This is a genomic window from Nocardia thailandica NBRC 100428, from assembly GCF_000308795.1.
In the GTDB taxonomy this organism is placed as follows: Bacteria; Actinomycetota; Actinomycetes; order Mycobacteriales; family Mycobacteriaceae; genus Nocardia; species Nocardia thailandica.
This window is the reverse complement of the sequence record NZ_BAGK01000113.1, coordinates 1-56,458: the sequence shown is the minus strand read 5'-3', so window position 1 is coordinate 56,458 and position 56,458 is coordinate 1. Positions and strand designations below refer to the sequence as shown.

General features: G+C 73.7%; 51 protein-coding genes and 1 pseudogene (1 of these 52 cut by a window edge). 34 read left to right on the top strand and 18 right to left on the bottom strand.

Features of this window, described 5'->3' with window-relative positions; translation table 11 throughout:
- Positions 1 to 931: the 3' portion of a non-homologous end-joining DNA ligase gene (gene ligD, locus ON36_RS11975; RefSeq protein WP_043651406.1), read on the top strand. Its footprint begins 71 nt before the window's first position; 931 of the gene's 1,002 nt are visible here — the last part of the coding sequence; the start codon falls outside the window, past its left edge; its stop codon occupies positions 929 to 931.
- A gap of 1 nt (position 932) precedes the next feature.
- On the opposite strand, the gene ON36_RS11970 is transcribed toward ligD, so the two are convergent.
- Positions 933 to 1,634, bottom strand: coding sequence for a hypothetical protein (locus tag ON36_RS11970; protein ID WP_043651403.1), 702 nt, complete (start codon positions 1,632 to 1,634; stop codon positions 933 to 935).
- A gap of 242 nt (positions 1,635 to 1,876) precedes the next feature.
- Between ON36_RS11970 and ON36_RS32695 the strand changes: the two genes are divergently transcribed.
- Positions 1,877 to 2,230, top strand: coding sequence for a hypothetical protein (locus tag ON36_RS32695; RefSeq protein ID WP_052313896.1), 354 nt, complete (start codon positions 1,877 to 1,879; stop codon positions 2,228 to 2,230).
- Here the strand turns inward: ON36_RS32695 and ON36_RS11960 are convergent.
- Positions 2,227 to 2,763 (bottom strand): TetR/AcrR family transcriptional regulator, encoded by a 537-nt coding sequence (locus ON36_RS11960; protein ID WP_245558044.1) that lies wholly within the window; start codon positions 2,761 to 2,763, stop codon positions 2,227 to 2,229. The two genes, ON36_RS32695 and ON36_RS11960, sit on opposite strands and share 4 nt — an antisense overlap.
- 236 nt (positions 2,764 to 2,999) lie before the next feature.
- On the opposite strand from ON36_RS11960, the gene ON36_RS11955 reads away from it, so the two are divergent.
- On the top strand, positions 3,000 to 4,430 hold the full coding sequence (locus tag ON36_RS11955) for an SDR family NAD(P)-dependent oxidoreductase (protein ID WP_043651400.1): 1,431 nt from the start codon (positions 3,000 to 3,002) through the stop codon (positions 4,428 to 4,430).
- A gap of 117 nt (positions 4,431 to 4,547) precedes the next feature.
- Positions 4,548 to 4,919 (top strand): DUF2784 domain-containing protein, encoded by a 372-nt coding sequence (locus tag ON36_RS11950; protein ID WP_043651397.1) that lies wholly within the window; start codon positions 4,548 to 4,550, stop codon positions 4,917 to 4,919.
- Here the strand turns inward: ON36_RS11950 and ON36_RS11945 are convergent.
- Positions 4,909 to 5,670, bottom strand: coding sequence for a thioesterase II family protein (locus tag ON36_RS11945; RefSeq protein ID WP_043651394.1), 762 nt, complete (start codon positions 5,668 to 5,670; stop codon positions 4,909 to 4,911). The genes ON36_RS11950 and ON36_RS11945 overlap by 11 nt on opposite strands.
- A gap of 211 nt (positions 5,671 to 5,881) precedes the next feature.
- Between ON36_RS11945 and ON36_RS11940 the strand changes: the two genes are divergently transcribed.
- A complete protein-coding gene (locus ON36_RS11940) occupies positions 5,882 to 6,916 on the top strand; it encodes a fused (3R)-hydroxyacyl-ACP dehydratase subunits HadA/HadB (RefSeq protein WP_043651392.1) in 1,035 nt (344 codons plus the stop codon).
- A 42-nt stretch (positions 6,917 to 6,958) separates the two neighbouring features.
- Here ON36_RS11940 and ON36_RS11935 read toward each other — a convergent pair whose 3' ends face one another.
- Positions 6,959 to 8,107, bottom strand: a complete 1,149-nt coding sequence (locus ON36_RS11935; protein ID WP_043651391.1) for a lipase family protein — start codon at positions 8,105 to 8,107, stop codon at positions 6,959 to 6,961.
- Between the two features lie 194 nt (positions 8,108 to 8,301).
- Between ON36_RS11935 and ON36_RS11930 the strand changes: the two genes are divergently transcribed.
- The 3 genes from ON36_RS11930 to ON36_RS11920 all read left to right on the top strand — a co-directional run bounded on the left by ON36_RS11930 (position 8,302) and on the right by ON36_RS11920 (position 11,210).
- Entirely contained in the window at positions 8,302 to 9,519 is a 1,218-nt protein-coding gene (locus ON36_RS11930) for a sensor histidine kinase (protein WP_052313898.1), read from the top strand.
- Positions 9,516 to 10,196 (top strand): response regulator, encoded by a 681-nt coding sequence (locus ON36_RS11925; protein ID WP_043651389.1) that lies wholly within the window; start codon positions 9,516 to 9,518, stop codon positions 10,194 to 10,196. Before ON36_RS11930 ends, ON36_RS11925 begins: the two co-directional genes overlap by 4 nt.
- 177 nt (positions 10,197 to 10,373) lie before the next feature.
- A complete protein-coding gene (locus ON36_RS11920) occupies positions 10,374 to 11,210 on the top strand; it encodes an SDR family NAD(P)-dependent oxidoreductase (RefSeq protein ID WP_043651388.1) in 837 nt (278 codons plus the stop codon).
- A 44-nt stretch (positions 11,211 to 11,254) separates the two neighbouring features.
- Here ON36_RS11920 and ON36_RS11915 read toward each other — a convergent pair whose 3' ends face one another.
- Positions 11,255 to 12,721 carry a sugar transferase gene (locus ON36_RS11915; protein WP_043651387.1) on the bottom strand — a complete coding sequence of 489 codons (1,467 nt, stop codon included), beginning with the start codon at positions 12,719 to 12,721 and terminating at the stop codon, positions 11,255 to 11,257.
- Positions 12,722 to 13,214: 493 nt separating this feature from the next.
- On the opposite strand from ON36_RS11915, the gene ON36_RS11910 reads away from it, so the two are divergent.
- From ON36_RS11910 to rfbC, 18 genes and pseudogenes are all read left to right on the top strand, one after another.
- A complete protein-coding gene (locus tag ON36_RS11910; protein WP_043651386.1) occupies positions 13,215 to 14,462 on the top strand; it encodes a class I SAM-dependent methyltransferase in 1,248 nt (415 codons plus the stop codon).
- On the top strand, positions 14,459 to 15,241 hold the full coding sequence (locus ON36_RS11905; protein WP_043651384.1) for a glycosyltransferase family protein: 783 nt from the start codon (positions 14,459 to 14,461) through the stop codon (positions 15,239 to 15,241). Before ON36_RS11910 ends, ON36_RS11905 begins: the two co-directional genes overlap by 4 nt.
- Positions 15,238 to 15,888 (top strand): PIG-L deacetylase family protein, encoded by a 651-nt coding sequence (locus ON36_RS11900; RefSeq protein ID WP_043651479.1) that lies wholly within the window; start codon positions 15,238 to 15,240, stop codon positions 15,886 to 15,888. Before ON36_RS11905 ends, ON36_RS11900 begins: the two co-directional genes overlap by 4 nt.
- A 5-nt stretch (positions 15,889 to 15,893) precedes the next feature.
- Complete coding sequence (locus tag ON36_RS11895; protein WP_043651382.1) at positions 15,894 to 16,913, top strand: NAD-dependent epimerase/dehydratase family protein; 1,020 nt, start codon at positions 15,894 to 15,896, stop codon at positions 16,911 to 16,913.
- 5 nt (positions 16,914 to 16,918) lie between these two features.
- Positions 16,919 to 18,061 (top strand): transferase, encoded by a 1,143-nt coding sequence (locus ON36_RS11890; protein WP_083885079.1) that lies wholly within the window; start codon positions 16,919 to 16,921, stop codon positions 18,059 to 18,061.
- Between the two features lie 16 nt (positions 18,062 to 18,077).
- The gene (locus ON36_RS11885) at positions 18,078 to 18,911 is read left to right on the top strand and encodes a glycosyltransferase family 2 protein (RefSeq protein ID WP_043651379.1); all 834 of its coding nucleotides are present in this window, start codon (positions 18,078 to 18,080) and stop codon (positions 18,909 to 18,911) included.
- A gap of 14 nt (positions 18,912 to 18,925) precedes the next feature.
- Positions 18,926 to 19,978 carry a glycosyltransferase family 4 protein gene (locus ON36_RS11880; protein ID WP_043651376.1) on the top strand — a complete coding sequence of 351 codons (1,053 nt, stop codon included), beginning with the start codon at positions 18,926 to 18,928 and terminating at the stop codon, positions 19,976 to 19,978.
- Positions 19,975 to 21,129: a glycosyltransferase family 4 protein gene (locus tag ON36_RS11875; protein WP_043651373.1), complete on the top strand. Its 1,155-nt coding sequence runs from the start codon at positions 19,975 to 19,977 to the stop codon at positions 21,127 to 21,129. Before ON36_RS11880 ends, ON36_RS11875 begins: the two co-directional genes overlap by 4 nt.
- Positions 21,126 to 22,415 carry a lipopolysaccharide biosynthesis protein gene (locus tag ON36_RS11870; protein ID WP_052313894.1) on the top strand — a complete coding sequence of 430 codons (1,290 nt, stop codon included), beginning with the start codon at positions 21,126 to 21,128 and terminating at the stop codon, positions 22,413 to 22,415. The genes ON36_RS11875 and ON36_RS11870 overlap by 4 nt, the downstream gene beginning before the upstream one ends.
- Positions 22,412 to 23,416 carry a CgeB family protein gene (locus ON36_RS11865; protein WP_043651370.1) on the top strand — a complete coding sequence of 335 codons (1,005 nt, stop codon included), beginning with the start codon at positions 22,412 to 22,414 and terminating at the stop codon, positions 23,414 to 23,416. Before ON36_RS11870 ends, ON36_RS11865 begins: the two co-directional genes overlap by 4 nt.
- Positions 23,417 to 23,428: 12 nt before the next feature.
- Positions 23,429 to 24,790, top strand: coding sequence for a hypothetical protein (locus ON36_RS11860; protein WP_052313893.1), 1,362 nt, complete (start codon positions 23,429 to 23,431; stop codon positions 24,788 to 24,790).
- A complete protein-coding gene (locus ON36_RS11855; RefSeq protein ID WP_083885085.1) occupies positions 24,787 to 26,148 on the top strand; it encodes a Wzz/FepE/Etk N-terminal domain-containing protein in 1,362 nt (453 codons plus the stop codon). The genes ON36_RS11860 and ON36_RS11855 overlap by 4 nt, the downstream gene beginning before the upstream one ends.
- Positions 26,145 to 27,478: pseudogene (locus tag ON36_RS11850) on the top strand (glycosyl hydrolase family 28-related protein). The gene ON36_RS11855 and the pseudogene ON36_RS11850 overlap by 4 nt, the downstream one beginning before the upstream one ends.
- Positions 27,475 to 28,671 carry a GNAT family N-acetyltransferase gene (locus ON36_RS32690; protein ID WP_052313892.1) on the top strand — a complete coding sequence of 399 codons (1,197 nt, stop codon included), beginning with the start codon at positions 27,475 to 27,477 and terminating at the stop codon, positions 28,669 to 28,671. Before ON36_RS11850 ends, ON36_RS32690 begins: the two are co-directional and overlap by 4 nt.
- On the top strand, positions 28,668 to 29,219 hold the full coding sequence (locus ON36_RS11840) for a YdcF family protein (protein ID WP_052313891.1): 552 nt from the start codon (positions 28,668 to 28,670) through the stop codon (positions 29,217 to 29,219). Before ON36_RS32690 ends, ON36_RS11840 begins: the two co-directional genes overlap by 4 nt.
- Before the next feature lie 13 nt (positions 29,220 to 29,232).
- A complete protein-coding gene (locus ON36_RS11835) occupies positions 29,233 to 30,555 on the top strand; it encodes a glutamate-1-semialdehyde 2,1-aminomutase (protein WP_043651367.1) in 1,323 nt (440 codons plus the stop codon).
- Positions 30,556 to 30,676: 121 nt separating this feature from the next.
- The gene (locus ON36_RS11830; protein WP_052313890.1) at positions 30,677 to 31,930 is read left to right on the top strand and encodes a glycosyltransferase; all 1,254 of its coding nucleotides are present in this window, start codon (positions 30,677 to 30,679) and stop codon (positions 31,928 to 31,930) included.
- Between the two features lie 5 nt (positions 31,931 to 31,935).
- On the top strand, positions 31,936 to 32,502 hold the full coding sequence (gene rfbC / locus ON36_RS11825) for a dTDP-4-dehydrorhamnose 3,5-epimerase (RefSeq protein ID WP_043651463.1): 567 nt from the start codon (positions 31,936 to 31,938) through the stop codon (positions 32,500 to 32,502).
- On the opposite strand, the gene ON36_RS11820 is transcribed toward rfbC, so the two are convergent.
- The 4 genes from ON36_RS11820 to ON36_RS11805 form a co-directional block, all read right to left on the bottom strand.
- A complete protein-coding gene (locus tag ON36_RS11820) occupies positions 32,445 to 36,776 on the bottom strand; it encodes a type I polyketide synthase (RefSeq protein ID WP_083885078.1) in 4,332 nt (1,443 codons plus the stop codon). The genes rfbC and ON36_RS11820 overlap by 58 nt on opposite strands.
- Entirely contained in the window at positions 36,773 to 37,039 is a 267-nt protein-coding gene (locus tag ON36_RS11815; RefSeq protein ID WP_043651365.1) for an acyl carrier protein, read from the bottom strand. Before ON36_RS11815 ends, ON36_RS11820 begins: the two co-directional genes overlap by 4 nt.
- An 18-nt stretch (positions 37,040 to 37,057) precedes the next feature.
- Positions 37,058 to 38,716 (bottom strand): fatty acyl-AMP ligase, encoded by a 1,659-nt coding sequence (locus ON36_RS11810; protein ID WP_043651362.1) that lies wholly within the window; start codon positions 38,714 to 38,716, stop codon positions 37,058 to 37,060.
- Between the two features lie 145 nt (positions 38,717 to 38,861).
- The gene (locus tag ON36_RS11805; protein WP_043651360.1) at positions 38,862 to 39,218 is read right to left on the bottom strand and encodes a hypothetical protein; all 357 of its coding nucleotides are present in this window, start codon (positions 39,216 to 39,218) and stop codon (positions 38,862 to 38,864) included.
- A 117-nt stretch (positions 39,219 to 39,335) separates the two neighbouring features.
- Between ON36_RS11805 and ON36_RS11800 the strand changes: the two genes are divergently transcribed.
- Complete coding sequence (locus ON36_RS11800) at positions 39,336 to 40,445, top strand: carboxylate-amine ligase (protein ID WP_043651357.1); 1,110 nt, start codon at positions 39,336 to 39,338, stop codon at positions 40,443 to 40,445.
- Positions 40,446 to 40,452: 7 nt separating this feature from the next.
- On the opposite strand, the gene ON36_RS11795 is transcribed toward ON36_RS11800, so the two are convergent.
- From ON36_RS11795 to ON36_RS11780, 4 genes are all read right to left on the bottom strand, one after another.
- Positions 40,453 to 40,752 (bottom strand): DUF1905 domain-containing protein, encoded by a 300-nt coding sequence (locus ON36_RS11795; RefSeq protein ID WP_043651354.1) that lies wholly within the window; start codon positions 40,750 to 40,752, stop codon positions 40,453 to 40,455.
- 267 nt (positions 40,753 to 41,019) lie between these two features.
- Positions 41,020 to 42,405, bottom strand: a complete 1,386-nt coding sequence (locus ON36_RS11790; RefSeq protein WP_043651352.1) for a styrene monooxygenase/indole monooxygenase family protein — start codon at positions 42,403 to 42,405, stop codon at positions 41,020 to 41,022.
- A gap of 44 nt (positions 42,406 to 42,449) precedes the next feature.
- Positions 42,450 to 43,883, bottom strand: a complete 1,434-nt coding sequence (locus ON36_RS11785) for an LLM class flavin-dependent oxidoreductase (RefSeq protein WP_043651349.1) — start codon at positions 43,881 to 43,883, stop codon at positions 42,450 to 42,452.
- The gene (locus ON36_RS11780) at positions 43,883 to 45,103 is read right to left on the bottom strand and encodes an acyl-CoA dehydrogenase family protein (protein ID WP_043651346.1); all 1,221 of its coding nucleotides are present in this window, start codon (positions 45,101 to 45,103) and stop codon (positions 43,883 to 43,885) included. The genes ON36_RS11785 and ON36_RS11780 overlap by 1 nt, the downstream gene beginning before the upstream one ends.
- Positions 45,104 to 45,251: 148 nt before the next feature.
- Between ON36_RS11780 and ON36_RS11775 the strand changes: the two genes are divergently transcribed.
- The 4 genes from ON36_RS11775 (at position 45,252) to ON36_RS11765 (ending at position 48,871) form a co-directional block, all read left to right on the top strand.
- Positions 45,252 to 46,667: an MFS transporter gene (locus ON36_RS11775; protein WP_157224850.1), complete on the top strand. Its 1,416-nt coding sequence runs from the start codon at positions 45,252 to 45,254 to the stop codon at positions 46,665 to 46,667.
- Between the two features lie 84 nt (positions 46,668 to 46,751).
- Entirely contained in the window at positions 46,752 to 47,183 is a 432-nt protein-coding gene (locus tag ON36_RS11770; protein ID WP_052313888.1) for a hypothetical protein, read from the top strand.
- Positions 47,184 to 47,389: 206 nt separating this feature from the next.
- A complete protein-coding gene (locus ON36_RS34690; protein WP_157224849.1) occupies positions 47,390 to 47,530 on the top strand; it encodes a hypothetical protein in 141 nt (46 codons plus the stop codon).
- A gap of 9 nt (positions 47,531 to 47,539) precedes the next feature.
- Positions 47,540 to 48,871: a CoA transferase gene (locus ON36_RS11765; RefSeq protein ID WP_043651344.1), complete on the top strand. Its 1,332-nt coding sequence runs from the start codon at positions 47,540 to 47,542 to the stop codon at positions 48,869 to 48,871.
- Here the strand turns inward: ON36_RS11765 and ON36_RS11760 are convergent.
- The gene (locus tag ON36_RS11760; protein WP_052313887.1) at positions 48,868 to 49,485 is read right to left on the bottom strand and encodes a TetR/AcrR family transcriptional regulator; all 618 of its coding nucleotides are present in this window, start codon (positions 49,483 to 49,485) and stop codon (positions 48,868 to 48,870) included. The genes ON36_RS11765 and ON36_RS11760 overlap by 4 nt on opposite strands.
- A 107-nt stretch (positions 49,486 to 49,592) precedes the next feature.
- On the opposite strand from ON36_RS11760, the gene ON36_RS11755 reads away from it, so the two are divergent.
- The 3 genes from ON36_RS11755 (at position 49,593) to ON36_RS11745 (ending at position 52,793) form a co-directional block, all read left to right on the top strand.
- Entirely contained in the window at positions 49,593 to 50,810 is a 1,218-nt protein-coding gene (locus ON36_RS11755; RefSeq protein ID WP_043651341.1) for an FAD-dependent monooxygenase, read from the top strand.
- 61 nt (positions 50,811 to 50,871) lie between these two features.
- Positions 50,872 to 51,915 carry a nucleoside hydrolase gene (locus ON36_RS11750; protein ID WP_043651339.1) on the top strand — a complete coding sequence of 348 codons (1,044 nt, stop codon included), beginning with the start codon at positions 50,872 to 50,874 and terminating at the stop codon, positions 51,913 to 51,915.
- Complete coding sequence (locus tag ON36_RS11745; RefSeq protein WP_043651336.1) at positions 51,912 to 52,793, top strand: amidohydrolase family protein; 882 nt, start codon at positions 51,912 to 51,914, stop codon at positions 52,791 to 52,793. Before ON36_RS11750 ends, ON36_RS11745 begins: the two co-directional genes overlap by 4 nt.
- Here the strand turns inward: ON36_RS11745 and ON36_RS11740 are convergent, their stop codons facing one another.
- The 4 genes from ON36_RS11740 to meaB form a co-directional block, all read right to left on the bottom strand.
- Positions 52,794 to 53,840 carry an alpha/beta hydrolase gene (locus ON36_RS11740; protein ID WP_043651334.1) on the bottom strand — a complete coding sequence of 349 codons (1,047 nt, stop codon included), beginning with the start codon at positions 53,838 to 53,840 and terminating at the stop codon, positions 52,794 to 52,796.
- Between the two features lie 139 nt (positions 53,841 to 53,979).
- Positions 53,980 to 54,630: a double zinc ribbon domain-containing protein gene (locus ON36_RS11735; protein ID WP_052313886.1), complete on the bottom strand. Its 651-nt coding sequence runs from the start codon at positions 54,628 to 54,630 to the stop codon at positions 53,980 to 53,982.
- Positions 54,631 to 54,734: 104 nt separating this feature from the next.
- On the bottom strand, positions 54,735 to 55,181 hold the full coding sequence (locus tag ON36_RS11730) for an RDD family protein (RefSeq protein WP_052313885.1): 447 nt from the start codon (positions 55,179 to 55,181) through the stop codon (positions 54,735 to 54,737).
- A gap of 170 nt (positions 55,182 to 55,351) precedes the next feature.
- Entirely contained in the window at positions 55,352 to 56,344 is a 993-nt protein-coding gene (gene meaB, locus ON36_RS11725; protein WP_043651445.1) for a methylmalonyl Co-A mutase-associated GTPase MeaB, read from the bottom strand.
- Positions 56,345 to 56,458 lie beyond the last annotated feature (114 nt).

The following is a 56,458-nucleotide window of genomic DNA, read 5'->3' as shown; positions in this document are numbered from 1 at the left end:
CACCAAGCGCGGGGAGACCAAGCTCGACCTGGTCGAGTACTACCGGGCCGTGGCCGCGCCGCTGCTGTCGGTCGTCGGCGACCGGCCGCTGCTGCTCGAGCGCTATCCCGACGGCGCGTCGGGCAAGTCCTGGTTCCAGAAGCGGGTCCCCAAGTCGGCACCGGACTGGCTGCACACCGTGGAGGTGTCCACGCCCAACGGCACCACCAGCGACGCCCTCGTCGCCCACGACCTCGCCCACATCCTGTGGGCGGTCAACCAGGGCTGCCTCGGGTTCCACGTGTGGCCCAACCACGTCCCCGACCTGCGCATCGCCGACGAACTGCGCATCGACCTCGACCCGTCGCCGGGCATCGGTTTCCCCCAGCTGGTCGAGGCCGCGCATCTGACCAGGGCGCTGTGCGCCGAACTGGGCATCGAGTGCGCGATCAAGACCTCCGGGTCGCGCGGGCTGCATCTGTACGTGGCCCTGGAACCGCGCTGGGACGGCTACGAGGTCCGCGCGGCGGCCGTGGCGCTGGCCCGCGAACTCGAGCGCAGGCACCCCGAGCAGATCACCGCGCGGTGGTGGAAGGAGGAACGCGGGTCGCGGGTGTTCGTCGACTTCAACCAGAACGCCCCGCACAAGACCGTGTTCGGCGCCTGGTGTGTCCGGCCGAAGGTGGGCGGCCAGGTCTCGACGCCGCTGTTCTGGGACGAGCTGGACACCGTCGTGCCCGACGACCTGACCCTGGCCACGGTGCCCGATCGCCTCGCGCGCCTCGGCGATCCGTGGGCGGGGCGGGGCGCGCAGTCGATCGAGCCGCTGCTGGCGATGTCGGAGCGGGACATGGCCGACGGGCTCATGGACGCGCCCTGGCCGCCGCAGTACCCGAAGATGCCGAACGAGCCGCCGCGCGTGCAGCCGAGCCGGGCCCGCAAGGGCGACTGAGCTACTCGCTGGTCCAGGGCACCCAGGTCGCGTTGCCCGCCTTGCCCTCGCACACCACGGCCCGGCCCTCGGCCGTGCGGCCGGATCGGGTCACCTGCGGGTCGCAGGCGGTGCCGGTCACGAAGAACGAACCCGGCACCGACAGCGGCCCCGACCAGCGGTAACCGCCCGATGATTTCAGGCAGAGCAACGTTGCACCCTCTGCATTGACCCCGATCAGGCCCGCCTGCTCGGGCTCGCACGCCGTGCCCTTGCTGACCACCGCCGCCGTGGAAGCCGGAGTCGGGCCGGGCACCACGGGCGCGGGCGCGCCGGTGCTCGTCGCGTGCGTCGAGGCGGGCGAGCCCAGCGCCTGCACCGCGTTCGACGGTCCGGCCGCCGCCTGGGGCAGCGGCAGGTCGAGGACGTCGGTGAACGACAGCACCGCGACCGCCACGGCGGCGGCCTCGGCGATGCCGAGCAGCAGCGCGAGCACCGCCGAGCCACGGCCCTTGGGGTGACCGAACGACAGCAGGGCGAACACGATCGCGATGGGGAACAGCGCCACCAGCGCCGCCGCGAGGGCGACCATGGCGAACGGGTTGACCCGCGGCGCCTCGGCCCCGGGGTCACGCGGTTCGGCGTGCGGCCAGCGCTGGCCGTTCCATCGTCTGTCCTCGGCGCCCTCCTCCGGGTCGTCGTCCCACTCGTCGTACCGTGCCATCAACCCGGGTCCCTCTCGATCTCCCCGCGGGCCGCGCCCGCGCGCGTGACCTGCGGACCCCGACGACAATAGGGACTCGCGCGCCCCTGGTCAGCACATTCGCGCAGAAGGTCTCGATTCGATCACGGCACCATAGGGGCCGTTACGAAGCGGCAAACACCCCTGGCGGGCCCCCGGGCCCCGGTTCATGCTGGTCACATCCAGAAATCCGCCGCCACCCGGCCCGGAACCGAGGAGTGAGGATGACCGGTAGCACCTCTTCGGCAGATCGACCGGCTCCCTGGCACGCCCAGGCCGGAGACCTGCTGTCCGACGACTACAACGTTCCCGGGATCATCGCCTGCGCGCTGGCCGTCATCGCGCTGGCCTGCACCCTGACCGCGGCGGGGACCGGCCACACCGGCTGGGCGCTCGTGGCGGGCGTCGCCTTCCTGGTGCTGGTCACCGCCGGGATCGGCGCGCTGCTGTTCGAGCATCGCCGCGAACAGCGCATCGAGCTGGCCTACGGCCGGACCGGTCACCTGCCCGGGCATCGCGCCGCGGTGGGCTACAGCGGCAGGCCGTCGCTGCCGCCCGAGGCGCCAGGACCCGTCTAGTACGGGGAGACGGCGGGGATCGTCTCGCCGATCAGCGTGGACAGGGCGTCGGCGAGCAGCCGGTGCACCTGGTGGCGGGTGAGCGTGCCGCGGGTGAGCCATTCGCGGCCCGCCACCTTGACCATGCCCGCGTAGGCCAGGATCAGCGCGCGCAGCGCCGCGCTGTCGGCCAGATCGGGCCTGCCGATCATCAGGAGCATCCGTTCGGCGGCGACCTGATCGGCCTGGTCCAGGATCTGGCGCACCTCCGGGTCGTCGCCGACGCCCTCGTGGCTGGTGACCTTCACCCAGGTGGTGCCGTGCTCGGCGATGGTGTCGAGCAGCCAGCCGACGATGGCGTCGACCCGCTCGCGCTGGGTACCCGTCGGGATCGACACCTTCTCCGGCCGCGGCAGGGTCACCATGCGGCGCACGACCGCCAGGTACAGGTCCCGCTTGTTGCCGAAGTAGTGGTTGATCAGGCCGCGGGCCACGCCGGCGCGCTGTGCCAGTTCCGCGGTCGACACGGCCGCGTAGGGCCGTTCGCCGAACATCTCGATGGCGCACGCGAGGATCTGCGCGCGGCGTTCGTCGGGTTCGAGCCTGCGGCGGCGCGGCGTGTCGGCGGTGTCGGTCTCGAGCGGGGAAATCGGGGAGCTCCGTCGGGTGGCTGGGGTGCCGCGCGGTTGCGGCAGCGGTCCACCACGATACCCAGCGGGCCGCCACCACGGCCAATGCGACAATGGTCTCCCGTACCCCGCTCCCGCACGAAGGAACTCCGCGCGCCCCGATGACCGAGAACACGATCGATCCGGACGAGCTGGCCACCTGCCTGCGCGTCCTCGAACAAGCCGGGCGGATGGAGAAGGATCATCCCGACTCGATCGCCGTACAGCGGGCCGTCGGGCACATGTTCAAGAAGCTCAAGCAGCGCAAGCGCCTCGAGGCGCGTGACCGGGTGTCGGAGGCCGACCGCGCGGTCATCGCCGCGACCGCGACCGGGTCGCCGCAGCGCATCGACGACGAGACCGCCGGCATCCCGATCTCCTCGGCGGCCACCGGCGCCAGCGCGGGCACCCTCATCCGGCCCCGGCCCTGCTACATCTGCAAGCAGCGCTTCACCCGGGTCGACGCCTTCTACCACCAGCTGTGCCCGGACTGCGCCGCGGCGAGCCACGCCAAGCGGGACGCCCGCACCGACCTGACCGGCAGGCGCGCCCTGCTGACCGGCGGTCGCGCCAAGATCGGCATGTACATCGCGCTGCGGCTGCTGCGCGACGGCGCGCACACCACGATCACCACCCGCTTCCCCAACGACGCCATCCGCCGGTTCTCGGCGATGGAGGACAGCGGCGACTGGCTGCACCGGCTGCGCGTGGTCGGCATCGACCTGCGCGATCCCGCCCAGGTCGTCGCCCTCGCCGACGACGTCGCCGCCCGTGGCCCGCTCGACATCCTGATCAACAACGCCGCCCAGACCGTGCGCCGCTCGGCGGGCGCCTACAGCGCGCTGGTCGAGGCGGAGTCCGCGCCGCTGCCCGCGGGCGCGCTGGTGGAGTCGGTGACCTTCGGCAAGACCATGCAGGCGCACCCGACCGCGCTCACGGCCTCGCTGACCCCGTCCCTGTCGGCGGCCGACGTGGCCGAGCTCGCCCTGGTCGCCGGCTCGGCGACCCCCGAGCGCATCGCCGCGGGCGTGGCCATCGACGCGGGCGGCCTCGTGCCGGACCTGGCCCACACCAACAGCTGGGTCCAGACCGTCGGCGAGGTCGACGCGACCGAGCTGCTCGAGGTCCAGCTCTGCAATTCGGTGGCGCCGTTCATCCTGGTCTCGCGCCTGCGACCGGCCATGGCGGCCGCGCCCGCGCGCCGCAAGTACGTGGTCAACGTCTCGGCCATGGAAGGCCAGTTCGGGCGCGGCTACAAGGGACCCGGCCATCCGCACACGAACATGGCCAAGGCCGCGCTGAACATGCTGACCCGCACGAGCGCCAAGGAGATGCTCGAGTCCGACGGCATCCTCATGACCGCGGTCGACACCGGCTGGATCACCGACGAGCGGCCGCACTACACCAAGGTGCGCCTGGCCGAGGAGGGCTTCCACGCGCCCCTCGACCTGGTCGACGGCGCGGCCCGCGTCTACGACCCGATCGTGCAGGGCGAGAACGGGGTCGACCTCTACGGTTGCTTCCTCAAGGACTACCGCCCCTCCCCCTGGTGATCTCCCGTCCACCGACCGGATGACGGTTCCGGAGGCCTTGCGCGGGATCCGATTTCGATACCGAACCGGTGCACGCCGTTCCGGTCGGTGGATACCGGCCGTTCCTATTCTGGAAATATGCCGTACCGGGTGCTGGCTGACGTCGTCGCCGTCGCCCACTTCGCGTTCATCGCGTACGTGGTCGCCGGCGGTTTCCTCGCGTGGCGGTATCCGCGCACGCTCATCGCCCACGTGCTGGCCGTGTGCTGGGGTTTCGGCACCGTGCTCATCGGGTTCGTGTGCCCGCTGACCGAGCTGGAGAACTGGGCACGCGTGCGCGCCGGGGTCGCCCCGCTGCCCCCGCCGGGGTTCATCGACCACTACCTCACCGGCGTGCTCTATCCCGCCGACGCGATCGGGCTGGTGCAGTTGCTGACCGCGCTGACCATCGCCGCGTCCTGGATCGGCTACGCCCGCCGACGCCACCTGCCGCTCGGCGTCAGCCACTGACCCCGATCAGCGTCGCCGCCAGCGCGGCGGCCACCGCCGCCGGGTCCTGGTCGAGGTAGAAGTGCCCGCCGGGGAACTCGCGCTGGGCGAACTCCCCGGTGGTGACGGCCTTCCAGCCGGCCGCCTGCGCCGGCGAGGTGGTGGGATCGGCGTCGGCGGCGAAGGCGAGGACCGGCAGGTCCAGCGGCGCGCCCGGGCGCGGCCGGTAGGTCTCCACGGCCCGGTAGTCGGCGCGCACCGCCGGGAGCACCAGTTCGGCCAGGCCCGGCTCGTCGCGCAGCACGCGCACGGGCGCCGGATCGGCGGCCAGGCGTTCCAGGTCGTCGATCAGGGCCGAGTCCGGACCCAGGTGCAGGCGACCGGTCTCGGCGACATCGGGGGCCGGGCGGGCCGACACGACCAGCCGCGCGACCGGGCGACCGGCCGCCCGCAGCCGCCGCACGGTCTCGTAGGCGACGGTCGCGCCCATGCTGTGCCCGAACACCGTCAGCGGCGCGCCGCCGGGCTGTGCGCCCACTTCGGCGGCGATCGCGTCGGCGAGGGCGTGCAGGTCGGGGCACAGCGGGTCGGCCAGGCGGTCCTGACGGCCCGGATACTGCACCGCGACGACCTCGATCCCGGCGGGCAGCGCCGCGGCCAGCGCCCGGTAGGCCGTGGCCGACCCGCCGCCGGGCGGCAGGCACAGCAGGCTCGCCGTGGGCGCGCTCTCGGCCCGCAGCACCCGCAACCACGCCGTGTTCGTGAATCCCATACCGCCGCACCCCGTTCCGCGTCGCCGATCGATCGTGGAGCTCACCGTACGCACCCCCGCGCACGCGGGGCGGGTGTGCCCCCTGTCACCGGGCAGTGTCGGGGCACCCCGCGCCTGTGACATATCGTCTTCGAGCGCCGACCCGCAGGCGGAGGTCCGTGATGTCGGCTACCCTGCTGCGAATCCGTCCCTCAACGTTAGGTGATTCTCGATGACCACGGCAGTCGATGCCCCCGCGCTCGCGTCACGCGTAGGCCACTACTACCGGCTGGACGACACCTATGAAGTCGGCCGGGAGAAGATCCGCGAGTACGCCCGCGCCGTGCAGGACTACCACCCGGCGCACTGGGAGGAGGACGCGGCGGTCGCCCTCGGCCACACCGGGCTCGTCGCGCCGCTGACCTTCGTCTCGATTCCGGCGATGGCGGCCAACAAGCACCTGTTCGAGTCGGTGGTGGTCGGCTACGACATGTTCGTGCAGACCGAGCAGGTCTTCGAACAGCACCGCCCGATCATCGCGGGCGACCGCCTGATCACCGACGTGGAGCTGTCCTCGGTGCGCCGCATCGCGGGCAAGGACCTGATCACGGTCACCAACACCTTCACCGACCAGGCGGGCGAGACCGTGCACACGATGCACACCACCGTCGTGGGCATCACCGGCGAGGAGGTCGACCCGGCCATCACCGAGGCGGTGCAGAACTCGATGATGCACGGCGTCAACGTCTTCGGCCGCGGGGAGACCGAGGCCGACGAGCCGGGCGAGACCCCGCTGCGCCCGGCGGGCGAGGTGCGCCTCGCGAGCCCGGCCCGGACCCCGGGCACCACGCTCGGCTTCGAGGACCTGTCCGTCGGCATGGAACTGCCGCTGCGCGACGCGCACCTCTCGCGCGGCGACCTGGTCAACTACGCCGGTGTCTCCGGTGACAACAACCCGATCCACTGGGACGCGTCCATCGCCCGCCTGGCCGGGCTGCCCGACGTGATCGCGCACGGCATGCTGACCATGGGCATGGGCGCGGGCTTCGTCTCCGGCTGGACCGGCGACCCGGGCGCCGTGACCCGCTACGGGGTGCGGCTGTCGCAGACCGCGGTCGTCGACGCCACCTCCGGCGGCGCGATCGAGTTCACCGGCAAGGTCAAGTCCCTCGATCCCGAGACCCGCGGCGCGGTCATCGCGATCGTCGCGAAGTCCGGTGGCCGCAAGATCTTCGGGCTCGCGACCACCAACGTCCGCTTCCGCTGACGACGGCGGTGTGCGGGACCGTCACGGCCCCGCACACCCCGCTCAGCGCGCGGGCAGTACCCGGTCGAGGAAGCCGCCCTCGTCGGCCGCGGCCGCGTCGAGCACGCTGAAGTGGTCGGCCGAGGGATGGACCGCCAGCGTGCTGTCGGCGCCGGCTGCCCGCAGCTGTTCCTGCAGGAGCGCGGTCGTCGGCAGCGGCTGCACCTTGTCCACGCCGCCCTGGAGCAACAGAACCGGCCGCTGGTGGCCGTCGGTCGGCACGGTCAGGTACTCGGCGAGGGCCTCGGGCAGGGGCGGGTCGGCCAGCGGCGTCACGAACAACCGCCCGACCGCCTGCCCCGTGACCGCGGCCTCCAACTCGCCGAGGCACGCCTCCCCGGCCCGCGCGATGCCGAGGACCTCGCGCCCGTGGTCGCTCAGCCGGTCGGTGACCCGCAGGTCCGGCCGCGCGTGGTCGAGGCCGGACAGGATCATGACCAGGCGCGCGTGCAGGCCGTCGAGTCCGGGCAGCGCCGGGGTCTCCGGCCTGCCGAGGCCGGTGATCGCGTCCACCACATTGCTGGTCGGCCCGTAGGCCAGCGTGCCGCGCAGGTCGAGGTCGGGTGCGTAGTCGGTCCACAGCCGGGAGGCCGCCAGCGCGGCCTGCCCGCCGATGGAGTGCCCGGCCGCGACGAACGAGCGCGACAGCGTCGGGTCGACCGCCGCGCCCGCGCGGACCGCGTCGAGCACCGCGTGTCCGGCCGCCCGCCAGGCGAGGTACTCGTAGGTGCCCGGCCCGCCGAGGCCGATGTAGTCGGTGGCGGTGACGGCGTAGCCGCGCGCGAGGTAGGTCGACATGTGCGGCGTCTCGTCGAAGGTGTCGGCGATCCCGCCGTTGAGGTTGGGCGCGCACCCCTGCGTCATGCCGCTGGTGCCGTGGGCCCAGGACACGACCGCCCGCCCGCCTGCGGGCGCCGCGCCGGCGGGCACGAAGACGCTGGCACCGCTCACCTCCGGCTGCCCGTTGTGCCCGGTCGTGCGGTAGAGCACCCGGTAGCCGCGCGCGGCGCCGGGGATGAGTTCGGCGGCGGTCAGTTCGCGGGAGGAGACCACGGTGCCGGGTCCCGCGCTGCCGACGGGTTGGGCGAGGACCGGTCCGATCCCGGTGGCCGTGACCAGGGCGACGAGCGCGGCGAGTGCGGTGTGGCGCATGACATTTCCTCTCTCGGGGACGAGCGTTCCGGCTACCGATCGTCGCGCCGGGACCGGGTGCGCCGCGTCGGGCGAGCGCCGTGCGCGGCTACGCGATCCGGCGTAGCCGGGCCGCCCGCGGCTACGTCGGGGCGCGCGGAAGGCGCGCTCGTGCGCGCATGCCCGCGCCGGGCGCGGTCGCCTACGATCACGACATGCGAGGCTCGAATCCGCCGCGGTGGCGGGCGTGGACGGCGCGGCTGCCCGCGTGGGTGCCCGACCTGGCGCTCGCGCTGTTCGTGATCGGCGTGCAGGTGGAGAGCGCGGGCAATCCCCTCGGCGCGGAGGCGGTTTCGCGGCCGGTCACCGACTACGGCCATACCGCCTACGTCCTGCTGGCGCTCAGCGGCGCCCTGCTCGTGTTCCGGCGCCGGTGGCCTGCGGCGGTGTTCGCCGCGACCGGCGCGCTGAGCCTGGTCTACTTCGGACTCGGCTTCCCCGACCGGCTCTCGTGCGTGGCGTTGTTCGTGGCCACCTACACCCTGACCGCGCACGGCACGGGGCGGCGGCCGGTGCTGATCGCCGCGTCGGGGACCGCGATCCTGGCCCTCGGCTGGCTGATCGCGGCCGCCGACGTCACTCCCACCGTCGCGATCGGCTGGGTGTTCTTCCGTATCGGCGCGACCGTCATCAGCCTGACCCTCGGGCTGTCGCTGCGCTCGCGGCGCGTCATCGCCGCCGACGCCCAGCAGCGCGCCCTGCTGGCCGAGTTGCACCGGGAGGAGGAGGCCCGCGCGCGGGTCGACGCCGAACGGCTGCGCATTGCCCGCGAGGTGCACGACACCGTCGCCCACGCCATCGCGATCATCAACGTGCAGGCCGGGGTCACCGCCCACGTGCTCGACCGGCGCCCCGAGCAGGCCCGCGAGACGCTGCGCGTCATCGAGCAGACCAGTTCGCGTGCCCTGCAGGAGATGCGCTCGATCCTGGGTGTGCTGCGCGGTGACGACCGCCGCGAGCCCGAACCCGGCCTCGGCCAGCTGGACCGGATCCTCGGGGTGGCCCGCGATGCCGGACTGCGGGTCACCGTGGAACGCGGCCGCCTGCCCGAGGAACTGCCCAGCGCCGTGGACGGCGCCGCCTACCGGATCGTCCAGGAGTCCATCACCAACGTGATCCGCCACGTCGGGCCGACCGCGGTGACGGTGGCCGTGGACACCGCCGGGACCGACCTGCGCGTGCGGGTCAGCGACAGCGGGCCCGACGCGCCCACCGAGGGCCTGCGCGGGGGCGAGGGTTCCGGGCGCGGCATCACCGGGATGCGGGAGCGGTGCCGTCTGCTCGGCGGCGACCTGTCCGCCGAGCATCGCGCGCAGGGCGGTTTCGACGTCGTCGCGCGCCTTCCCCTCCTCCCCGCCGGAGCCGCCCTGTGAATCCCGCCGCCCCGATCAGGGTCCTGCTCGCCGACGACGAACGCCTCGTGCGGTCCGGATTCCGGGTGCTGCTCGACCTCGAGGACGACATCACGGTGGTCGGCGAGGCCACCGACGGCCTGGAAGCGGTCGAGCTGGCCCTGGCGACCCGTCCGGACGTGGTGCTCATGGACATCCGCATGCCTCGCCTCGACGGGATCCGCGCGACCGCGCGCATCGCGGCGACCGCCGGGCTCGAGGCCGTCAGGGTGCTGATCCTGACCACCTACGACACCGACGAGAACGTCTTCGACGCGCTCGAGGCAGGCGCGGGGGGATTCCTGCTCAAGGACGCGGGTCCCGCCGAACTCCTGCACGCGATCCGGGTGATCGCGGCCGGCGAGGCCCTGCTCGCGCCGCGCGTCACCCGCCGCCTCATCGGCCAGTTCACCACCCGGCGCCGGGCCGCGCAGTCCGCCGCCGACCGGCTCTCGGTCCTGACCGAGCGCGAACGCGAGGTGGTGTCCCTGGTCGGTCGCGGCCTGAGCAACGAGGAGATCGGCGCGGCGCTGTTCCTCAGCCCCGCCACCGCCCGCACCCACGTCGGCCGGGCCATGACCAAACTCGGCGCCCGCGACCGCGCCCAGCTGGTCGTGCTCGCCTACCGCACCGGCCTGACCACGCTCGACGACCAGTAGCCCGCGCCGGGTCCGCGGCGCACGACCCGACGGGTCGACCACGGCACGCGGGCACCCGGGCCCGGCCGCCCGGGGTTGACGAAGCATGCCGCCGCGCGCCTGATGGGTGTCGGGTGCGGCCGACGGTGGCGTCCGCCACCTCCACGCGGTCGGCCCCGAGCCAACCGGGGAGTTGCCATGCGACTGTTGCCCTTCCACGGACCGCGCCGGACCGCCCGCGCCGACGCCGTGGTCACCGGCGCGGGCAGCGGCATCGGCCGCGCCTTCGCCGTCGAGCTCGGCGGCCGCGGCGGCCGGGTCCTGTGTTCCGATCTCGACGCCGACCGTGCCGCCGAGACCGCCGACCTGGTCGAGCGGGCGGGTGGCGAGGCCCTCGCCGCACGCTGCGACGTCACCGCCGCCACCGAGGTCACCGCGCTGGCGGCGGTCGCGCAGGACTGGTTCGGCGCCGCGCCCACACTGGTGATCAACAACGCGGGCATCGGCGCGGGCGGCCCGCCGGTCGGCGAGTTCACCCTCGACGACTGGCACCGCACCCTCGCGGTGAACCTGTGGGGCGTGGTGCACGGCTGTCACGTGTTCGCCCCGCTGCTGCGGGCGGCCGGGCGGGGCACCGTGGTCAATGTCGCCTCGGCCGCCGCGTTCGGTGCCGCGCCCCGGATGGCGGCCTACAACGTCAGCAAGGCGGGCGTGCTCGCCCTCTCGGAGACCCTCGCCGCCGAGCTCGCGGGCACGGACGTGGGGGTCACCGTCCTGTGCCCGACCGCCGTGCGTACCGGGATCCTGCGCGAGGATTCGCCGCTGGACGCGATGGCCGAGCGGTTCGGCGCGGTGCTGCTGCGCTGGACCGGCCGCGCGCCGGAGTCCATCGCCCGCGCCACCCTCGCCGCGGTCGATCGCGGCGAGCTCTACGTCGTCCCGCAGCTCGAGGCCAAGCTGCTGTGGCAGGCGAAACGCTGGATGCCCGCCACCTTCACCCGTTCGGCGGGCCTGCTCGAGCGCCTCGTGCGCTGATCCGCCGGGACGGGGCGGACCCGCGCGACGCGGGGGCGGAGGACTCAGTAGGCACCGTCGCCGGCGGTGACCACGCCCAGGGTCCGGGCGAGGATGCGCAGATCCAGCAGCATGGACCAGTTCTCGACGTACGACAGGTCCAGGTCGTAGGACTGCTCGGGCGCGAGATCGGAGCGGCCGCTGACCTGCCACAGCCCCGTGATGCCCGGTTTCACCAACAGCCGTCGCCGGGTGCTTGTGGTGTATCCGGAGACCTCGCGCCACACCTGCGGGCGCGGTCCGACCACGCTCATGTCCCCGCGCAGGACATCGAGGAACTGCGGCAGCTCGTCGAGGCTGTACCGGCGCAGGATCCGGCCGATGGCGGTGACGCGCGGGTCGTCCCTGAGCTTGAAGAACCCGGCGCCCGCGCCCTCGGCGGCGATCAGCGCCTCCACGTGACGATCGGCGTCGGTGGTCATACTGCGGAACTTCGTCATGCGGAAGGGCTTGCCGTCCAGGCCGATTCGCTCCGCGCGATACAGCACCGGACCCGCGCTGGTGACCTTCACCGCGACGGCGACGAGCGCCATCAGCGGGGCGGTCAGCACCAGCGCGGTCAGCGCGAAGGCCACGTCGAACAGGCGCTTGAGGTGGGAGGCGGCCAGGTCGTAGCGCGGTTTGCCGATGTGCAGCACGGGCACGCCCGCCACGGTGCGGCTGCTCAGCCGGGTGCGGGCGACCTCGACGAGGCCGGGCGCGACGATGAGCTCGGCGCCCAGCGGTTCGAGATCCCAGGCCAGGCGCCGCAATTCGTGCGGGTCGAGACCGTCCCACCCGGCCACCGCGACGAAATCGGCGCCGGTGCGCCGGGCCGCGCCGATGATCGCGCGGGGGCCGCCGAACACCGGCACGGCGCGTTCACCCAGGTCGAGCGCCACCGACGGGTCGTCGGGCAGCACGGCACCGACCACGACGTAGCCGTCGCCGCCGGGCCGCGAGATGGCGCGGGCCAGCGCCCGCGCCGAGGCGGTGTTGCCCACCACGAGCACCGAGGCGCCGCCGCGGCCGTTGTCGAGCAGGCCGCGCCACACCCAGCGGGTCAGGATCAGCGTGCCGAGGCCGACGGGCAGCGCGACCGCCAGATAGGGGAACACGCCGTGGAATCGGCACACGCCCGCGATCATGGCGCCCGCGCCGAACACCTGGAACGTGGCCGTGACGAGGCGGCGGTATTCCTCCTTGCCCGCGCCGATGATGTGGGTGGCGCGGGTGCGGTGGGTGACCAACGCGGCCGACCAGGTGAGCGCGAGTACCAGCGGAACCCACGCCTGCCCGGCGAGGAATCGCTGCCAGGTGCCCGGACCGGATTCCGCGGTGAATCCGGCGACCGCGCCCGCGGTGATCGCGACGAGGTCGGTCGCGGCGATCAGCCGGGCCAGCCGGGCCCGGCGCAGACCGCGATATGCGGAGGGGAACTCGAGCGACGGAATGCGCACGTCGCCGGCAGCGGCATCAATTGTCGACGTCATGGAGTGGTGCACCGATTTCCGCAATTCGATCGGCTCGCACGCGTCGTCGATGCAATCGAACGCAGCGCCGCGTCGAGGGATCGCTGAAGGTTTGCCGAAATCCTCTTTTGATGCACGAAGTGTCGCAGAATCGGGCCGAAACGCTACACCCGTGTCGCCTACATCACATGTTACCGACGGGTGGAATCACCGTGTCCACCAGCGCGATTCTGCGAACAGTCGCGGCCGCCGACCAGTGTTTGCACGGGCGTACCAGGACAATCGTCCAAGTAGCATCCATTTCGTCACCGGGATGGTTCGCAGGGGTCAGGAATTTCCGCTCGGCGGAAATTAGCCACGGGCGTGCTAGTGACGGCCGGGACGCCGGTTCGGCCGCCGAGTTCGCGTTGCGAGCCCCGTTGACAGCTTGTATGGTTTCGACCGGATCTTCTGGGGGTCAGGGATCTCACGTTGTTTTCGGTCTGCCGCTGAGGTTTTTGAGGGAGCCCCCCTGTTGTTGTGCCGCCTGTGCAATTCTTCGTCGCTGTCGTCCGTCCTGGATCTCGGTGCGACTCCCCCGTGCGAGAGTTTTCTCCCCGAATCGGCACTCGACGAACCCGAGGTCACCTATCCGCTGCACCTGCGGGTGTGCCGGGACTGCCACCTGCTGCAGCTGCCCGAACTCGTCGCGCCGCCCGCGATCTTCACCGAATACGCCTATTTCTCGTCCTACTCCGACAGCTGGGTCGAGCACGCGCGACGCTTCGTCGACGAGGCGACCCGGCGGCTGCGGCTCGGCCCGGAGTCGTTCGTGGTCGAGGTCGCCAGCAACGACGGCTACCTGCTCCAGCACGTCGGAGCCGCGGGCATCCGGTGCCTCGGCATCGAGCCGTCGGCCAACGTCGGCGCGGCCGCGCGCGCCAAGGGCGTGCCCACCGAAACCGCCTTCCTGGACCAGGATTCGGCCACCGCGATCCGCGCCACCCATGGCCCCGCCGACCTGGTCGTGGCCAACAACGTCTACGCCCACGTCCCGGACCTGCTCGGTTTCACCCGCGCGCTGCGTACGCTGCTGGCCGAGGACGGCACCCTCTCCCTCGAGGTCCACCACGCGAAGAACCTGCTGGACCAGGGCCAATTCGACACGATCTACCACGAGCACTTCCAGTACTTCACCCTGGCGACCGCCATCCGCGCCCTGGCCACCGGCGACCTGACGGTGGTCGACGTCGAGGAACTGCCCACCCACGGCGGATCCCTGCGCATCTGGGCGCGCCCGGGCACCGGACACGAGCCGGGTCCCCGCGTCGCGGCGGTGCTCGCGGCGGAACGCACCGCGGGACTGCACGATCCCCACGGCTATCGCGCGCTGCGCGACAAGGCCGAGTCGGTGCGCCACGAACTGCTGCGCTTCCTGCTCGACGCGCGCGCCGACGGGCTGCGGGTCGCCGGATACGGCGCGCCCGGCAAGGGCAACACCCTGCTCAACTACTGCGGCATCCGACCGGACCTGCTCGCCTACACCGTCGACCGCAATCCCTACAAGCACGGCCGCTACACACCGGGCACCCGCATCCCGATCGCCCCGGTGGAGTTCCTGGCCGAGGACCGCCCCGACGTGGTGGTTCTCCTGCCCTGGAATCTCGAGGCCGAGCTGGTCGCCCAGCTCGCCTACGTCTCGGAATGGGGCGCGCGCCTGGTGATCCCGCTGCCCACCGTCCGGGTCCTCGACGCCGCGCGGGCGCCGGAGGTGGTCTCGTGAAGGTCGTGTTGTTCTGTGGCGGGCACGGCATGCGCATGCGCGCGGGCTCCCACGACGTGCTGCCCAAGCCCCTGCAGATGGTCGGCCCACGCCCGCTGATCTGGCACGTCATGCGTTACTACGCGCACTACGGGCACACCGAGTTCATCCTGTGCCTCGGCTACGGCGCCGAGCACATCAAGGACTTCTTCCTCTCCTACCGCGAATCGATGTCCAACGACTTCGTCATCCGCAACGGACAGGTCGAGCTGCTGCAGACCGACATCAGCGACTGGACGATCACCTTCGTCGACACGGGCCTCGACTCCGCGATCGGCGAGCGCCTGCGCCGCGTGCGCCCGCACCTCGAGGGCGAGCCGTACTTTCTGGCCAACTACTCCGATGTCCTCACCGACGCCCCGCTCGACGAGATGATCGGCAAGTTCACCGCCTCGGGCGCGGCCGCCTCGATGATGGTGGTCCCGCCGCAGTCCTCGTTCCACTGCGTGGATGTCGGCCCCACCGGCGACATCTCGGGCATCACCGCCGTGTCGCGGCTGCCGCTGTGGGAGAACGGCGGCTACTTCGTCCTCACCCCGGAGATCTTCGACCTGCTGCCACCCGGCGGCGACCTCGTCGAGGACGCCTGCGGCGCGCTCGCCGCGCAGGGCAGGCTCTTCGGCTACCAGTACCTGGGCTTCTGGAAGCCCGCCGACACCTTCAAGGAACGCGCCGAACTCGACACCGCCTACCAGCAGGGCGAGCGCCCCTGGATGGTGTGGGAGCGGGCGGGCCGATGATCCCCTGGCACACCGGACCGCTCACCGAGATCGCGGTACTCGGCGCCCACTGCGACGACATACCCATCGGCCTCGGCGCCACCCTGCTCACCCTCACCGCGGCGCTGCCCGGGGTGCGGGTGCGGGCGCTGGTGCTCACCGGCGCGGGCACCGCGCGCGAGGACGAGGAACGGGCGGCGCTGGCGGCCTTCTGCGGCGGCACCCGACCGGACCTCACCGTGCGCGCGCTGCCCGACGGCCGCACTCCCGCGCACTGGGGCGAGGTCAAGGACGCGGTGCGCGAGTTCCGCGCGGGGTCGGCACCGGACCTGGTGTTCGCCCCGCACACCGCCGACCCGCACCAGGACCACCGGCTGCTGGCCGAGCTGGTCACCACCGAGTTCCGCGACCATCCGGTGCTGCGCTACGAGATTCCCAAGTGGGACACCGAATCCTGGCATCCCACCGTCTACGTGCCCTTCGGCGAGGACCTCGCCGCGCGCAAGGCCGCGCTGCTGCGCGAGCACTATCCCTCCCAGGCCGGGCGGGACTGGTTCGACGACCGGACCTTCCTCGGCCTGGCCCGGGTGCGCGGCGTGCAGTGCCGCGCGCCCTACGCCGAGGCGTTCACCTCGGACAAGCTCGTCCTCCAGTTCGGAAGCAGGTAGCCGTCGTGCACGTTCTCCTCACCGGCCACCAGGGCTACCTCGGCTCGGTGCTGTCGCGGCGCCTCGCCGAGGCCGGTCACCGGGTCACCGGGCTGGACCTGGGCTGGTTCGCCGACTGCGTACTCGGCCCGCGCCCGGCCGATCCGCCCGGCTTCCGCGCCGATCTGCGCGACGTGACCGCCGAGCACGTCGCGGGCGTCGACGCGGTGATCCACCTGGCGGCCCTGTCGAACGATCCCCTCGGCTCCCTGGCGCCCGAGATCACCCACGACATCAACCGCCACGCCTCGGTCCGGCTGGCCCGGCTGGCCCGCGACGCGGGGGTGACCCGGTTCCTCTACGCCTCCACCTGCTCGGTGTACGGATCGGCCGACGGCCTGGTCGCCGAGAACGCGCCGCTGCGGCCGCTGACCCCGTACGCGGAGAGCAAGGTCCGCGTCGAGGACGACCTGCTCGACCTCGCCGACGGCGGCTTCTCGCCGGTCTTCCTGCGCAACGCCACCGCGTTCGGCTTCTCCCCGCGACCGCGCCTCGACATCGTGCTCAACAACCTCGTCGCGCACGCGGTGACCACCGGCGAGATCACCGTCCTCTCCGACGGCACCCCCTGGCGGCCGCTGGTGCACGCCGCCGACATCGCCGACGCCTTCCTCACCTGCCTGACCGCACCGGCCGAGCGGATCCACGGCCGCGCCTACAACGTGGGCACCGAGGCCAACAACGTCACCGTCGCCGACATCGCCGGCGTCGTGGCCGAGACCGTGCCCGGCTCCCGCGTCGTGATCACCGGCGAGACCGGTCCCGACCCGCGCTCCTATCGGGTCGACTTCACCGCGGCGCGCGCCGAGCTGGGCTTCACCGCCGCCTGGACGGTGGCCGACGGCGCGCGCGAACTCTACGACGCCTACCGCGAATTCGGTCTCACCGCCGCCGATTTCGGCCGCTTCACCCGCCTGACCCACCTGCGCGGGCTCTCCGGCGCCGGCCGCGTCGACGCCGCGCTGCGTGCGGCCGGGACGGAGTGAGACCCGTGCCGAGCCCGCCGCCCACCCGCTCCGCCGGCCACTCCGCGCCGCGTGCCGGTGTCCCGGGACCGGGCGCCTGTCGCGGGTGCGCGGGCGTCCGGGTCTCCGTCGTGCTCGATCTCGGCGCGGTCCCGGCGACCGATCACTTCCCCGCGCCCGGCGCGCCCGCCGAGGCGCGTCGGCCGCTGCGCATGACCCAGTGCGCGGACTGCGCGCTGGTCCAGCTGGACGCGGCCGCCGCCGAAGGCCGCGAACCCGACAGTGTCGAGCCGCGGGCGCTGCGCGAGCAGGCCGCCGCGGCGGTGGCCGCGGTGGCCGCCGACGGCTGGTTGCGGGGTCGCACCGTGCGCGAGTTCGCCAGCCCGCACGGCGGGTCGTGGCTCGGTGAGCTGCCCGGGCTGCGTCCGGTCGCCGACGGCGCCGCCGACGTGGTGATCGATTCCTTCGGGATCATGCACGAACCCGACCAGGCCGCCGCCTTCGCCGCCCGCGCCGCCGCCACCGCCGCGACCGGAGTGCTTCTGCTGCAATACCATTCGCTCGCCGCCATCGTCGACGGCGGGCAGTGGAACGCGCTGCGGCACGGCCACTACGCCTACTACACCCTGCCGGTGCTCGCGCGCCTGCTCGCCGCGGCGGGCATGACGGTGACCCGGGCGTGGCGGTTCGGACTCTACGGCGGCACCGTCCTGCTGGCCGCCGTCCACGGCGCCGCCGCGCCCGACGACACCGTGCGCGCGCTCGCGCGCGAGGAGTCGGCGCGCACCGGTGCGGAGGCGGTGCGCGGTCTCGGTGCCGCCGCCGAGCGCGACCTGCGCACGGTCCGCGCGTGGCTCGTCGACGAGCGCGCTCGCGGACGGACGGTGTACGCCTACGGGGCGGCCTCCCGGGCGGTCGCGGTCTTCGCCGCCGCCGGACTGGACCGCACGCTGCTGGCCGGGGTCGCCGACGCCGCCCCGGCCAAGCAGGGCCGCCGCATGCCCGGCACCGACATCCCGATCGTGAGCCCCGCCGAGCTGGCCGGCGCCCGGCCCGACGCGGTGTGGCTGACGGTGCCCGATCTGTATCCCGAGGTCCGCGCGGCGCTGCCGGAACTCGACGGCCGCTGGGTCATCGACCCCGCCGACCGTGTCCCCGCCGCACGCTGAGTAGGAGCCCTCCCCGATGTCCCCGACCCTGTCGGTGTGCGTCCCGGCACTCGATGCCGGGCGCACCCTCGAAGCGACCCTGCGTTCCCTGCTCGACCAGGACGTCGACTTCGAACTCGTCGTCCTCGACAACGCCAGCACCGACCGCACGGCCGAGATCGCGCGCTCCTTCGACGATCCCCGGCTGCGCTACCACCGCAACCTGTCGATCCTGCCGATCGGGGCCAACTGGAACCGCGCGGTCCAGCTCTCCCACGGCGAACTGGTCAAGGTGGTCTGCGCCGACGACATCCTGCTGCCCGGCGCCCTGTCCCGTCAGGTCGCGGTCATGGACGACCCCTCGGTCGCGGTGAGCTCGAGCCGGTTCCGGGTCATCGACGAGGCGGGGGCGGTCCTCGAGGACGGCCTCGGCCTGCCCGGCCTGGTCGGCGACCGCTCGGCCCGGACGCTCCTGCGGACCCTGGTCCGTCGTGGGCCCGCCGACTTCGGGCCCACCGCGGCGGCGATGTTCCGGCGCGCCCTCGTCGACCGGGTCGGCGGCTTCCGCGGCGACCTGGTGTTCCCCATGGACATCGACCTCGTCGCCCGCACCGGCGTGTTCGGCCGGTTCGCCGGGCTGCCGCAGGTGCTGGCGGCCTGGCGGCATTCGTCGTTCAACCTGTGCGCCACCACCTCCACGGTGTCGAAGTTGCGCGAGCAGTGGCGCTTCCACCATCGTCTCGGCGCCGAGTACCCGGCCCTGCTCGGGGCGGTGGACGTGGTCCGCGGCGACGCCCGGCTGGCCCGCACCGTGCTGCACCGCGCCCGCGTGCGCGCCACCGCGGCCGTGACCGGGGGGAGCACGGCGTGAGCGTCCACGTCCACATGACCGGCGCCGAGTGGTTCGCCGCCGCCCCCGGCGGGCTCAACCGGTACTTCACCGACCTCTACACCGCCCTCGCCGCGCGGCCCGAGATCACCGTCAGCGCGGCGGCTTTCGGCGCCGCGCCCGCCGGCGCGACCAGCTGGGGTCCCACCGGCGGCGGCACCGTGCGCCGCGCCGCCGTCGCCGCGGCCGACCGCGGCCACCGGCTGCCGCGCGGCGCCGTGCTCGACCGGCACTTCGCGCTCTACGGCCCCGCGCGGCGCTCCGGGCCGGTGGTCGTGCACTTCCACGGGCCATGGGCCGGGGAGAGCCGCGCCGCCGGGGCAGGCGCCGCGGCGGTGCGCGCGAAGTACGTCCTCGAGCGGCTGCGCTACCGCGGCGCGGACCGCTTCGTCGTGCTGTCGCGCCACTTCCGCGACCTGCTCGTCGACGACTACGGCGTCCCCGCCGACCGGGTGGTGGTCATCCCGCCCGGCATCGACACCGACCGCTACACGGTCGGCCCGGCCACGCCCGCCGCGCCCACGGTCCTGTGCGTGCGCCGCCTCGAGCACCGGATGGGCATCGATCGGCTGCTACGCGCCTGGCCCGCCGTCCTGGACGCGCACCCCGGTGCGCGCCTCACCCTCGTGGGCACCGGCACCGCCGAGGCCGAACTGCGGGCACTGGCCACCGCACTCGATCCCCGCGGCACCGTCACCTTCACCGGCCGGGCCGACGACGCCGACCTCGCGCGCCGCTACCGCGAGTGCGCGGTGACCGTCGTCCCCTCGGTCGCGCTGGAGGGCTTCGGCCTGATCGCGCTGGAATCCCTGGCCTCGGGCCGGGCGCCGATCGTCACCGACTGCGGCGGCCTGCCCGACTCGGTGCGCGGCCTCGACCCGAGCCTGATCGTCCCGGCGGGCGACAGCGACGCGCTCGCCGCCCGCCTCGTCGCCGCCCTGGACGGCGGGGTACCCGACGCCGCCCGCTGCCGCGCCCACGCGCGCACATTCTCCTGGGCGGCCGCCGCGGCCGCGCACGCCGCGCTCTATCAGGAGCTGGCCGGATGACGCGCGCGGTCTTCCTCGCCCACACCGCCGCGCCCTCGGGCGCGGAGCTGGCCACGATGCGGCTGATCGCCGCCCTGCGCGCCTGCTCCGACGTCGACGCCTCGATCGTGGTGACCGAGCCGGGCCCGATGGTCGCGACGATGCGGGCGCGCGGCATCCCGGTCACGGTGTACGACAACGACTTCGACAGCCGCTCGATGACGCTGTCCGGCGCGGGCTCCGGCCCGCTGCCGGTGCTGCGCGGGGCGGCCCGGCTGGCGCGGCTCGGGCTCCGCCTCGGCGCCGAGATCCGCGCGGCCGAGGCCGACGTGCTGGTCGCGGTGAGCGTCAAGGCCCTGCTCATCGGGGCGGTGGCCGCCCGCCGCGCGCGCGTGCCGCTGGTCTGGCAGGTGCACGACCGGGTGAGCGCCGAGTACTTCGGCCGGTTCCTGGCCACCGCGATCCGGCTGCTGTGCCTGCTGTGCTGCGCGGGTGCGATCGCCAACAGCCGCGCGACCGCCGCGTCGCTGGGGCTGCGCCGGGTGCCGACCGTCGTCGCCTACCCCGGTGTGGAGTTCGGCGCCGACCGCCCCCGGGCGGGCCAGCGACCCGCCGCCGAGGCGGTGGTCGCGCTCGTCGGCAGGCTGACGCCGTGGAAGGGACAGGACGTGGCCTTGCGCGCCCTGGCCGCCACCGCGGTGCCGCCGCGCCGCGTGCTGGTCGTCGGCGGCACCTTCTTCGGCGAGGAGCCCTACCGCGCCCGGCTCGAGGCGCTCGCCGCCGAACTGGCGCTGCCGGCCACCTTCACCGGCCACGTCGACGATCCCGCGCCGCACCTCGACGACGCCGACGTGCTCGTGCACTGCTCGGTGGTCACCGAACCCTTCGGGCAGGTCGTGGTGGAGGGCATGGCCGCGGGCTGCGCGGTGATCGCCGCCGACGCGGGCGGGCCCGCCGAGATCGTGCGCGACGGCGTCGACGGCCTGCTCGTCACCCCCGCGGTCGCCCCGCTCACCGCGGCGCTGGACCGGCTGCTGGCCGACCCCCGGCTGCGCGGCGCGCTGGGCGCCGCCGCCCGCGACCGGGCCCGCGCGTTCGACGTCACCGAATCCGCCCGTGTGGTCGCCGGGTTCCTGACCGCGATCGCCGGCCGCGAGCGGGTGCCGCGATGAGCGGGCAGCCGCGCGCCCGGGCCCGCGAGATCGGCGCGGTCGCCCGCGACGTCGGCTTCGTCATGTTCGGCAAGTACGGGCAGTACCTGGTCACCCTGGCCACCGTGCCGCTGACCGCGCGCATCCTCGGCACCGAGGGCATGGGCCTGCTGGCCGTCGGCATGGCCGCCTACTTCGTCGGCTCCCTGCTCGTCGACCTGGGGATGACCTCGTTCCTCGCGGCCCGCGTCCCCGAGGGCGGCGACCGGCTCGCCACCCTGCGCGGCAACTACCTCGTCATCCGCGCCTGCGTGCTGGCGGCGATCGGCGCGGCCGTCGCCGTGCAGTGGGCGGCGGGGGCGCCACCGGTGGTGCACATGGCCTGCCTCGGGCTGTTCGTCGGCGGGCTGTGGGCGCTGTCGGAGGACTGGTTGCTCATCGGCGCGGGCCGGTTCGGCGCGTCCACCGGGTATCAGGGCATCGCCCGGCTCGGCTATCTCGTGCTGCTGGTCGTCCTGCTGCCGCACTTCCCCTCCGCCGGGATGGCGCTGCTGTGCCTGCTCGGCTCGGCGGTGGTCGTGCTGGCGCTGACATGGCTCGACGCCACCCGGCGCTACGGGCTGCCCGGCCGTCCCGCCGGCGTCGGGGCCACCCTGCGCCTCGGCGCGCCGGTGCTCACCGGGCGGCTGCTGGTGAGCAGCTACGGGCAGGGCTCGGCCGTGGTGTACGCGGCGGTGCTGGACGCGGTCTCGCTCGGATTGTTCTCCGCGGCGGACCGTCTCGTGCGCGCGGTGCAGTCGCTGCTGGACCCCATCGGCCTGGCGATGCTGCCGCGCATGGCGCGCGACCAGCCCGCCGACCGGTTCTGGCGCACCGCCACCCGGGTCCTCGCGGGCTGTGTCGCCGCGGCCGCGCTGGCCACCGGTGTGATCTGGGCGGTGGCGCCGTTCGTCATCGACCTGCTCTTCGGCGCGGAATTCGGCGGGGCGGTGGCGGTGCTGCGGCTCGAGGTGCTGATCCTGCCCGCCACCACCATCTCCTCGTTCCTCACCACCGCGGTCCTGCCGGTGCGCCAGGACACCACCGGCGTCCTCGCGGGCGCCGGGGTCGGCGTCGCCGTGGCCGCGGTGGCGCTCCTCGCCGGCCTGCTCACCCACTCGGTGTGGGCGCTGGCGGGCGGCATCGTGGCCGCCGAGATCGCCGTCGCCTGCTGGTACCTGCTGCGCGCCCGGCACCTGTACCGCCGCGACCGCGACGGCACCGTCCCCACCCCGGTTCCGGGACACCCGATCGGAGAACACGTATGAAGATCCTGTTCGCCGGCGACGACTGGCTGGGCAGCAACGCCCGCTCCCTCGCCGAGGGGTTCCGCCAGGCCGGGCACGAGGTCGTCGTGGTCGACACGACGCCGGTCACCCTGCCCCCTCGCTGGACTCCGTCGTGGACCTACGCCAAGGTCGCGGGCCGGCGCGCGCCGCACAGCGTCGACGCCGTGCACACGCGGCTCGAGCGCGCGGCCGCCCAGCTGCGCCCCGACGTGCTGTTCGCGTTCAAATCGGTGTACCTGGACCAGGACCGGCTGCTGAACATCCCCGCCGCCCTGCGGGTGCACTACAGCCCCGACGACGTGTCCAACCCCTACAACACCACCCCGGACTACCTCGCCAACGAGGCGCGCTGGGACCTGGTGGTCACCACCAAGCGCCACAACGTCGAGGAGCTCACCGCCCGGGGCGCGCAGCGGGTGCTCTACGTGCGCAGCGCCTACGACCCGGCCTGGCACCGGCCGAGCGCGCGGCGCGGCTCGCGCCGCTACCTGGTCGGTTTCATCGGGGTGGAACGGCCCGACCGGAGCCCGGCGGTGGTGTCGCTGGCCCGGACGCACGGCGCGCGGATGCTGGTGTCGGGGCCGGGGTGGCGCAAGAACTCCGCGCTGCGCGCCACCCGCGCCCAGATCGGGGACGGCGCCTTCGGCGAGCAGTTCTCCATCACCGTCGCCTCCATCACCGCCAACCTGGTCCTGCTCAATTCCGACAACCGCGACACCCACACCTGCCGCAGCTTCGAGGTGCCCGCCGCGGGCGGCCTGTTCGTCGGGCAGCGCACCGACGAACACGCCGAACTGCTCGCCGACGGCACCGAATGCCTGCTGTTCTCCAGCGCCGAGGAGCTCGACGAGATCCTCGGCTGGTGCGCCGATCACCCCGAGGCCGCCGACGCCATGGCGATGGCGGGACACCGGCGCATCGCCGCGGGCGGGCACCGCTATCTCGACCGGGCGAGGGAGATCATCGATGTCCTCGGCTGAGCCGGAGTTCCGGTGACGGGCGCCGCGGGCGCGCTGCTCGCGATCGCCGCCGCCCTGATCACGGTGGTGCTCGCCGCGCTGAGCATGTCCGGGGTGATCCGGGTGCTGCTCGTCGCGCAGGCGATCTACTGGGCGATGTCGTATCTGGCCCGGCCGGTGGTGCTGCTGTGGGTGAATCCCGAGCCGCGCTTCGGCGACAACATCGCCGATCCCCGCCTGGCGCAGTTGGGTTTCGACCGCGGCCTCGAGCTGGTGCTGCGTCCGGTCGTGTTCGGGCTGTGGGTCTACGCCGCGATCGTCGTCGCGCTGGCGCTGTGGTGGCGCGCGCGGCCGCGCCCGGCCCGGGTCGCGCGCATCCTCGACGATCCCGTCTTCGCGCCGACCCTGTGGACCCTCTACGTCCTCGGTACCCTGGCCAGGCTCGCCGCCGTGGCCACCGGCTCGGCGGGGCGGGCGGGCGAGGTGTCCAGCGCCAGCCCGGTGCTGACCCTGGCGACCACGCTGGCCACGGTCGGCGCGGTCGGGCTCATCGTGTACACCCGCGCGCACCGCTACGGCGCCACCGTGGCGATCCTGCTCGGGCTCATGGCGGGCGAACTGTGGTGGACGGTGTCGGTGGAGTCCAAGACCCCGATCATGGGCGCGGCGCTGGCGGTCGCGGTGCGCTTCGGGCTGACCGGCTGGACGCGGCGCAAGCTGGCGACCATCACCGTGCTGTCGGTGACCGGTGTCGGCGCGTTCGGCTGGCTGCAGTCGCTCAAGGCCACCGGGCACGTGCGCGCCGAGGCCGCCGCCACCGACGCGGGGTATCCGCCCGTGGTGCAACCGTTCCTGAGCCTGCTGCGCCGCTTCGACCTGCTCGAGGCGGCCACCGACGCCGCCTACGCCGGGCCCGGTTCGTGGCTGAGCTGGGACCAGGTGCTCACCCACGCGGCGCAGAGTCTCGTGCCCGCCCAGATCCTCGGGCGGGAGAAGATGCAGGCGGGCACCGCCTGGGCCGCCGAGGTACGCGGCGGCTCGGTCGACATGAGCCAGATCTCGGTCTCGCTGGCCGAGGGCAATGTCAACGAGGGCTACGTGCTCGGCGGCTTTCCCGGCGTGGTCGCCGGTGTGTTGTTCACCGCCGTGGTGCTCGTCCTGTGGGCGCGTGCCGTCTACGCCCGCAACGTCGTCGCCGTGGTCATGGCCATCGCGCTCATCGAGGCGCCGGTGGTGTTCGAGCGCGGCATGCTCGGCTCCGTCGAGACCGTCGGCAAGTATCTGCAGGCCGTCGTGCTGGTGGTCCTGGTGTATCTGGCGGTCGGCGCCCTGCGCCCCGCCGCGCCACCCGCACCCGCGCCGCTCCCCGTTTTCGCAGGAAGGACCCCTTCGTGACTCTCGACGCCTTCTGGGTGCTGTTGCGCCGCCGCTGGACCGCGATCGCGGCGGGCGGGTTGCTCGGTCTGCTGGCCGCGCTGGCCTACGCGCAGCTGAGCCCGGTCAGCTACGCCGCCTCGAGCACCCTCTACGTCTCGATGGCGACCGGCACCTCGGTCAACGACTCCTATCAGGGCGGCCTCGCCGCGCAGCAGCGGGTGCGCTCGTACCTCGAGCTGGCCGACAGCGCCGCGGTGGCCGAACGGGTGCTCGCCGAACGCAAGCTGCCGATGTCCGCCGAGGAGTTGCGCACCCACATCACCGCCACCTCGCCCCCGGCGACCTCGCTGCTGATCATCACCGTCACCGACGGCACGGCGGCGGGCGCGCGCGACCTCACCGACGCGGTGGTGGCCCAGTTCCGCAGGCTGGTCGACGAATTGGAGACCATCGAGACCACCGCGGCTCCGGCCGCGCGGGTGGCGGTGGTCGACCGGGCGAAACTGCCGGCCGGGCCCGAGGGCCCCGGCGCGGGCAGGCTGGTTCCGCTCGGCCTGGTCGCCGGGCTCGCGCTCGGCGTCGGCGCGGCCATGCTGTGGGACCGGATCGACCGCAGGCTGCGCAGCGCCGCCGACCTCGAGCACGCCACGGGCCTGCCGGTGCTGGCCAAGCTGAGCCGTGACCCGGGCCCGCTCGACCCGCCGGTGCGCGCGCTGCGCACCGTGCTGCGCACGGGCCTCGACGGCGACGGCGTGGTGGTGCTCAGCAGCGTCTCGCCGCGTTCGGCGCCCGAAGTCGGCCTCGCCCTTGCCCGTTCGTTCGCCGCCACCCGCGCGCGGGTGCTGCTGGTCGACGCCGACACCACCGGCACCGCCGCGCTCGGCCCGGCCCGGGCTCCCGGGCTGGCCGAACTGCTGCGCCGCAACGGCGGGCCCGTCGCCGAACTGCTGCACCCCGACAGCGAATTCGGGGTCACGCTGCTCCCCCTCGGTGACGTCGCCGCCGACACCGCCGACGCGCTCGCCAGCGGCGCGCTGGGGCCGGTGCTGGCCGACCTGCGCGGCCGCTTCGACATCGTCATCATCGAGGCGCCGCCGGTGCGCGGCAATCCCGAGGCCGCGGTGCTGGCCGTCGGCGCCGCCGCCGTCGCGGTCGCCGAACTCGGCACCCTGACCGCCGCGGACTTCGCCGCGGCCGAGTCCGCCTTCACCCGCGCGGGCGCGATCGTCACCGGCGTCGTCGTGGCGGGCCGCCGCGGGCGCCGCCGCGCAGGCTCCGGCGGTGCCACGCCGCTGCCCGCCGCCCCGGTGGACGAGGTGACCGCGGTGTTCGAGCCCGCCGAGCGCGAGACCCCCAAGCGGGTGACCACCCGGTGACGACCGACCGCCTGGGCAGACGGGGCATGCTCGCCGCCGCCCTCGGCGTCGCGGCCGCGACGCCCCTGGTGGCCTGCTCGCTCGGCGCGGGTACCGCCGCCGCGGCCACCGCGGCGGCCCGCAACGTCCGCGATTTCGGGGCGGTCGGCGACGGGGTCGCCGACGACACCGCCGCCTTCGCCGCCGCCGCGGACGCGGGGGGCCGGCCGGTGGTGCTCCACATCCCGGCCGGGCACTACCGGATCACGGCCTGGCCCGACCTGCCCGACTTCTCGACCGTGCACGGCACGGCGGCGACGCCACCGTGGTCGGCTGTGAGGGCGACGGCACGCTGATCCACCTGCGCCGTCGGCAGCGGGTGCGCTTCGCGCAGTTCGGGCTCTATCTCACCGGCGCCCGCGCCACCGCGATCCGGCTCGACGAGTGCTTCCGCTGCTCGTTCGAGGGCATGGTGATCCGGGGCAACCATCTCAGCGACAACCATCCCCGCTACCTGGCCCAGACCGGCGTGGTCCTCGACCACAACACCGGCGGCACCGCGTTCATCAACTGCGACATCAACAATTTCGACGTCGGCCTGGTCACCGCGTGCATCCAGAACTACGTCACGGCCTCGAAGTTCGCCAGCAACCACATCGGCGTCCACGGGACCGGCAACGACCACAACGCCGGATTGTCGCTCACCGACGTCGAATTCGTCTCCGACAACGATCCGCGCACGACCAGCCGCCACATCGACATCGACGGGGCCGCCAACAACTGGTGGCTGACCAACATCTGGTTCGAGGGCGCCGACACCGCGATCACGGTGGGCAGGCGCGGCATCGGCGGGCCCGCGCAGTTCGGCATGGTCAACTGCAAGGTCGCCGCGCGCAGCGTGTGCCTGGACATCGAGTACTGCCGACAGCCCTATCTGGCCAACGTGCGCTTCGACCCCGACACCGAGCGGATGCCGCTGGAACTGCGCATCGACGCGGCCGGCTGTCCGGAGGGCACGGCCATCAACCTCATCTCGAGCGCGGGCGAGGACCTGCCCGCCGCCACGTTCCCGCCCGCGTGGCAGGTGCTGGCACGCACCCACATGCCCGATCCCCAGTTCCGCGGCACGCTGGTGGCGACCGCCGGGGAGGGCCGGGCCGACATCGCCCGCTTCCAGTCACCGCAGGGCGCGCCGGTCGCGGCGGTGCTGGCCAGCGGCGCGCTGCTGTCGGAGCGGGCCGACGGCGGGGTGGTGCTGCGCGACGAGACCGGCGCGTTCTGGCGGCTCACCGTGCGCCCCGACGGCTCGGTCGCCACCGCTGCCCTCGGCCGGGATCGGCCGCAGCGATGACCGGCGCCGTCGACACCGCGATCGGACCGGCCCGCACGGGCGGGCGGTCGATCCGCCTGCGCCCGCTCCGGCTCGACGACGCGGGCGAGTGGCGGCGGATCCGGATGCGCGACGAACGCCGGCTGCGGCCGGTCACCGCCACCTCCCGCCACGGCTGGCCCGACCGGCATCACGATCACGCCTGGGCGGCGGAGTGGTGGTCCGCCCGCCGCGACGCCCGCGCGGGCCGCCGCTACGCCTATGTCATCGAGGTCGACGGCCGCTTCGCCGGGCAGTGCCAGCTCGGCTCGGTCGACACCCACACCGGCACCGCCGAACTCGGGCTCTGGCTGGATTCGGCCCACGCGGGCGGCGGCATCGCGGGCACCGCGGTGGCCCTGCTGCTCGATGCCGGTTTCACCGCCGTCGGCCTGCACCGCATCACCGCCCCGATCGCCGTCGGCAACACCGTCGTCGCCGCAGGCGCGGCCAGCCTCGGCATGCGCCACGAAGCGACCCTCACCCGCTACTTCGACGCCGACGGCGCCCGCCGCGACCACCAGCTGTGGGCGATAACGCGCCCCGAGACGCCCGACGGCGGCTTCACCGCCGCCTGGACCCGGCGACCGCACCGCAGCACCCGCCCCGACCCGGCCGGCCTCGCCACCGACGGCCACGACCGAGCCGGCCACCGCGATCCGGCCGCCGGGGTCCCTGTCGGGACCGTCGCCCGGGTCGTCCTCCGCCAGACCGCCGGTGCCGTCCGCCGCCGGTGCCGGGGATGGATCCCCCGGCCGCGGACCGTGCTGGTCGCCGCGCCGGGCGTCACGCTCGCCGGCGAGCGGTGTGCCGATCTGGCGAGCCGCCGCGGCAGGCTGTTCACCGTCGTGCGCGAGGGCGACCTGCTCGGCTTCTGCCGTCTGTTCGGCCGGGACATGTTCGACCGCAACCTGTCCGCCGAACTGATCCCCCTCACCCCCGCCTTCGGCGCCGCCCTGCGCGCCGACGTCCTGCGGGCCCTGCGCCACCACGCGAGCGACGACCTCGGCGTCGTCCGGCTGACGCTGCTCGTCCCGACCGCCGACGGCACGACCACCGCCGCCGCCGGGCCCGCCGGATTCGCCGTCGAGGGCACCCTGCGCGATGTCCGCGACCACACCGGCGCGCACGGGGACGTGGCCGTGTGGGCCTGGCTGATCCCGGAGCGCCGATGACGTCCCGGCGCGCGAAGGTTCTCGTCCGCGTCTCGGCCGCGGTCCTCGTCGCGCTGGTCGCGCTGGTCCTGGCCGGGCTGCCGGTCTTCGTGTATCCGCAGACCGACCCGCCGACCCCGGCCGACGCGGTCGTCGTCCTCGGTGGCACCCCCTACGAACGGTTCGACATCGGATTGGACCTCGCCGAACGCGGCTACGCGCCGCGCCTGGTCATCTCGCGCTCGACCGGCCTCGACGACCCGGTCATGGACCGCTACTGCGCGGGCGAATTCCGGTTCCCGGTGGAATGTTTCGTGCCCGACCCGTGGACCACGCGCGGCGAGGCCCGCGAGATCGGCAGGCTGGCCGCACGCTACGGCTGGCAGCACATCATCGTGGTCACCTTCACCCCGCACGTGTCGCGGGCGCGCTACATCGTCGGGCGCTGCTTCGGCGGCCGCATCACCATGGTCGCCTCGCCGAGCCCGTCCGGGGCGGAGTTCTGGTCGTGGATGTACGTCCGGCAGTCCGCGGGCTATCTGCGGGCCTTCACCGAACGCGGATGCTGAAGGAGGACGAACGATGTCACACACCCGCAGTGCCGCGCTCCAGGCCCGGCTGCACGATCTGGTGCCCGGCGGCGCGCACACCTACGCGCGCGGGGCCGATCAGTATCCCGAGCGCATGGCCCCGATCCTGTCCCGCGGCGCGGGCTGCCGGGTCTGGGACTGCGACGGCAACGAATACGTCGAATACGGCATGGGCCTGCGCTCGGTCACCCTCGGCCACGCCTACCCGCCGGTGGTCGAGGCGGTGACCAGGGCGATCGCCGACGGGGTGAGTTTCTCGCGGCCCACCGAGCTGGAACTGGCCGCCGCCGAGGACTTCCTCGCCCTGGTGCCCGGCGCGGACATGGTCAAGTTCGGCAAGAACGGTTCCGACGCCACCACCGCCGCGGTCCGGCTGGCCCGCGCGGTGACCGGGCGGGTGACCGTCGCGGTGTGCGCGCACCCGTTCTTCTCCACCGACGACTGGTTCATCGGCACCACCGCCATGAACGCAGGCATCCCCGATCCCGGCACCGTCGTGTTCCCCTACAACGATCCCGCCGCGCTCGAGGCGATCCTGTCAGGGCGCGAGATCGCCTGCGTCGTCATGGAACCCGCGACGGCGACCGCCGAACCGGAACCGGGCTACCTCGAGCGGGTCCGCGCCCTGTGCGACCGCTACGGGACGCTGCTGGTCTTCGACGAGATGATCACCGGATTCCGCTGGTCCCCCGGCGGCGGGCAGCAGGTCTACGGCGTGCGCCCGGATCTGTCGTGCTGGGGCAAGGCCATGGGCAACGGGTTCCCGATCTCGGCGCTGGCGGGGCGCCGGGAGTTCATGGAACTCGGTGGCCTGCGCACCGACCGGCCCCGGGTGTTCCTGCTCTCCACCACCCACGGGCCCGAGACCGCCTCGCTGGCCGCCTTCCGCGCCGTCGTGCACGCCTACGCCACCACCGATCCCGTGCGCGCCATGGACTCCGCGGGCACGGCCCTGCGCGACGGATTCGCCGCGATCACCGCCGAACTCGGCATCGCGGAGTTCCTGTATCCGGCCGGCCGCCCGTCGTGCCTGATGTTCGTCACCGCGGGCACCGACGGATCACCGTCACAGGCGTTCCGGACCCTGTTCCTGCAGGAACTCATCCGCGGCGGCGTCCTCGGCCAGTCCTTCGTGGTCTCCGCCGCCCACCGCCCGCCCGACATCGACCACACCCTCACCGCCGTGCAGGCCGCCGCGCTCGTCTACCGCCGCGCGCTCGAACAGGGCGGCGTGTCCGGCCTGCTGGAGGGCCGCCCCGTCGTCCCCGCCGTGCGCCGCCACGCCGCGCCGCGCCAGCTCGGGCTCCCGTCGTGAGCACGGTGGCATCGGCGCCGCCGACCGGCCCGCACGCACCGACGACCCGCCGTCGCGGCAGCCCGACCGCTTCGGACGCCGGGACGCCGACGCGCACCATCCGACAGATCGAGATCTCCTCATGAACACTCCCCGCGTGGCGATCGTCCACGAACGCTTCACCGAATACGGCGGCTCCGAGGCGGTGATCGACGAGTTCACCCGGACGTGGCCCGGCGCACCAGTTTTCGCCCCCATCGTCGATCCGGCCGCGCACCCCGTTCCCGCCGGCGCGCTCCCGGCGCGGCACGACACCGCACCGGGAGGCGCGGACCGGCCGACGGCGCGTCACACCGAACCCGGCGGCCTGGACTGGTCCACGGTGCGTGATTCCTGGCTGGGCGCCGCGTATCGGCGCACCGGCCGCCGCTCGCACGCCCCGCTGTTGCCGTTCGCGCCGCGTGTGCTGCGCCGCCTCGAACTGGGCGACCCCGACGCCGTCGTGGTCAGTCATCACGCGTTCGCCACCCAGGCCGCACTCGCCACGACCGCGCCGGTCATCGCCTACGTGCACAGCCCGGCCCGCTGGGCCTGGGACGCCGAGTTCCGCAGGCGCGAAGCGGGCGGACCGCTGGGCGCGGCGGCCCTGACCGCGCTCGGCCTGCTCGCCCGGCGCGGCGAACTGCGTGCCGCGCCCCGACTCGCGCAGGTCGTCGCGAACTCCACCGCCGTGGCCGAGCGGGTCCGCGACTGGTGGGGGCTGCCCGCGAGTGTCGTCCATCCGCCGGTGCGCGTGGACCGGTTCACCTGTGATCCGGCCGCCGAACGCGCGGACTTCCTGCTCTTCGCCGGCCGCCTGGTCCCCTACAAGCGGGCCGATCTGGCGATCCGGATCGCCCAGCGCACCGGTCGCCGCCTGGTGATCGTCGGCGACGGCCGCGACCGCGCGTACCTGGAATCGATCGCGGGACAGGAGACGGAATTCCTCGGCGCCGCGCCGGACCACGTCCTGGTGGCGATGTATCAGCGATGCGCGGCGCTGCTCATGCCCGGTATCGAGGACTTCGGCATCGTCCCGGTCGAGGCGATGGCCTGTGGCGCACCGGTTCTCGCGGTCGGCGCGGGCGGCGCGCTGGACACCGTCGTCCCCGGAGTCACCGGCGCGCACGTGCCACCGGGCTCCGACGAGGAGGTCGTCGCGGCGCTCGCCGAGGTGGTCGACGGGTTCGCCCCCACCGCGCTGGATCCGGCGCGCATCCGCGCCCACGCCGAGAGTTTCGCCCCGGCCCGGTTCCGGTCGGCCATGGCCGATGTCGTCGACCGCACCCTGCGCGGCACCGACGGCGCCCCGGAGTCCCGCTCCCTCCGGCCGGACGACGGGGTGGTGACCGCGTGAGCACCCTGCGCGTCGAACCGACCCGGCTGGCCGGGGTGTACCTGATCATTCCCCGCCCCGCCCACGACGAACGCGGCCTGTTCACCCGGACGTTCGACACCGTCGTGTTCGACGAGCACCTCGGCGCGGGCGCGTCCGCCGCCTTCACCCAGGACTCCCAGTCGCGGTCCCGGCGCGGCGTGGTCCGCGGTCTGCACGGACGGTCCGGTCGCGGCGAGGCCAAACTCGTGCGGTGTGCCTCCGGCGCGGTGTTCGACGTCCTGGTCGACATCCGCCCCGATTCACCGACCTTCGGCGACAGCCAGACCTTCGTCCTCGACGACGAGAACTTCCATCACCTCTACGTGCCGCCCGGCTTCCTGCACGGCTTCCAGGTTCTCACCGCCCGCGCCGACGTGTGCTACCGCATTGACCGCCCGCACGACCCCGCCGAGGACATCGCCGTCGCCTACGACGACCCCGACCTGGCCATCGCCTGGCCGCGACCGGTGACGGTCGTCTCCGAGCGGGATCGTCACGCACCGAGCTGGGCGGCGCTGCGCGCCGCGACCGCGTCCGCGGGCGGTCGGTGACCGCGAGGCGCACGACGGGGCCGTGGGCCGGGATCCTGGGGCGCCTCGGCCGCGACCCGGGACAGTTCCTCGGCGAGGATCTTCACGGTGTCGCGGATCTGTTCCTCGGTGTGGCAGGCGGTCACGAAGAACCGCAGCCGGGCCAGGTCCTCCGGGACGGCCGGGTACAGGATGGGGTTGACGTTGATCCCACGGCGCAGCAGGGCATTCGACAGGCGCAGCGTCTTCATCGAGTCGCCGACGAGGCAGGGCACGATGGGCGTGCCCTCGCTGTCGCCGGTGTCGATGCCCGCCTCGCGGGCCAGCCCGAGGAACAGCGCGCTGTTGCGCCGCAACCGCGCGAGGAGCGCGGGGTCGGTGCGCAGCCGGCGGATCGCGGCGGCGGAGGCGGCGGCGTTCATGGGGGTCATGCCGACGCTGTAGACGAAACCGGGGGTGGTGTACTTCAGGAAGCGGATCAGTTCCGCGCTGCCCGCCACGTATCCCCCGCACCCGGCCAGCGCCTTGGACAGCGTCCCGGACCACAGCTCGACGTCACCGCGGTCGACGCCGAAGTGCTCGCCGATGCCGCCGCCCGTGGCGCCGAGCACGCCGACGCTGTGCGCCTCGTCGATCATCAGCATGGCCCGGTGCTTCTTCTTGACCGCGATCACGGCGGGCAGATCGGGGATGTCGCCGTCCTGGCTGTAGACGCCCTCGATGAGGATCAGCACGCGGCGGTAGCGGTGGCGCATCTCGGCCAGCAGGGTGTCGAGGGCGGCGATGTCGTTGTGCGGGAAGGGCCTGCGGGTCGCCCCGGACAGCGCGCAGCCCTGCAGGATGCTGTCGTGGGCCAGGCTGTCGTGGATCACCAGGTCCTGCGGGCCGACCAGGTGGCCGACGACCGTCACGTTGGTGGAGTGACCGCCGACCAGGGCCATGGCGTCCTCGGTGCCGAGCAGCGCGGCGAGCTCGGCCTCGAGCTCGCCGTGCACCGGCTTCTCTCCCGACAGCACCCGGCTCGCCGAGACCGAGCTGCCGTAGCGGTCGACCGCGTCCCGCACCGCCGTCACCACCGCCGCGTCGCCGGACAGGCCCAGGTAGTTGTAGCCGGCGAAGTTCACGACCTCCGTGCCGTCGATGCGGACGGTGTCGCGGGTGATCCCGTCGTTGACCAGGAAGTAGGGGTTGGCCAGGCCGAGCGCCTCGGCGCCCGCGAGCCGGTCGGCGAGCGCGCGCACCTCGGCGAAGTCGGCGATCCGGTATTCGGGGGTGACCGCGACGGGCGGAGCTTCTTGCTGCGCGACCGGATCCGGCCGCGCGGGCACCGGTTCGGCCGCCGCGCGCGTGCCGCAGTGGGCGACCAGATCGCCCAGGGTGGTCGACTCGGTCACCACCGCGGGATCGAGGACGGCGCCCGGCAGCCGGCGGGCGAGGGCGCCGAACAGGTCGGTCTGCATGAGCGAGTCGAGGCCCAGATCCGCGCGCAGCGTCTGCTCCTCGCGCAGGCGTTCGGCGGGATAGCCGCTGACCCGCGACAGTTCGGCGCGCACGATGTCCGCGGCGGGCGGGGGTTCGGCGGCGGGCGCCGCGGGCGCGGGCGGCGCGCCCAGCGCGGTCGCCAGCACCGCGTTCTGCTCACGGAAGAGCGCGATCAGGTGTTCCATCGTCGTGTCCTGGGTTGCCGGGATCGTGGTGGGCCGGGTCGGTTCCGGGGTGGGCGCGGGCGGTTCGATCCAGAACCGGTCGTCCCGGGAGAACTCGTAGGCGGGCAGGCGACGGCGAACCCGCTGCCGGGGTTCGTAGAGGGCGTCCCAGGCGGGATCGAGACCGTCGCGGTAGAGCGCGGCGACGGTGGCCGCCTGCTCGGTGCCGGTGGCGTCCGGGCCGGGTAGGGGTGCCAGACAGGGGATGTCGCGGCTGGGGTCGAGGCGGCGGGCGAGGCCGGTGAGCACGCGGCGGGGGCCTATCTCGACCAGATGGGTCGGGTCGGTGTCGAGCGCGGCGGCGAGCGCCTCGCCGAAACGCACGGTGGCGCGGACGTGTTCGACCCAGTAGGCCGCGTCCATCGGCTCGTCCGCGCCGAGCAGGCGGCCGCGCACGGTGGAATAGACCGGCACGGTCGCGGGCCGGTAGGTGCGGGCGCGCGCGACCGTCTCGAACTCGGCCAGCATCGGCGCCATCAGCGGGCTGTGGAAGGCGTGCGACACGGCCAGCGGCTCGGCGGCCACCCCGCGCGCGGCGAGGGCGGTTCGGATCGCGGCCAGCGCACCGGCCGCTCCGGAGAGCACGAGCTCGCCCGGCCCGTTGACCGCGGCCACCGCCACCGCAGGCGCGCCGTCGAGCAGATCGGCGACCTGTGCGAGCCCGGCGCGCACCGCCAGCATCGCCCCGCCGGACGGCAGCGCCTGCATGAGCCTGCCCCGGGCCGCGACCAGGGCACACGCGTCGGCGAGGTCCAGTACGCCCGCCACCACCGCCGCGGCGAACTCGCCGACGCTGTGGCCGATCAGCCACGCCGGACGGACGCCGCTGTCGGCCAGGGACCGGGCCAGGGCGTACTCGAGGGCGAAGATGGCCGGCTGGGCGATGCCCGTGCCGTCCACCTCGGCGCGCTCGTCGAGCAGCAGGCGCGCGACCGAATCGCCGAGCGGATCGGCCATGGCGGCGTCGACGGCGGCCAGCGCGCGGCGGAACGCGGGACTGCCCGCGTGCGGCGCCCGCCCCATCCCGGTGTACTGCGACCCCTGCCCGGTGAACATCCACCCGACCCGCAGCCCCCGCGCGAGCCCGGCACCGGTCCCGGACCGCAACCCCTCGATCGCCTCGCCACGGTCACGCGCCGTCACGGCCAGCCGGATCCGCCCCGAGGACTTGACCCGGTTGCTCGTCCAGCACAGCTGCGCGAAGCGGTCGCCGTCGCAGGCGGCCACCGCGTCGGCCAGCCGGATCGCGTTGCGCCGCAGCGCGTCCTCGGTGTCGGCGGACACGGTGAGCACCCCGCCGCCCGGCGCGCCGGGCTCCTCGGCCCGTGCCACGCCGGCGACGACCATGTGCACGTTGGTGCCGCCGAGCCCGAAACTGCTCACCCCGGCCGTCGAGGGCCCGTCCAGGCGCAGCGGGTCGGCGAGCAGCCGCAGCCCGTGCCGGTCGAGCCGCAGCCGCGGATTCTCCCGCTCGGCGAAGCGCGAGGCGGGCACCACGCCGTGATGCAGGGCCAGCACCGTCTTCACCAGGCCCGCGACCCCGGCCGCCCCCTCGGTGTGCCCGAGATTGCCTTTGACCGAACCGATGCCGCACGGGCGCGCCCGGCCGGTCCCGTGCAGCGCGCCCAGCGCCTTCACCTCGATCATGTCCCCGAGCACCGTCCCGGTGCCGTGCGCCTCCAGGAAGTCGACGTCGGCCGCGCGCACCCCGGCCCGGCGGTAGGCCTCCTCGACGACCGCCTGCTGGGCCCAGCGGTTCGGGGCGGTGATGCCGTTGCTGCGCCCGTCGGAGTTGACCGCGCTGCCCTTGATCACCGCGTAGACCGGCAGGCCCGCCGCGCGCGCGTCCGCCAGCCGCCGCAGCACGAGCACCGCGACTCCTTCGCCGCGCACGATGCCGTCGGCGTCGCCGCTGAACGGCTTGCACCGCGCGTCCGGCGCGGACAGACCCGCCTGGGTGTAGAACACGCCGACGGCCGGGGTGAGGACCAGGTTCACCCCGCCCGCGACCGCCTGCTCGCAGTCCCCCGCCGCCAGCGCCGCGCAGGCCAGGTGGACCGCCACCAGCGACGAGGAGCAGGCTGTGTCGACCGCGATGCTCGGCCCGGTCAGGTCGAACTGGTAGGAGAGCCGGTTGGCGGTCATGAAGTAGCCGTTGCCCGAGCCGTGCTGCGGGGTGATCGCGGCGTAGTCGCGCATCTGCAGGTTGGCCCACTCGTTGGCCATCACCCCGACGAAGACGCCGGTGCGCGAACCGGATTGGGCCCGCGGGTCGAGGGTGGCGTCCTCGAAGGCCCGCCACGTCGACTGCAGGAGCAGGCGCTGCTGGGGATCCATGGCCTCGGCCTCGGCCGCGGTGATGCCGAAGAAGTGGTGGTCGAAGGCGTCGGCGTCGGCGAGGAACCCGCCCTGGCGGGTGTTGATCGTGCCGGGGGCACCTGCGGGGTCGTGGAAGTCGTCGGCGTTCCAGCGGTTCGCGGGGACCTCGGTGATGGCGTCGCCGCCGTCGAGCAGCATCCGCCAGAATGCCGCCGGGTCGGGCGCCTGCGGGAAGCGGCAGTCCAGGCCGACGACGGCGATGTCGGTCATGCGGCCACCGCCGTCTCGCCGGCCAGGTACGCCGCGATGGCGTCGATCGTCGGGTGGTCGAAGACGAGAGTGGGGTCGACGTCGAGGCACCAGCGGTCCTCGATCTCCCCGCACAGCGACACCGCCGAGACCGAGTCCATGCCGAGTTCGGCGAGCGGGACGGCCGGATCGACCTGGTGCGGTGCGCGATCGGTGTAGTCGGCGACGCGGTCGACGAGCCAGTCCCGGATCGCGGGCGGTGTGGTGCTGAGGGCGGCGAACATGGCGGGGCTCCTGGCGGGTCAGGCGGTCGGGGTCCGGCTCAGCGCCGGTTCGAGGTCTTCGTGCAGGACGGCGGTGAGCGTGTGGTCGAGGAAGGCCGCGCGCATGGCGGCCCGCTGGACCTTGCCGCTGGTGGTGCGGTGGATCGCGCGGCTCTCCACGAGCACGACGCTGGGCGCGGGCACGTCGAACCCGCGGGCGACGCCGCCCTTGATCGCCGCGGCCAGCCGCGCCGGCGTCGCGTCGCCGAGCAGAGCGGTCCGCACCCCCTGGATGACGACGAGCCGTTCGCGGCCGCCGATGTCGACCGACACCGCGACGCCGGTGGTGAGGGCGGGGTGCAGCTGCTCGGCCAGCTCCTCGACGTCCTGCGGATACAGGTTGCGGCCGTTGACGATCAGCAGGTCCTTGAGCCGGCCGGTGACGAACAGTTCGCCCTCGCGCAGCAGGCCGAGGTCGCCGGTGCGCAGGAAGGGACCTTCGGCGCCGAGGTACGCGTCGAAGGTGTGGCGGGTCTCCCGCGGGCGGTTCCAGTACCCGGCGGCCACGCTCCGTCCGCGGACCCAGATCTCGCCGACCTCACCGTCGCCGGCCTCGCGCAGGGTGTCCGGGTCGACGACGCGCAGTTCGAGGTCGCGTGCCGCGCGCCCGCAGCCGACCCGGGTCCCCGCTGGCCCGGTGGCGACGACGGGGAGCGCGTCCCTCGGCGCGGCGCTGACGAGCAGCGTCGCCTCGGCCAGGCCGTAGGCGGGCAGGAACGCCTCCGGGCGCAGCCGCGCCGGGGCGAGCCGGTCGCGGACCGCCGCCACCGTGGCGGCGCGGATCGGTTCGGCGCCGCAGAGGGCGATGTCGAGGCAGGACAGGTCGAGCCCGGCGAGCTGCTCGTCGGTGACGCGCCGCACGACGAGGTCGTAGGCGAAGTTCGGGGCGGAGGTGAACCGGGCGCGGTAGTGGTCGATGGCCTGCAACCAGCGCACCGGCCGTTTGAGGAACGTCGTCGGCGACATCACGACCAGGCTCGCGCCGACGTAGAGGGCGCCGAGCAGCGACCCGATGAGGCCCATGTCGTGGAAGTGCGGGATCCAGGAGACCCCGGTCGCGGTGGCGTCGATGCCCAGCGCGGCGATGGCGGCCTCGTTGTGCAGCAGGTTGCCGTGGGTGACGACCACGCCCTTGGGCGCGCCGGTCGAGCCGGAGGTGTACTGGAGGAAGGCGATGGTCCCCGTGTCGATGTCGGGCATGCGCCACGCCTCGGGGTCGCCGAGGCCGGTGTCGGTCGCCACGACGGTGGCGGCGGTCGCGGCCGCGACCAGTGGCCGGAAGTCCTCGGTGGTCAGGATCAGGCGGGCGCCCGAGTCGGCGACGATCCCGGCGACCCGCCGCGTGCTGCGCTCGTCGTGCGGCAGCGGCGCGGGCACCGCGATCACCCCGGCGTAGAGGCAGCCGAGGAAGGCGCGCAGGAACGCCATCCCGTCCAGGTACAGCAGCACCACCGGCTCGGAGGCCTCCGCCCGCCCCGCGAGCCACGCCGCGATTCCCCGCGCGTCGCGATCCAGCTCCCCGAAGCCGACCCGCTCCTCGACGAGGTCGCGCCCGCGCTCACGCAGGTGGATGAAGCACCGCCCGTCTTCGTGGACGGCCGCCTGCTGCCGGACGTGGTGCACAAAGCTGGGCTGCATCGCGAGAGCCTCCGGAGAAGTTCGGCCATAGTGGACCGCTATGACTATTCCCGCGCCCGCGCCCGCCCGGAAGCGCCCGCAGGTCTCACCCCGCGCCCCCGAAGGTGTGCCGTGCCCACCCCTGGGTGGCGGTGCGCACCGTCAGTCAGGTGGCCAGGGTGCCGCCGCCGATCGCCGCGTAGGCCGTGGTGAGCAGGAACAGGAACCAGCCCGCGGCCTGCCACGGCGGCCACGGCCGGTCGTGCCGCCATTCGATCAGCGTGCGGGCGAAGGCGCCGAGGGCGCCGAGCAACAGGATCAGCGAGGGGGCGATCAGGACGGTCAGGCGCGCGGGGGTGTCACAGAGCAGGGTGTCCGCCCCGGCGCAGGCGTCACGACGGCTCGCCCACACCGTCACGACGGCGAAGACGGCGACGGCCAGCACCACCACGGCCGCGCCGTAGCGGGTGGCCCCGCGCCCGGCGGGGCCGCCGGTCCATCGCTTCTCGACATCGTCGACCACTTCGATCACCTCGCGCGGTGAATGACCGCCAGGCGGGCGGCCAAACAGCGGTGTCGTGTTTGGGGCGCCCACCGGCGGGTACGGCCCGACCACACCGGGGACGGCGCAGGAGGGTCGATGGGCGAGGTCACAGCGGTGCCGACGGTCGGGGTCGAAGAGGAGTTCCTGCTGACCGATCCCGAAAGCGGTGCGCCGGCACCGAAGAACACCGAGGTCGCGGCCGCCGCGAAGGCCGCGGGTATCGATCTGCAGCTCGAACTGACCAGCTGCCAGGTCGAGACGAGCAGCGAGGTGCACACCGAGATCGGCGACCTGCTCGCCGAACTGCGCCGCTCGCGGCGCGCGGTCGCGGCGTGCGCGGCCGAGCACGACGCGCGGCTGCTGGCGGTCGCGGTCCCCCCGACCGTGCCCGACGGCTACCCGGTCACCGACACCCCGCGCTATCAGCGCATCGCCCACACCTTCGGCATGATCGCCCACGAACAGGGCCTGTGCGGCTGCCACGTGCACGTGGGTGTCCCGGACCGCGAGACCGCGGTGCTCGTGGCCAACCATGTGCGCCCCTGGCTGCCGGTCTTCCTCGCGCTCACCGCCAATTCGGCGGTCTACCGGGGCGCCGAGACCGGCTACGCCAGCTGGCGCAGCATCCTGTGGCGGCGCTGGCCCAGCGCCGGGCCGCCCCCGTTCTTCACCTCGGCCGCCGAGTACGAGTCGATCGTGGCGATGATGCGCGCGGGCGGCAGCATCCTGGACAACAAGATGGTCTATTGGGACGTGCGACCCTCGGAGTCCTTCCCGACGGTGGAGATCCGCGTCGCCGACGTGCCCGCCACCGCCGACGAGGCGGCGCTGCTGGCGGTGCTGGTCCGCGGCACGGTGGCGATGGGCCTGCGTGCCGTGGCGCACGGCGACCACGGCCCCGCCGTCCCGGGCGAGTTCCTGCGCGCGGCCTACTGGAACGCCGCGCATTCGGCCCTCGAGGGCGACGGGCTGCATCCCGTCGAGGCCAGGGTCGTGCCGCAGCGCGCGCTGCTGAGCGAGCTCGTCGACCGGATCGAGCCCGCCCTGCGCGCGGCGGGCGACCACGATTTCGTCGCCGAGGGGGTCGAGCGCGCGCTCGCCCGCGGCAACGGCGCCCAGCGGCAGCTGCGGGCGCTGCGGTCGCGCGGCGAGATCGCCGACGTGGTAGCCGAACTGGCCGGCGCGACCCTCGAGGGCTGCGACTGAGGCCGCCTCACCGCCCCGTGCGCAGGCTGATGTCCGCCGGATCGCCGGCCGCGAGCCCCTCGGCGCGCAACACCGGCTTCTTGACCGGCAGGACGTAGGTTCCGAGTGCCTTGTCCGGGAACAGCGACGTCGACCAGGTGGTCGCCCCGAGGGTGACCGTGACCGGCACGGCCCCGAATCCGGGCCCCGTGCGCGGATGCCGGTCGGCGATGTCGTCGGCGGCGTCCTCCGGGAGCGCGACGAAGTGCCAGTTGCCCGTCGCCGCGACGGCGACCTCGGCCGTGAACTCGTACTCGCGCGCCTCCATGGCGGGCACGATAGTCCCGCCCACCGACAGCCGGGACGGTCCCTCGCAGTGGCGCCGTCGCCGACCCGGCTGAGCCCGGCGAGGGATCAGGCGCGGGCAGCGTCGGTGGCGAGGCCGCGACGACAGTGGGTGAGACGAGTCGACGCTGCCGGCCGCGACGTGGCGGACGCGCCGGCGGACAGGTCGGCAGGGATACCCCGGCACCCCCGGGCCCGTCGCCGGCCGTATGAGGCCGACGCCGGGCCCGGCGGGTCCGGCGACCGAACCTCAGACCCGGCTCAGCGCCGCGCCGTAGGCCGAACGGGCGAAGCGGCCCGCGGGCTCGAAGCGGGCGAGCAGGTCGGCGGCGGGGACGCCGGTGACCTGCTCGATGTAGGCGCCTGCCTGGTCGGGAGTCTCGATGCCGAGGAAGGGCTGGGGGTGGTGGAGGAGGCCGACCAGGGCGCTCGCGAAGCGTGGGTCGACGGCGGCGGTGGCGAAGAACTGGCCGCCGAGGTCGGCGAAGGCGGGGTCGCTGAGGAACAGGCGGGTCACCTTGGCCGCCGCGTCGCCGCGGACGGCGAGGAACTCCGCGTAGCGGGCGGCGATCCATGCCTCGTCGAACGCGCCGTCGTGGACGGCGGCCGCGGCGACCAGGCGCTGCGCCTGGATCAGGCCGCTCTGGGCGCCCTGGCCCGCGATCGGGTCGTAGGCGACGGAGGTGTCGCCGAGGGAGGCCACGGGATGACCGCTCGCGGTGTGGCCGACGCCGGCACGCACGACCGGACGCACCGCGCCCTTCAGCCAGGAGTGCGGGTCGTCCTCGATGACGCGCGTCGCCAGGACCTCGGGGAGGTCCCAGTCGACGTAGTCGCGGTAGAGCTCGGTGACGATCCGATGCGCCGACGCGGCGGAATCGGCGGCGGCGAAACGGCGTTCGAAATCGCTGCCCGGGCGGGCCCAGCCCAGGAACGCCCAGCTCGGGCCGGCGTCCTTGTGCAGGTACGGACCCCACCAGCCCTCACCCTGGTCGGCGAAGATGGAGAACCCGCTGTGCGCGCCACCGGCGGGACTGCGGTGGGCGAACACGTCGGGCCCGTGCCCGAGACCGGTGACCGTGACGGTGAGCAGCGACCGCTGCGGCGCGTCGTAGACGGTGCGTTCGGTGTCGACGGGGAACAGCTCGGACAGGCCGCCGCGGCCGGTCGCCACCAGGGTCAGGTCGTGCCCGGCGGCGATCCGGTCCAGGGTCTGGGGGGTGACCTGCTCGACGACGAAACGGCCACCGCGCTCACGGAACGCGGTGAGCCGCTCGTCGGCCTTGAGCCGGGTGTCGACCGCGACCCCGACGTAGCCGTCGAACACGCCGTCGAAGGCGATCAGTTCGTTGCGGTCGGGGTCGGCGATGCGGACGCTGAGCCCGGTGTGGCGGGGCGCCCTGGTGGTGTAGGTGTCCAGGCCGAGGGCGAGTTCGGCCTGTTGCGCCACACCGAATTCCAGGGCGGTGCCGGTGGCGGGCACCTCGTTGCGGAGTGCCTGCTGGTCGCGGTCGCTGTAGAGCGTGACCTCGAAGCCGGCGTCGAGCAGTCCTAGCGCCGCGGTGACGCCGGTCTGTCCGGCGCCGACGATCGCGGCCGAACGCGTGGAACGTGAAGCGGGATTCTGCGATGTCATATCCGCATGGTGCTCGATTCGGCTCCCGCACAGCAGGGTTGGGATCAGCGGGAATCGATGGCGATCGCACCGGGCCGCGACACCGTCTCCGGCAGCACGGTCGAGTTCGCCCCGCCCACCCGGTAGGACGCGCCGCGATGCCCGGGCGGGAGCCGGTCGCCCGCGCCGAACAGCGCGTGCCGCAGGGTCCCCGGGGCGTGTTCCGCCGCGTAGGCGCCGCGCGCGGTGAGGACGGGGACGACGTGGCGCACCACGTCCTCGAAGCTGCCGGGGGTGATGGCGTAGGCGAGGTTGAACCCGTCGAGGTCGGTCTCGGCCACCCATTCCTGGAGCCGGTCGGCGACGGTCTCCCCCGAGCCGACGAACACCGGTCCCATGCCGCCGATCCCGGCCCAGCGGCCGATGTCGCGCACCGTCCAGGCGCGACCGTCGTCGTCGAACTCCTGGAACGCGGCGACCGCGGAACGGATCGCGTTGCTCTCGACGTCGCCGATGGGATCGTCGAGGTCGTAGCGCGACAGGTCGATGCCCATCCAGCCGGACATGAAGACCAGCCCGCCCTCGACGCTGGCGTAGGACAGGTACTCCTCGTGTTTGGCGCGGGCGGCCTCGTCGGTGGCGTCGGTGACGAGGGTGGCCAGCGCGTAGATCCGGGCCGCGTACCGGTCACGGCCCGCCGCCTCGAGCGCGTCGCGGATACGCGAGACCGTCTGGGCGAGGACCCGTTTCGAGGGCGCGGCCACGAAGATCGCCTCGGCGTTCTCGGCGGCGAAGCGCACACCGCGCGGGGACGCCCCGGCCTGGTAGATCACCGGGGTGCGCTGCGGCGAGGGCTCGGACAGGTGGATGCCGGGCACGGTGAAATGCCGTCCGCGATGGCCGATGTGGTGCACCTTGGCCGGGTCGACGTAGATGCCGCGCTCGGCGTCGCGCACGACCGCGTCGTCCTCCCACGAGCCCTCCCACAGCTTGTAGAGCACCTCGAGGTACTCGTCGGCCTGGTCGTAGCGGTCGTCGTGGTCGAGCTGGTCGTCGGCGCCGAGGTTGCGGGCGGCCGAGGGCAGGTAGCCGGTCACCACGTTCCAGCCGACGCGCCCGCCCGTGAGGTGGTCGAGGGTGGACAGGCGGCGGGCGAACGGGAAGGGATGCTCGAAACCGGTGCCGGTGGTGACGCCGAATCCGAGGTGCTCGGTCACGGCCGCCATCGCCGTCACCAGCAGCAACGGGTCGGCCACCGGGATCTGGGCGCCGTGACGCAGCGCGGCGATGTCGTTGCCGCCGTACACGTCGTAGGTGCCGAGGACGTCGGCGATGAAGAGGCCGTCGAACCGGCCGCGCTCGAGCAGCCGCGCCAGGTCGGTCCAGTAGCTCAGTTCCTTGTACCGGTGCGACTGATCCTCGGGGTGGCGCCACAGTCCGGGCGACTGGTGGGCCACGCAGTTCATGTCGAAGGCGTTGAACCGGATTCGGCGGGTCATCACGCCTCCTCGGAGGCGGGGACCCGCTCGCCCGCGCTCCATCCGAACGGCAGGTCGGTGCCGTTGAGGAGATGGTCGCCCACCGCCCTGGCCTTCTGGATGGCCGGGTTGTGCACGGAGATGGTGCGCGCGTTGCGCCAGTGCCGATCCAGACGCAGGCCCTCGGACACGAGGGAGGCGCCGCCCACCTCGAACAGCAGGCTGGTCGCGGGCAGCACGAGGTCGATCACCGCGAGCTGGGCCTGGGCGGCGGCGAGTTCCACGGCGACGAGCGCGCTCTCGTCCCCGGCCCCGGCGTCGAGCACCTCGTCGAGTCGCTCGGCCACCGCGAGCACCGTCGCGCGCGCGGCGAAGGCGGCCGCGGACAGCTTCCCGATCACCTGCTGCACCAGCGGGTCGTGGCGGGGCAGGTCGGCCGCGGAGTGGGTGTAGCCGCGGGTGCGGTGGGCGACCCACGCGCGCACGTCGGCCTCGGCGCGCTGCGCGATGCCCGCGAGGACCGCCAGCTGCACGAGCTGCAGATATGCGGTCGCGTACGTGGGTCCGGGCACGCCGTAGCCGGGGCCGAGGATCTGGTCCTCGCGCACCCGGACGGCGGTGAACTCGGTGGTGCCGCTGGCGGTGAGGCGCTGGCCGAACCCGTCCCAGTCGTCGTGCAGGCGCACGCCCTCGTCCCGGGCGCCGACCAGCACGCCGACCCGTTCGCCGTCGCGATCGGCCGCGACCAGGATGTGGTCGGCGTAGAGGGAGCCGGTGCTGTAGAACTTGGTGCCGTCCAGGCGCCAGTGCTCGCCGTCGCGGGTCAGGCGGGTGCGATAGCGGTCGACGGCGCCGACGCCGGGTTCGGTGATCGCGTTGCCGACGAGGGTGCCCTCGCTGATCGCGCGCAGCCACCGCTCGCGCGCGGGGCCGGGGTCCGCCAGCAGCTGGTCCTCGACGAAGGAGAAGTGCACCCGCAGGGCCTGCGGGAGATTGGATTCGGCGGCGGCGAGGTCGATCAGCAGCCCGAACAGCTGGCGCACGCTCGCGCCGTGGCCGCCGTACTCCACGGGCACGCGCAACGCGCCGAAGCGGGCCGCGCGCAGGGCGTCGATCTCGGTGTGGGCGAGGGTCCGGTCGGTCTCCCTGGCGACGGCGCCGGCGGCGATCCGCGCGAAGATCGGGGCGAAGACGTCATCCAGTTCGGAATCGGCCGGGCGTTTCGTCTCTGTGGATGTCATGGGCCTCACCATGACGCCGGGCGGGCGGGCATTCACCGGTTGCGCGCAGCGGGATCACAAAGGGTGTGTTCGCCCGCGCGTCGGCACAGAATCCTCCCATGAATCGTGGCGCGGTGTCCGGGTGAGCGGCGGGGCGGCCGCTTCCGTCGTGACCGGGCACCCGCCCGGCGCGGGCGTCGAGCGGCGCGCGACGCTGTGGTGCTGTTACGGCGCGGGTTTCGCGACCCTGTTCGACGCCGCGGTGGTGGCGTTCACCGCGCCCGCGGTGCGGTCCTCACTCGACCTCTCCGACGCCGCCGTGCAGTGGTTCCTCGCCGCGCTGTCGCTCACCTTCGGTCTCGGCCTCGCCCCGGCGGGCCGGCTCGGCGACGCCTACGGCAGGCGCGCGCTGTTCGTCACCGGCCTGCTGGTCTTCCTCGCGGGGACGCTGACCACGGCGCTGGCCGGCGGGGCCGGGCTGCTGATCGGCGGGCGCCTGCTCCAGGGCTTCGGGGCGGGCATTCTCAGCGCGCAGGTCCTCGGCGTCATCCAGGACGTGTTCCGGGGTCCGGAGCGGTTGCGGGCGCTGGCCGGGTACACCATCGCCGGCGCGTTCGCGGCGGTCGCCGGCCCGCTCGTCGCCGGTTCGGCGCTGTGGCTGCTGCCTGCCGATTCCGCGTGGCGGGTGATCCTGCTGGTGCAGACGCCGTTCACCCTCGCCGCCGTGGCGCTGGGGCTGCGGGGGCTGCCGCGCACGCCGCGCGGCCGCCCCCGCGCCGACCTCGATCTGCCGGGCATCGCGATGCTCGGCGTCCTGGTGGTCCTGGTGACGATCCCGGCCGTCGACCCGGGGCTCCCCGGCGCGGTCGTCGCGGCGATCGTGCCGGCCGGCACGCTGCTGGTGGCCGGGCTCGTGCGCTGGGAGCGCGCCTACGCGCGGCGCGGGAAGCTGCCCCTGTTCGCCCCCGCGCTGATCGGCTCGCGTGGGTATGTGACGGGAAACGTGGTCGCGCTCTTGTGGTTCGGCTCCTCGCTGGCCTTCATGACGGTGAAGACCGTGTTCTTCCTCCAGGTCTGCGCGATTCCCGCCCCGGCGGTCGCGGGCGCCCTCGTCCCGGCGGCGGTGGCGCGGATGGTGGCGGCGCGCTGGGGCGAGCGGTTGTTCGCCACCTACGGGACCGCCTCGGTGACCCACGGGCTGGTGGCGCAGACCGCCGTGCTGGCGGGCAGCGGCCTGGCCGCGCTGTGGTGGGACGGCTGGGTGTTGTTCGCCGTCTTGTCGGTGCTCCAGACGGCCGCCGGCGCCTCGGGCGGGGTGGTCGAACCGGCGCTGCGCACGGTGACGCTGTCCTTCGCGCCCGGTTCGCTGCACGGGGTCGCGGCCGCGTTCCTGCAACTGACGCAACGGCTTTCGGCGACGTTCTGCCTCGCGCTGAGCACCGGTGTGCTGCTGGCCTTCGGCGGCACCGCGTCGAGCGGATCGCTGATGTGGGCGATCGCGCTGTGCGCGGCGGCCTCGCTGGCCGCGACCGTCGCGTCCCGGGGGCGCGCGTTTCGCGACGGCCGACCGGACGGGCACGGCTGAACGGAACGCGGGGGCGGATTTCGGCCCGTCCCGCGGCAATCTCTACTACACTGTGTCGTACTAACGGATCCGGTTGGAGGGGCCATGACCGAGGCGACCACACCGCGACAGACCGCGACCGAGAACACCGCCCTGCGCTGGACGACCGTCGTCTTCGCCGTCGCGCTCGGCGTCCACGGCGCCGACCATCTCCGCCGCGGCATGAGCGTGGTCTCCATGCTGGTGATGACGCTCGGCACGATCCAGATGCTGGCCGCGGTGGTCACCATCGTCCTGGTGTTCACCGGCCAGCGCTGGGCGCCGGTCGCGGCCGCGACGGTGGGTTTCGTCAGCGCGGCCGGATTCACCGTCGTACATCTGCTCCCCGACTGGTTCGGGCCGCTCAGCGACAGCTTCGTCGCCGCGCCGCCGTCGGCGAAGGTCACCGGGTTCTCCTGGTTCGCCGCCCTGTTCGAGATCGCCGCGGACCTGGCGATCGGCGTCGCGGGACTGCGCGCCCGGCGCACCTGGCCGTAGCCGGCCCGAACCGGACACGGCGACCGGATTCTCGCTCCCCTTCTCCGGCGCTCCCCGGTTCGCGCACCTCGCGCCGACACGCTCACCGACTCCGCCCCTCTACCAGCCGCTCGGGCGGGATCGCGCGGAGGCGATCGCGCGGTCCCCGTGTCGCCCCGTCGCTCGCGGTCGAGATGCCCGCGTACCGGGCGCCCATCCCGCCTCCGGTGGCCGAGGCCATCGCGGCCGACCCGGCCGGGCAGGTGCCCTTCGCCGATGTGGCGGCGCACTTCGGCTGCCCGACCCGGCGACTCGCCCCGGGACCCGCTGTGACGGTGACGACGCCCAGCTCCGGCGCGGGCGGCTAGGCTGCCCCCATGAGCTCGCCGTCCGCGCTGGTCCACGCCTACGAATCCGGTTGCGGCGCACCCGCCTCCGAGCCCGCCGAGATCCCCGATCCCGGCGGGCTCCTCGCGGCGACGCTGCCCGTCTGGGCGCTGGCGGCCGGGTCGGTGGCGGCCGTCGGCGCGGCCGCGAATCGGGTCCGCGCCGCCCAGGGGCTCGACCCGCGGCCCGTCCGGGTCGACCCGGGCCGGGTCGCGGGGGCGTTCGCCAGCGAACGCGTGCTGCGCATCGACGGCGCGCCCCCGGCCGCGTTCGCCGAACTCTCCGGGTTCTTCCCCGCCGCCGACGGCTGGGTCCGCACCCACGCCAACTACCCCCACCACCGTGATCGACTCCTCGCGGTGCTCGGCCTGCCCCCAGGCGCGGACGCGGCGGCCGCGCGGGCCCGGTTCGCGGCGCGTCCGGCGGCCGAACTGGAGGACGCCGCCGCCGCGGCGGGGGCACTGATCTTCCGGGTGCGCACCGAGCAGGAGTGGGCCGCGAGCCCCGCGGGCACCGCCGCTTGCGGGGGTCCCCTGATCGCCGTCGAGCCGCGCACGCCGGACGGCCGCGGGGGCTTCTCCCGCGACGCGACCGCCGAGCGGCCCCTGGCCGGCGTGCGCGTGCTCGACCTGACCCGGGTCCTGGCCGGCCCCGTGGCCACCCGCACCCTCGCCCTGCTCGGCGCCGAGGTCCTGCGCATCGACCCGCCCGCGATGCCGGAGATCGCCTGGCAGTACCTCGACAACTGCCAGGGCAAACGCTCGGCGCTGCTGGATCTGCGCGGCGGGCTCGCCGCGTTCACCGCGCTGCTGGCCGAGGCCGACGTCCTGGTCACCGGGTACCGCCCCGGCGCGCTCGAGGCCCTCGGCGTCGCGGCCGACCGTCCCGGGCTCGTACACGCGCGCCTCTGCGCCTGGGGCGAGTCCGGACCGTGGGGCGGGCGCCGTGGCTTCGACAGTCTCGTGCAGGCCGCGTCCGGCATCGCGCTGCTGGAGGGCACCGACGGCGCCCCCGGCGCCCTGCCCGCCCAGGCCCTCGACCACGCCTCGGGCTACCTGCTCGCGGCGGGCATCCTCGACGCGCTGCGCGCCCGCGCCGAGGACGGGCGCGGGCGGACCGTCCGCGCCGCCCTGGCGCGCACCGCGGCGTGGCTGCTCGCGGCGGGGGGACGCACCCCCGGCCACGGACCCGCGACCCCGCCCGACGCGGCGGCCACGGTGACCCACGGCCCGGTCGTCGGCGCGCGGCCCGCCGTGCCCGGCTACGACGACTATCCGTGGCCCGCGCCGCCCTACGGCGCCGACCCGGCGGCCTGGCGCTAGACCGGCCCCTCCGCCGTCGGGGTCGGCGAATCCCCTTCGGGGCCGGGAGCTCCCGTGAGGGCCAGCACCGCCTCGGCGAGGGTGTCGCCGTCGATCGCCTCGCCGTCGGGGTCGAGCAGCCACAGCACGCCGAGCCCCTGGACGAGGGCGAAGTACAGCTGCGCGACGGCGCGGCCCTGCTCCGGCGACAGCTGCGGATGGGCGGCCCGGAGCCGGGCGCCCATATCGGCGTACACGCCCGCGGTCATGTCGCTCAGCTGGGCGCGGGCGTCCTCGGAACGCACGATGCGCACGAGGTTCTCCATGCTGGCCAGCATCGCCTCGTGATTGGCCGCGAACACCGCGGGCATGGCGTTCCACAGCCGGGTGAACCCGGTCAGCGGTGGGCCGCCCGCGCTCTCGGCGATCAGGTCCTCCATGGCGTCGCCGATCGCGCTGCCGAGCGCGTCGGTGAGCGCCTCGGTGATCAGGCGCTCCTTGGAGCCGAAGTGGTAGCCGATGGCGGCCAGGCTGACCCCCGCCGCCCCGGCGATGTCGCGGGCGGTCGCCTTGGCCACCCCGCGCTCCATGATGACCTTGCGCGCTCCCGCCAGCAGATCTTCTCGATTACCCATGGCCCTCACCCTACCCAATCGTCTTAGACATTTGTTCTAGACATACGTGCCAGGCTCTGTTAGACATATGTCTCATACATTCGTTCTTCAGACGGGAAGCACCTCTCATGACCACCACCTCCCTGCACGTCCTGGTCTCCGGCGGCGGGATCGCGGGCAACGCGGTCGCACTCCAGCTGTTGCGCAACGGCATTCGCGTCACCGTCGTCGAGCGCGCCGACGCTCCCCGACCCGGCGGCCAAGCCGTCGACCTGCGCGGCCCGAGCCGCGAGGCGGCCGAACGGATGGGTCTGCTCGACGCGATCGCCCGCCACCAGCTCGAGGAGAAGGGCATCGAATACGTCGACGGTGACGGCGCGGTCTACGCGCGCATGGCGATGGAGGACTTCGACGGCCGCGGCGTGGTCGCCGACATCGAGATCACCCGCGGCGACCTCAACGGCGTCCTGCTCGACGCGGTCGCCGCGGCCGACCCCGACGGCACCCTGCTCACCTACCGCTACGGCGAGCACCTCACCGCCGTCGACCAGGACGACACCGGCGCGCGCGTCACCTTCTCCACCGGCGCCACCGAGCGTTTCGACCTGGTGATCGGCGCCGACGGCGTCCACTCGGCCACCCGCGCGCTGGTCTTCGGCCCCGAGGAGCGCTTCGCCACCTTCCTCGGCGCCTACGGCGCGTTCTTCACCATCGAGACCCCCGCCGACATCCGCCCCGGCTGGTTCACGATGCGCCTGGTGCCCGGCGCCTACGTCGCCATCCGTCCCGACGCCGACCCGCGGACCGCCAAGGCCCTGCTGACCGTGCGCGCCGAGCACGACCCCGCGCTGCGTGGCGACCGCGCGGCCCAGGAACGGCTGCTGCGCGCCGGGCTGGCCGAGGCGGGCTGGCACGCCCCGAACATCCTCGCGGCGATGCCGGACAGCACCGACTTCTACTTCGACGAACTCGCCCGGGTCGACGTCGAGGAGCTCTCGCGCGGCCGGGTCACCCTGGTCGGCGACGCCGCCTACTGCGGCTCGCCGCTGTCGGGGATGGGCACCGCGATGGCGATCACCGGCGCCTACATCCTGGCCGCCGAGATCGCCGCGCACCGGGCCGACCCGGCCGCCGCGCTGGCGGCCTACCAGGAGCGGGTCACGCCGTTCGTGGCGGGCGCCAAGGAGATCCCCGGCGGCGGGGTGTCGATGATGCTGCCCAAGAGCCGTCTGGTCACCCGGCTCGCCCGCGCCAACATGCGGATCATGATGTCGCGGCCGATGATCCCGCTGACCAAGCGCGTCTTCTTCCCCGAGAACAAGGACTTCGCCCTGCCCGCGTACTGATGCGTACGGGGTCGGCGGGGTCGCCTGGGCGGCGCGGCACCGCCCGGATACCCTCGCAGGCGTGCCCCGACCGATCATCGCCGACGTCGACACCGGGATCGACGACGCCCTGGCCCTGCTCTACCTGCTCGCCTCCCCCGAGGCCGAGCTGGTCGGCATCGCCGCCACGGCGGGCAACGTGCCGACCGCGCAGGTCGCGGCCAACACCCTGGGGCTGCTGGACCTGTGCCGGGCGCCCGAGATCGAGGTCGCGCTCGGCGCCGACGGACCGCTGGCGGTCCCGCTGCGCACCACCGAGGACACCCACGGCCCGCACGGCGTCGGATACGCCGAGCTCCCGGTCGCCACCCGCGCGCTCTCGCCCCGCTCGGCCGCGGCGCTGTGGGTCGAGCGGGCGCGCGCCCGGCCCGGCGAGATCACCGGGCTGTGCACCGGACCGCTCACCAATCTCGCGCTGGCCCTGCGCATCGAACCCGAGCTGCCCCGGCTGCTGCGCCGCCTGGTGATCATGGGCGGCGCGTTCAACCACCCCGGCAACACCACCCCGACCAACGAGTGGAACGTCCACGTCGATCCCGAGGCGGCCAAGGAGGTCTTCGACGCCTTCTCCGCCGCGCCGCCCGACCGCAGGCCCCTGGTGTGCGCCCTCGACATCACCGAGACCATCGAGATGCGCCCACACCACCTGCGGGCACTGGCCGAACGCGCGGGCAGCCTGCCCGTCGAGGACGTCTGCCCCGCCGACGGCCCCGACTTCCGTTCCGCGGCGAGCAATCCCGTGATCCGGTTCCTCACCGACGCCGTCCGCTTCTACTTCGACTTCCACGACGGCTACGACCTCGGCTACCTCGCGCACATGCACGACCCCTTCGCCGCCGCGGTCCTGCTCGACCCCGCGCTGGCGCGGACCCGGCCCGCCACCGTCGACGTCGAGCTGACCGGCACCCTCACCCGTGCGACCACCGTGGCCGACTGGGCGGGCATGTGGGGCCGGGAACCCAACGCCGACATCGTGATCGGCACCGACCCGGCGCTGTTCTTCGACCGCCTGATCAGCCGCGTCGGCGACTTCGCCCGGCGCCTGCACCCACCGGAGCTGCCGTGACCGACGAATCCGCCGCCCTCGCCGCCTTCCGCGACCGGGTCGGCCTGCCCGCGATCGTGGACGTGCACACGCATTTCATGCCCGAGCCGGTGATGCGCAAGGTGTGGGCGTACTTCGACGCCGCGGGCCCGCTGACCGGGCGGCCGTGGCCGATCACCTACCGCGACGAGGAGCAGGTACGGGTGAAGACGCTGCGCGAGTTCGGCGTCCGCGCGTTCACCTCCCTGGTCTACCCCCACAAGCCGGACATGGCGGCCTGGCTCAACGGCTGGACCGCCGAGTTCGCCGCCCGCACCCCCGACTGCCTGCACACCGCGACCTTCTATCCCGAACCCGGCGCCGCCGGCTACGTCCGCGAGGCGATCGAGGCGGGCGCGCGCGTGTTCAAGGTCCACATCCAGGTCGGCGGCTTCTCCGCGCTCGACCCCCTCCTCGAGCCGGTGTGGGCGACGCTCGAGCGGACCGGCGTGCCCGCGCTCATCCACTGCGGGTCGGGTCCGGCGCCGGGCGAGTTCACCGGCCCGGAGCCGATCGCCGAACTGCTGCGCAGGCATCCGCGGCTGCGGCTCATCGTGGCGCACATGGGCACCCCGGAGTACAGCGAGTTCCTCGACCTGGCCGAGCGGTACCCGGGCGTACACCTCGACACGACGATGGTGTGGACCGACTTCACCGAGGCCGACGCCCCGTTCCCACCCGGGGAACGGGACCGCCTGCGCCGCCTGTCCGATCGCATCCTGTTCGGCAGCGACTTCCCCAACATCCCCTACCCCTACACCCACGCGCTCGAGGCCCTGGAACGCCTTGCGCTAGGCGAGGAGTGGCTGCGCGCCGTGTGTCACGACAACGCGGCGCGCCTGTTCGCCCTCGACCGCTGATCAGGCGGGCATTTCCAGCCCCTCGGCCAGTACCGGCCACGAGCTCTTGAACGCCTTCTCCCAGTAACCCCAGGAGTGGGTGCCCTTGGACTCGAGGTCGAAGGTCGCCGGGATGCCGAGCTCGTCGAGGCGGTCCTGCAGGTTCTTGGTGCACCACAGCGTCGCGGCCTCGATGACGCCGCCGACCACGATCTGGTTGGCCAGGCCGACCGGGCCCGGGATCATCAGGTTCGGGTCGCCGAGCTTGTCGTGCTCGCCCGGCAGCCCGGAGCCGTTGGAGAAGTACAGCTTCGTCCCGCGCAGCCGCTCGGCGTTGACCACCGGGTCGTTGGCCGCCCAGGCCGGGTCGCCGGGCGGGCCGTACATGTTGCCCGGGTTGCCGCCGCCGGTGCCGACCACCACGTTGACGAACTGCTGGCCGACCGGGTCGCTGATCTGGGCGCACCCGCTGTAGGCGGCCACCGCCCGGAACAGGCCGGGCTGGGCGATCGCCAGCTGCAGCACCGCGGTCACGGTCATGGAGTTCGCGGCGATCGCGTTGCGGCCGTCGGTGCCGAGGACGGCATCGATCAGCGGCGGCAGCTCGTCGACGAAGAAGGTGCGCCACTTGTTCTCGCCGAGCCGGGGATCGCGCTGCTTCCAGTCGGTGTAGTAGCTCCACGCGCCGCCGACGGGCATGACGACGTTGACGTTCTTCTCCGCCAGGAAGTCCAGGACGTCGGTGTTCTGTCCCCAGGTCGCGGTGTCCTCACCGCCGCCCGCCCCGTTCACCAGGTAGAGGGCGGGCCGGGGTTCGGAGGTGTCGGCCGGACGCTGCACGTTGACGGTGATCTCGCGGCGCATGGACGCCGACCACACCCGGAGGGTCCAGTCGCGGCCCACCGCGGAGACCACGCTCACGCTCGAGCCACCGACCGACGCGGGCGCGCCGATCGCGCTGTCGGCCACCACCGCCGGATCCGCCACGGCGACACCGGCACCCGCCGCCGTGACCAGGACTGCCACCAGCGCCGCCGCCGACGCTCCGACCGCGCCGCGGTACCCCATACACAAGCCTCCATCGAAACCGACCGCCCAGTGCGGTCGATCACGTATCGGGAGGCATCACAGGGCCGTTACCTGGAACACACCTTTTCGTCACATTGCACAATCAAGATCACCGGATTTTGTGCCACAGGGCCCGGATTCATTGGGCCCGGCCACAATGGGAGCAGAAGGCCGCGCCCACCTCGAGGTGGTGCCCGCAGCCTGCACAGTCGGCGCGCAGGGCCAGCGCCGTGCCGCAGGAGGTGCAGAACCGCCCGCCGGCGGCCGGTGCCGCGCAGGTCGGGCAGGCGACGCGCGCCGGGGTGCGCAGATCGTGGTCGCGCGCCCAATCCTGCTGGTGGGCCGCCTCCCTGATCTGGGACTCGCGCGCGGCGGCCTGCGCCTGGGCGATCTGGTGACCGACCATCGGCGAACAGCGGGTGCACTGCCCGACCGCGGTGTTCCAGCAGATACGCGCGCACGTCCACGAGCCGCAGCCTCCGCACAGCCGGAAGTCGCGGCCGACCTCGGTGACCGCCTCGGCGAAGGCGCGGTCGCGGGTCTCCGAGGCGCCACCGGCATAGGAATTGGAGAAGGTCTCCGCGGCCGAGGAGACCTTGTGCAGCATGGCGATCCGGTCGCCGAACAGGCTGCTCAGCGAGCGCAGCACGCCGCGACCGCGCGCCAGGTAGTTCTGCTGGAACGCCGAGCGGTGCACGGTGCTGCACCGCTCGCAACGGAACTCCCACTGGAAGCCGTTGTCGTTGGACAGATCGGAATAGTTGCTGGTGAAGACCACCGGTGCGGCCATGGGTGTGCGTTCCTCTTCCGGCGTGGGGATGCGGCGTTCCGCCGGCTGATTATCGCCCCGCCGGACCGGATCGCAACACCGGAGCGACCGCACCGGCGCAGGTCTCAGTCCTTGACGACCTGGGTGCCGCCGGCGAAGGTGTCGTGCCAGCCCTGCCTGGTGGGGCTCGACCCGATCGTGACGCCGATCGCGATCGCGGCCACCAGCCACAGCAGGCCCCCGACCCAGGGGATCAGGTTCAGCAGCATGTAGGCGTTGCGCCGGGCCGATTCGGTCAGGTCCGGCTTGGCCGCGCCGCCCGCGCCGCGCACCTCGAGTCCGAGCACCTTCTTGCCCGGCGTCTCCCCCGAGGTCACCTCGAAGAACACGAAGTACAGGAAGCCGAAGCCGGCTCCGGGCAGGACGGCGACCCAGCTGGGCAGGTCGAGGACCCAGCCGAGGACCCAGAACAGGATCCCGCCGACGATCCAGGCGATGATCCAGTCGATGAACCGGGCGCCCGCCCGGACCCCGACACCCGCGCCGGTTCCGGTCTGCTGCTGGTAGGACATGGTTCCTCCTCGCGTCGGCCACCCGTCACCGAGCCCGGTGCGAACTCCGTTCCGCGGGCGGCATTGTCGAGGATCGCACGGGTACCGGGCCCGGTATGTACCGATTCCGGCACACTTCGGTGAAAGGACGGTGCCGATACCCCTGCCGGACACCGGTTTTCGCGGCGAGGTCAGGCGTCGAAGGCGTCCAGGATGGCCGCGGCGGCCAGCGCCGGGGTCAGGGTACCGTCCCGCACACCCGACTCCACCCGCGCCCGCACGCTCTTCACGGCGGGACTGTCGGTCAGGCGGCGCAGGATCTGGTCGTGCACCATCGTCCAGGTCCACTCGACCTGCTGACGGCGACGCTTCTCGTCGAACTCGCCCGCGTCGGTGAGGACGCGCCGGTGCTCGAGCACGGTGTTCCAGAAGGTGTCGAGGCCGACCCCTTCCAGCCCGCTCATGGTGATCACCGGTGGCCGCCACAGGGATTCGCGCGGATGAATCAGGCGCATGGCGCCGGTGAGTTCACGGGCGGCGGCCTTGGCCTCGATCTCGTGCTTGCCGTCGGCCTTGTTCACCGCGACCAGATCGGCCAGTTCCAGGACACCCTTCTTGATGCCCTGGAGCTGATCGCCCGTGCGGGCCAGGGTGAGGAAGCAGAACACGTCGACCATGCCGGCGACGGTCACCTCGGACTGGCCGACGCCGACGGTCTCCACCAGGATGACGTCGTAGCCCGCGGCCTCCAGCAACACGATGGTCTCCCGCGTCGCCTTGGCGACACCGCCCAGCGTGCCCGCGGTCGGCGAGGGCCGGATGAAGGCGTCCCGCTCGAGCGACAGGCGCGCCATGCGCGTCTTGTCGCCGAGGATCGACCCCCCGGTGCGGGTCGAGGACGGGTCGACCGCCAGCACGGCGACCCGGTGCCCCTCGCCGAGCAGTTTCATGCCGAGCGCGTCGATGAACGTCGACTTGCCGACCCCGGGCACGCCGGTGATGCCGACCCGGTTCGACAGGGCCGCACCGGGTTCGGCGCTCAGCCGCAGCAGCAGCTGCTGGGCCTGTTCCCGGTGGTCGGCCCGCGTCGATTCGACGAGAGTGATCGCGCGGGCCAGCGCCGGGCGCGCGCCTGCGCGGATGTCGGCGGCGAGCTGGTCGACATCGATCGTCCGCCGGGCCACGGCGCGCGGCGCCGATCTGCGGGGCGCGCCGACCCCGGCGGTCGTACCGAGCCGTGGATGCGCGGCGTCGCCCGCGGCGGGCCGGTCCCGCTCGTCCGGTGACGCGGCGCGCGG

Excerpts from the sequence above, each read along its gene's own strand:
- ON36_RS11970 (WP_043651403.1), bottom strand. The coding sequence starts at position 1,634 with ATGGCACGGTACGACGAGTGGGACGACGACCCGGAGGAGGGCGCCGAG.
- ON36_RS32695 (WP_052313896.1), top strand. The coding sequence starts at position 1,877 with ATGACCGGTAGCACCTCTTCGGCAGATCGACCGGCTCCCTGGCACGCC.
- ON36_RS11960 (WP_245558044.1), bottom strand. The coding sequence starts at position 2,763 with ATGTTCGGCGAACGGCCCTACGCGGCCGTGTCGACCGCGGAACTGGCA.
- ON36_RS11955 (WP_043651400.1), top strand. The coding sequence starts at position 3,000 with ATGACCGAGAACACGATCGATCCGGACGAGCTGGCCACCTGCCTGCGC.
- ON36_RS11950 (WP_043651397.1), top strand. The coding sequence starts at position 4,548 with ATGCCGTACCGGGTGCTGGCTGACGTCGTCGCCGTCGCCCACTTCGCG.
- ON36_RS11945 (WP_043651394.1), bottom strand. The coding sequence starts at position 5,670 with ATGGGATTCACGAACACGGCGTGGTTGCGGGTGCTGCGGGCCGAGAGC.
- ON36_RS11940 (WP_043651392.1), top strand. The coding sequence starts at position 5,882 with ATGACCACGGCAGTCGATGCCCCCGCGCTCGCGTCACGCGTAGGCCAC.
- ON36_RS11935 (WP_043651391.1), bottom strand. The coding sequence starts at position 8,107 with ATGCGCCACACCGCACTCGCCGCGCTCGTCGCCCTGGTCACGGCCACC.
- ON36_RS11930 (WP_052313898.1), top strand. The coding sequence starts at position 8,302 with ATGCGAGGCTCGAATCCGCCGCGGTGGCGGGCGTGGACGGCGCGGCTG.
- ON36_RS11920 (WP_043651388.1), top strand. The coding sequence starts at position 10,374 with ATGCGACTGTTGCCCTTCCACGGACCGCGCCGGACCGCCCGCGCCGAC.
- ON36_RS11915 (WP_043651387.1), bottom strand. The coding sequence starts at position 12,721 with ATGACGTCGACAATTGATGCCGCTGCCGGCGACGTGCGCATTCCGTCG.
- ON36_RS11900 (WP_043651479.1), top strand. The coding sequence starts at position 15,238 with ATGATCCCCTGGCACACCGGACCGCTCACCGAGATCGCGGTACTCGGC.
- ON36_RS11885 (WP_043651379.1), top strand. The coding sequence starts at position 18,078 with ATGTCCCCGACCCTGTCGGTGTGCGTCCCGGCACTCGATGCCGGGCGC.
- ON36_RS11880 (WP_043651376.1), top strand. The coding sequence starts at position 18,926 with ATGACCGGCGCCGAGTGGTTCGCCGCCGCCCCCGGCGGGCTCAACCGG.
- ON36_RS11875 (WP_043651373.1), top strand. The coding sequence starts at position 19,975 with ATGACGCGCGCGGTCTTCCTCGCCCACACCGCCGCGCCCTCGGGCGCG.
- ON36_RS11870 (WP_052313894.1), top strand. The coding sequence starts at position 21,126 with ATGAGCGGGCAGCCGCGCGCCCGGGCCCGCGAGATCGGCGCGGTCGCC.
- ON36_RS11865 (WP_043651370.1), top strand. The coding sequence starts at position 22,412 with ATGAAGATCCTGTTCGCCGGCGACGACTGGCTGGGCAGCAACGCCCGC.
- ON36_RS32690 (WP_052313892.1), top strand. The coding sequence starts at position 27,475 with ATGACCGGCGCCGTCGACACCGCGATCGGACCGGCCCGCACGGGCGGG.
- ON36_RS11840 (WP_052313891.1), top strand. The coding sequence starts at position 28,668 with ATGACGTCCCGGCGCGCGAAGGTTCTCGTCCGCGTCTCGGCCGCGGTC.
- ON36_RS11835 (WP_043651367.1), top strand. The coding sequence starts at position 29,233 with ATGTCACACACCCGCAGTGCCGCGCTCCAGGCCCGGCTGCACGATCTG.
- ON36_RS11830 (WP_052313890.1), top strand. The coding sequence starts at position 30,677 with ATGAACACTCCCCGCGTGGCGATCGTCCACGAACGCTTCACCGAATAC.
- ON36_RS11820 (WP_083885078.1), bottom strand. The coding sequence starts at position 36,776 with ATGACCGACATCGCCGTCGTCGGCCTGGACTGCCGCTTCCCGCAGGCG.
- ON36_RS11815 (WP_043651365.1), bottom strand. The coding sequence starts at position 37,039 with ATGTTCGCCGCCCTCAGCACCACACCGCCCGCGATCCGGGACTGGCTC.
- ON36_RS11810 (WP_043651362.1), bottom strand. The coding sequence starts at position 38,716 with ATGCAGCCCAGCTTTGTGCACCACGTCCGGCAGCAGGCGGCCGTCCAC.
- ON36_RS11800 (WP_043651357.1), top strand. The coding sequence starts at position 39,336 with ATGGGCGAGGTCACAGCGGTGCCGACGGTCGGGGTCGAAGAGGAGTTC.
- ON36_RS11795 (WP_043651354.1), bottom strand. The coding sequence starts at position 40,752 with ATGGAGGCGCGCGAGTACGAGTTCACGGCCGAGGTCGCCGTCGCGGCG.
- ON36_RS11790 (WP_043651352.1), bottom strand. The coding sequence starts at position 42,405 with ATGACATCGCAGAATCCCGCTTCACGTTCCACGCGTTCGGCCGCGATC.
- ON36_RS11785 (WP_043651349.1), bottom strand. The coding sequence starts at position 43,883 with ATGACCCGCCGAATCCGGTTCAACGCCTTCGACATGAACTGCGTGGCC.
- ON36_RS11780 (WP_043651346.1), bottom strand. The coding sequence starts at position 45,103 with ATGACATCCACAGAGACGAAACGCCCGGCCGATTCCGAACTGGATGAC.
- ON36_RS11770 (WP_052313888.1), top strand. The coding sequence starts at position 46,752 with ATGACCGAGGCGACCACACCGCGACAGACCGCGACCGAGAACACCGCC.
- ON36_RS11765 (WP_043651344.1), top strand. The coding sequence starts at position 47,540 with ATGAGCTCGCCGTCCGCGCTGGTCCACGCCTACGAATCCGGTTGCGGC.
- ON36_RS11760 (WP_052313887.1), bottom strand. The coding sequence starts at position 49,485 with ATGGGTAATCGAGAAGATCTGCTGGCGGGAGCGCGCAAGGTCATCATG.
- ON36_RS11755 (WP_043651341.1), top strand. The coding sequence starts at position 49,593 with ATGACCACCACCTCCCTGCACGTCCTGGTCTCCGGCGGCGGGATCGCG.
- ON36_RS11740 (WP_043651334.1), bottom strand. The coding sequence starts at position 53,840 with ATGGGGTACCGCGGCGCGGTCGGAGCGTCGGCGGCGGCGCTGGTGGCA.
- ON36_RS11735 (WP_052313886.1), bottom strand. The coding sequence starts at position 54,630 with ATGGCCGCACCGGTGGTCTTCACCAGCAACTATTCCGATCTGTCCAAC.
- ON36_RS11730 (WP_052313885.1), bottom strand. The coding sequence starts at position 55,181 with ATGTCCTACCAGCAGCAGACCGGAACCGGCGCGGGTGTCGGGGTCCGG.